At 45.1% G+C, this 57,671-nt stretch carries 53 protein-coding genes and 1 riboswitch (1 of these 54 running past the window's edge); of the genes, 44 read left to right on the forward strand and 9 right to left on the reverse strand.

Annotated features, from left to right (window positions below; genetic code table 11):
• Positions 1-288 precede the first annotated feature (288 nt).
• From LG368_RS08445 to LG368_RS08460, 4 genes are all read right to left on the reverse strand, one after another.
• A complete protein-coding gene (locus LG368_RS08445; protein WP_226754298.1) occupies positions 289-1,077 on the reverse strand; it encodes a glycosyltransferase family 2 protein in 789 nt (262 codons plus the stop codon).
• Positions 1,074-2,096, reverse strand: coding sequence for a lipopolysaccharide heptosyltransferase II (gene waaF, locus LG368_RS08450; protein ID WP_226754299.1), 1,023 nt, complete (start codon positions 2,094-2,096; stop codon positions 1,074-1,076). The genes LG368_RS08445 and waaF overlap by 4 nt, the downstream gene beginning before the upstream one ends.
• Positions 2,089-3,036: an ADP-glyceromanno-heptose 6-epimerase gene (gene rfaD, locus LG368_RS08455; protein ID WP_226754300.1), complete on the reverse strand. Its 948-nt coding sequence runs from the start codon at positions 3,034-3,036 to the stop codon at positions 2,089-2,091. The genes waaF and rfaD overlap by 8 nt, the downstream gene beginning before the upstream one ends.
• An 81-nt stretch (positions 3,037-3,117) precedes the next feature.
• Entirely contained in the window at positions 3,118-4,254 is a 1,137-nt protein-coding gene (locus tag LG368_RS08460) for an AGE family epimerase/isomerase (protein ID WP_226754301.1), read from the reverse strand.
• A 96-nt stretch (positions 4,255-4,350) separates the two neighbouring features.
• Between LG368_RS08460 and hldE the strand changes: the two genes are divergently transcribed.
• The 7 genes from hldE to LG368_RS08495 all read left to right on the forward strand — a co-directional run bounded on the left by hldE (position 4,351) and on the right by LG368_RS08495 (position 13,308).
• Positions 4,351-5,778, forward strand: coding sequence for a bifunctional D-glycero-beta-D-manno-heptose-7-phosphate kinase/D-glycero-beta-D-manno-heptose 1-phosphate adenylyltransferase HldE (gene hldE, locus LG368_RS08465; protein WP_226754302.1), 1,428 nt, complete (start codon positions 4,351-4,353; stop codon positions 5,776-5,778).
• Positions 5,779-7,578, forward strand: coding sequence for a lipid A export permease/ATP-binding protein MsbA (gene msbA / locus LG368_RS08470; protein ID WP_226754303.1), 1,800 nt, complete (start codon positions 5,779-5,781; stop codon positions 7,576-7,578). It begins immediately after the preceding gene.
• A 2-nt stretch (positions 7,579-7,580) separates the two neighbouring features.
• Positions 7,581-8,807, forward strand: a complete 1,227-nt coding sequence (locus LG368_RS08475; RefSeq protein ID WP_226754304.1) for a 3-deoxy-D-manno-octulosonic acid transferase — start codon at positions 7,581-7,583, stop codon at positions 8,805-8,807.
• 39 nt (positions 8,808-8,846) lie between these two features.
• Positions 8,847-8,964: riboswitch (TPP riboswitch) on the forward strand.
• 70 nt (positions 8,965-9,034) lie between these two features.
• Positions 9,035-10,045, forward strand: coding sequence for a thiamine ABC transporter substrate binding subunit (gene thiB, locus LG368_RS08480; RefSeq protein ID WP_226754305.1), 1,011 nt, complete (start codon positions 9,035-9,037; stop codon positions 10,043-10,045).
• The gene (gene thiP / locus LG368_RS08485) at positions 10,017-11,651 is read left to right on the forward strand and encodes a thiamine/thiamine pyrophosphate ABC transporter permease (RefSeq protein WP_226754306.1); all 1,635 of its coding nucleotides are present in this window, start codon (positions 10,017-10,019) and stop codon (positions 11,649-11,651) included. The genes thiB and thiP overlap by 29 nt, the downstream gene beginning before the upstream one ends.
• Positions 11,638-12,354 carry a thiamine ABC transporter ATP-binding protein gene (locus LG368_RS08490; RefSeq protein WP_226754307.1) on the forward strand — a complete coding sequence of 239 codons (717 nt, stop codon included), beginning with the start codon at positions 11,638-11,640 and terminating at the stop codon, positions 12,352-12,354. The genes thiP and LG368_RS08490 overlap by 14 nt, the downstream gene beginning before the upstream one ends.
• Positions 12,355-12,441: 87 nt before the next feature.
• On the forward strand, positions 12,442-13,308 hold the full coding sequence (locus LG368_RS08495; RefSeq protein WP_226754308.1) for a DMT family transporter: 867 nt from the start codon (positions 12,442-12,444) through the stop codon (positions 13,306-13,308).
• A 4-nt stretch (positions 13,309-13,312) separates the two neighbouring features.
• Here LG368_RS08495 and LG368_RS08500 read toward each other — a convergent pair whose 3' ends face one another.
• Together LG368_RS08500 and LG368_RS08505 are read right to left on the reverse strand one after the other, a co-directional pair.
• Positions 13,313-14,197 (reverse strand): DMT family transporter, encoded by an 885-nt coding sequence (locus LG368_RS08500; protein WP_226754309.1) that lies wholly within the window; start codon positions 14,195-14,197, stop codon positions 13,313-13,315.
• An 8-nt stretch (positions 14,198-14,205) separates the two neighbouring features.
• Complete coding sequence (locus LG368_RS08505) at positions 14,206-15,108, reverse strand: DMT family transporter (protein ID WP_226754310.1); 903 nt, start codon at positions 15,106-15,108, stop codon at positions 14,206-14,208.
• A gap of 226 nt (positions 15,109-15,334) precedes the next feature.
• Here LG368_RS08505 and rpsF point away from each other — a divergent pair, with 226 nt between their 5' ends.
• From rpsF to LG368_RS08535, 6 genes are all read left to right on the forward strand, one after another.
• Positions 15,335-15,739, forward strand: coding sequence for a 30S ribosomal protein S6 (gene rpsF / locus LG368_RS08510; RefSeq protein WP_226754311.1), 405 nt, complete (start codon positions 15,335-15,337; stop codon positions 15,737-15,739).
• Positions 15,740-15,762: 23 nt separating this feature from the next.
• Complete coding sequence (gene rpsR / locus LG368_RS08515; protein ID WP_024023215.1) at positions 15,763-15,993, forward strand: 30S ribosomal protein S18; 231 nt, start codon at positions 15,763-15,765, stop codon at positions 15,991-15,993.
• A 21-nt stretch (positions 15,994-16,014) separates the two neighbouring features.
• Positions 16,015-16,875 (forward strand): YybS family protein, encoded by an 861-nt coding sequence (locus LG368_RS08520; RefSeq protein ID WP_226754312.1) that lies wholly within the window; start codon positions 16,015-16,017, stop codon positions 16,873-16,875.
• Positions 16,876-16,897: 22 nt separating this feature from the next.
• Positions 16,898-17,341: a 50S ribosomal protein L9 gene (gene rplI / locus LG368_RS08525; RefSeq protein WP_226754313.1), complete on the forward strand. Its 444-nt coding sequence runs from the start codon at positions 16,898-16,900 to the stop codon at positions 17,339-17,341.
• Between the two features lie 118 nt (positions 17,342-17,459).
• Positions 17,460-18,836, forward strand: coding sequence for a replicative DNA helicase (gene dnaB / locus LG368_RS08530; RefSeq protein WP_226754314.1), 1,377 nt, complete (start codon positions 17,460-17,462; stop codon positions 18,834-18,836).
• Positions 18,837-19,029: 193 nt separating this feature from the next.
• The gene (locus tag LG368_RS08535; protein ID WP_226754315.1) at positions 19,030-20,592 is read left to right on the forward strand and encodes a methyl-accepting chemotaxis protein; all 1,563 of its coding nucleotides are present in this window, start codon (positions 19,030-19,032) and stop codon (positions 20,590-20,592) included.
• A gap of 80 nt (positions 20,593-20,672) precedes the next feature.
• Here LG368_RS08535 and LG368_RS08540 read toward each other — a convergent pair whose 3' ends face one another.
• Positions 20,673-23,480, reverse strand: coding sequence for an AAA family ATPase (locus LG368_RS08540; protein WP_226754316.1), 2,808 nt, complete (start codon positions 23,478-23,480; stop codon positions 20,673-20,675).
• A gap of 227 nt (positions 23,481-23,707) precedes the next feature.
• Here LG368_RS08540 and LG368_RS08545 point away from each other — a divergent pair, with 227 nt between their 5' ends.
• Complete coding sequence (locus LG368_RS08545; RefSeq protein ID WP_226754317.1) at positions 23,708-24,868, forward strand: hypothetical protein; 1,161 nt, start codon at positions 23,708-23,710, stop codon at positions 24,866-24,868.
• Positions 24,869-24,939: 71 nt separating this feature from the next.
• Positions 24,940-26,205 (forward strand): hypothetical protein, encoded by a 1,266-nt coding sequence (locus tag LG368_RS08550; RefSeq protein WP_226754318.1) that lies wholly within the window; start codon positions 24,940-24,942, stop codon positions 26,203-26,205.
• Between the two features lie 82 nt (positions 26,206-26,287).
• Here the strand turns inward: LG368_RS08550 and bioA are convergent, their stop codons facing one another.
• The gene (bioA, locus tag LG368_RS08555; RefSeq protein WP_226754319.1) at positions 26,288-27,574 is read right to left on the reverse strand and encodes an adenosylmethionine--8-amino-7-oxononanoate transaminase; all 1,287 of its coding nucleotides are present in this window, start codon (positions 27,572-27,574) and stop codon (positions 26,288-26,290) included.
• Between the two features lie 77 nt (positions 27,575-27,651).
• On the reverse strand, positions 27,652-28,236 hold the full coding sequence (locus LG368_RS08560; RefSeq protein ID WP_226754320.1) for a ComF family protein: 585 nt from the start codon (positions 28,234-28,236) through the stop codon (positions 27,652-27,654).
• A 203-nt stretch (positions 28,237-28,439) separates the two neighbouring features.
• Between LG368_RS08560 and bioB the strand changes: the two genes are divergently transcribed.
• From bioB to LG368_RS08705, 29 genes are all read left to right on the forward strand, one after another.
• Positions 28,440-29,519: a biotin synthase BioB gene (gene bioB, locus LG368_RS08565; RefSeq protein WP_420827963.1), complete on the forward strand. Its 1,080-nt coding sequence runs from the start codon at positions 28,440-28,442 to the stop codon at positions 29,517-29,519.
• Positions 29,503-30,684 (forward strand): 8-amino-7-oxononanoate synthase, encoded by a 1,182-nt coding sequence (bioF, locus tag LG368_RS08570; protein WP_226754321.1) that lies wholly within the window; start codon positions 29,503-29,505, stop codon positions 30,682-30,684. The genes bioB and bioF overlap by 17 nt, the downstream gene beginning before the upstream one ends.
• A 12-nt stretch (positions 30,685-30,696) precedes the next feature.
• Positions 30,697-31,500, forward strand: coding sequence for an alpha/beta fold hydrolase (locus LG368_RS08575; protein WP_226754322.1), 804 nt, complete (start codon positions 30,697-30,699; stop codon positions 31,498-31,500).
• Complete coding sequence (gene bioC / locus LG368_RS08580) at positions 31,484-32,305, forward strand: malonyl-ACP O-methyltransferase BioC (RefSeq protein ID WP_226754323.1); 822 nt, start codon at positions 31,484-31,486, stop codon at positions 32,303-32,305. Before LG368_RS08575 ends, bioC begins: the two co-directional genes overlap by 17 nt.
• On the forward strand, positions 32,306-32,983 hold the full coding sequence (gene bioD, locus LG368_RS08585; RefSeq protein WP_226754324.1) for a dethiobiotin synthase: 678 nt from the start codon (positions 32,306-32,308) through the stop codon (positions 32,981-32,983).
• Positions 32,984-33,051: 68 nt separating this feature from the next.
• Entirely contained in the window at positions 33,052-33,561 is a 510-nt protein-coding gene (locus tag LG368_RS08590) for a helix-turn-helix domain-containing protein (protein WP_226754325.1), read from the forward strand.
• Positions 33,561-34,715, forward strand: coding sequence for a sensor histidine kinase (locus tag LG368_RS08595; RefSeq protein WP_226754326.1), 1,155 nt, complete (start codon positions 33,561-33,563; stop codon positions 34,713-34,715). Before LG368_RS08590 ends, LG368_RS08595 begins: the two co-directional genes overlap by 1 nt.
• A gap of 1 nt (position 34,716) precedes the next feature.
• The gene (locus LG368_RS08600; protein WP_226754327.1) at positions 34,717-36,063 is read left to right on the forward strand and encodes a sigma-54-dependent transcriptional regulator; all 1,347 of its coding nucleotides are present in this window, start codon (positions 34,717-34,719) and stop codon (positions 36,061-36,063) included.
• Positions 36,064-36,129: 66 nt separating this feature from the next.
• Entirely contained in the window at positions 36,130-36,492 is a 363-nt protein-coding gene (gene fliE / locus LG368_RS08605; RefSeq protein WP_226754328.1) for a flagellar hook-basal body complex protein FliE, read from the forward strand.
• Between the two features lie 26 nt (positions 36,493-36,518).
• Entirely contained in the window at positions 36,519-38,195 is a 1,677-nt protein-coding gene (gene fliF / locus LG368_RS08610) for a flagellar basal-body MS-ring/collar protein FliF (protein WP_226754329.1), read from the forward strand.
• Positions 38,192-39,205 (forward strand): flagellar motor switch protein FliG, encoded by a 1,014-nt coding sequence (fliG, locus tag LG368_RS08615; RefSeq protein ID WP_226754330.1) that lies wholly within the window; start codon positions 38,192-38,194, stop codon positions 39,203-39,205. The genes fliF and fliG overlap by 4 nt, the downstream gene beginning before the upstream one ends.
• 7 nt (positions 39,206-39,212) lie before the next feature.
• Entirely contained in the window at positions 39,213-40,022 is an 810-nt protein-coding gene (locus LG368_RS08620; protein WP_226754331.1) for a FliH/SctL family protein, read from the forward strand.
• A gap of 3 nt (positions 40,023-40,025) precedes the next feature.
• Positions 40,026-41,357: a flagellar protein export ATPase FliI gene (gene fliI, locus LG368_RS08625; RefSeq protein WP_226754332.1), complete on the forward strand. Its 1,332-nt coding sequence runs from the start codon at positions 40,026-40,028 to the stop codon at positions 41,355-41,357.
• 59 nt (positions 41,358-41,416) lie between these two features.
• Positions 41,417-41,851 carry a flagellar export protein FliJ gene (fliJ, locus tag LG368_RS08630; protein ID WP_226754333.1) on the forward strand — a complete coding sequence of 145 codons (435 nt, stop codon included), beginning with the start codon at positions 41,417-41,419 and terminating at the stop codon, positions 41,849-41,851.
• Positions 41,852-41,948: 97 nt separating this feature from the next.
• Positions 41,949-43,826, forward strand: a complete 1,878-nt coding sequence (locus LG368_RS08635) for a hypothetical protein (protein WP_226754334.1) — start codon at positions 41,949-41,951, stop codon at positions 43,824-43,826.
• A 15-nt stretch (positions 43,827-43,841) separates the two neighbouring features.
• Entirely contained in the window at positions 43,842-45,548 is a 1,707-nt protein-coding gene (locus LG368_RS08640; RefSeq protein WP_226754335.1) for a SpoIIE family protein phosphatase, read from the forward strand.
• Positions 45,549-45,597: 49 nt separating this feature from the next.
• Positions 45,598-47,508: a flagellar hook-length control protein FliK gene (locus LG368_RS08645; RefSeq protein WP_226754336.1), complete on the forward strand. Its 1,911-nt coding sequence runs from the start codon at positions 45,598-45,600 to the stop codon at positions 47,506-47,508.
• Between the two features lie 117 nt (positions 47,509-47,625).
• Positions 47,626-48,129 (forward strand): flagellar basal body-associated FliL family protein, encoded by a 504-nt coding sequence (locus LG368_RS08650; protein WP_226754337.1) that lies wholly within the window; start codon positions 47,626-47,628, stop codon positions 48,127-48,129.
• A 4-nt stretch (positions 48,130-48,133) separates the two neighbouring features.
• The gene (gene fliM / locus LG368_RS08655; RefSeq protein WP_226754338.1) at positions 48,134-49,108 is read left to right on the forward strand and encodes a flagellar motor switch protein FliM; all 975 of its coding nucleotides are present in this window, start codon (positions 48,134-48,136) and stop codon (positions 49,106-49,108) included.
• Position 49,109: 1 nt separating this feature from the next.
• Positions 49,110-49,571 (forward strand): flagellar motor switch protein FliN, encoded by a 462-nt coding sequence (gene fliN, locus LG368_RS08660; RefSeq protein ID WP_226754339.1) that lies wholly within the window; start codon positions 49,110-49,112, stop codon positions 49,569-49,571.
• Positions 49,572-49,577: 6 nt separating this feature from the next.
• On the forward strand, positions 49,578-50,000 hold the full coding sequence (fliO, locus tag LG368_RS08665) for a flagellar biosynthetic protein FliO (protein WP_226754340.1): 423 nt from the start codon (positions 49,578-49,580) through the stop codon (positions 49,998-50,000).
• Between the two features lie 26 nt (positions 50,001-50,026).
• Positions 50,027-50,734 (forward strand): flagellar type III secretion system pore protein FliP, encoded by a 708-nt coding sequence (gene fliP, locus LG368_RS08670; RefSeq protein WP_264194021.1) that lies wholly within the window; start codon positions 50,027-50,029, stop codon positions 50,732-50,734.
• A 2-nt stretch (positions 50,735-50,736) separates the two neighbouring features.
• Positions 50,737-51,006, forward strand: coding sequence for a flagellar biosynthesis protein FliQ (gene fliQ, locus LG368_RS08675; protein ID WP_226754342.1), 270 nt, complete (start codon positions 50,737-50,739; stop codon positions 51,004-51,006).
• On the forward strand, positions 51,006-51,788 hold the full coding sequence (gene fliR / locus LG368_RS08680; protein ID WP_226754343.1) for a flagellar biosynthetic protein FliR: 783 nt from the start codon (positions 51,006-51,008) through the stop codon (positions 51,786-51,788). The genes fliQ and fliR overlap by 1 nt, the downstream gene beginning before the upstream one ends.
• On the forward strand, positions 51,781-52,920 hold the full coding sequence (gene flhB, locus LG368_RS08685) for a flagellar biosynthesis protein FlhB (RefSeq protein ID WP_226754344.1): 1,140 nt from the start codon (positions 51,781-51,783) through the stop codon (positions 52,918-52,920). Before fliR ends, flhB begins: the two co-directional genes overlap by 8 nt.
• A gap of 61 nt (positions 52,921-52,981) precedes the next feature.
• Entirely contained in the window at positions 52,982-55,099 is a 2,118-nt protein-coding gene (flhA, locus tag LG368_RS08690; RefSeq protein ID WP_338086311.1) for a flagellar biosynthesis protein FlhA, read from the forward strand.
• A gap of 101 nt (positions 55,100-55,200) precedes the next feature.
• A complete protein-coding gene (gene flhF, locus LG368_RS08695) occupies positions 55,201-56,529 on the forward strand; it encodes a flagellar biosynthesis GTPase FlhF (RefSeq protein ID WP_226754345.1) in 1,329 nt (442 codons plus the stop codon).
• Between the two features lie 96 nt (positions 56,530-56,625).
• Positions 56,626-57,363, forward strand: coding sequence for an RNA polymerase sigma factor FliA (locus tag LG368_RS08700; RefSeq protein ID WP_226754412.1), 738 nt, complete (start codon positions 56,626-56,628; stop codon positions 57,361-57,363).
• A 54-nt stretch (positions 57,364-57,417) separates the two neighbouring features.
• Positions 57,418-57,671, forward strand: partial view of a chemotaxis response regulator CheY gene (locus LG368_RS08705; protein WP_476703451.1) — the 5' portion only. 127 nt of this gene lie beyond the right edge of the window; only the first 254 of its 381 coding nucleotides appear in the window; its start codon is at positions 57,418-57,420; its stop codon lies beyond the right edge, outside the window.

Raw genomic sequence — 57,671 nt, forward strand, 5'->3', positions numbered from 1 at the left:
GGCTTTATTGTGCCCAATATTTTGGGTCTTTTTTACAGCGCATATGGCTAAAAATAACGTTTTTAATGGAAAAGCCTAAAAATACCATGGCGTTTCTTGTCTGAAACGCCATTATTCAGGGACGACTCTGTAGTGTCAGCAACATCTAACGTAGTGTCTTCTTTTGAGAGTGAAAGTATAATTGGTGGAAATCCTGCTAAAATAATCGGGTCAATGAGTAATAAAAAATTCAATCACTAAAAATTGAATGAAGTTATGTTTTAAAAATGACTTTTTAGCGCCCTAACATTATTCAGGGCGTTTAGGTTGGGAACGAATCCATAAATCGGCGTATTTTACAAAGGTTGAATGCGCGGATAGTACCGCTAATAAAAAGCCTTGTTTACCATCAAGAAAGCCACGTTTTAGTAAGTACATTTTTACGAAACAGCCAAAGGCATGGAGTGATGCATTGCTTAGCGAGGTTTTTTTTCCTCTTTGTTCTTTCTGGTCAGCAGACAGTTTTGCATAAGATGCAGATTTCACTAAGTAGTGGTGTAGGTCATCGTAAGTGTAATGTGTTAGGTCACCCTGTAAATTTTCAACGATAATTTGCTTATCCAAGAGCACTTTTTCATGCACCAGGTCGTCAGAATAGCGCCCTTCATTGACTTTATATAAGCGCGTCACTCGGTCAGGGTACCAACCAGAGTGTTCAATAAAGCGCCCGAATACCCAACTCTTTCGATTAATGCTGTAAGCCGTCTGTTTTTTGTTTTCATTAATAGCGGTCAAAATGCTGTTTTTTAACTCTTCAGTTACGACCTCATCTGCGTCTATCCATAGTACATAATCTGTAGAGACGTAATTTTGTGCTGCTTGTCTTTGTAAGCCAAAGCCTTTCCAGTCACTTTTAACATAGAAATGGCTAGTGTATTTTTCTGCTATAGCCTGAGTGTCATCGGTGCTGCCTGAATCCAAAATAATAATGTCATCTACCCAGCCGGTTAGGCTATCGAGACACACTTTTAGGTTTTTGGCCTCGTTTTTAACAATTAGTGCAGCGGATAGCGTCACTTTGGTGTTCGAGCTTGTCATGGTGTGGTTTCCAGCGTTGACAGGTTTAGAGTGCTAATAACTTCATCAGGTGTCTGTTGGTTTTGGCAGTTTAAATGCCCCAAAGGACACTCTCTTTTAAAGCAAGGCGAACATTCAAGGTGTAAGTTATGGATGGTTTTTTTGTCGGTCAGTGGCGGAGTAAACAACTCACTGGTAGAGCCATAAATACCATGCACGTAAGTGCCAACGGCGGCGGCGATGTGCATTAGCCCAGAGTCATTGCTTACCGCTTTGTCGGCGGCGGCCAGTAAATCAATCGCATCAACCAATTGCGTTTTTCCGCATAGGTTGACCGCGTATTCACCTAAACCCTCTACGATACGGTCGCCATCTTTCTGATCTTTAGGACCACCTAACACCCAAATCTGATAACCCGCTTCAATGGCACTTTTCGCCAGTTCGTGAAAGTAAGGAATTGGCCATTGTTTAGAAGGGCCAAACTCAGCACCCGCCATCAAAGCGATAGCAGGGCGATCCGATAATTTATGTGCTTTATAGAGTTCTTTTTGATTCTCAGAGTCAACTCGTAGAGTCGGTGAAGGTATATCCAGAGGTGGGTACGCTTTATCCACAGGCAATCCTAACGACGTAAATCGCTTGACTGTCTGATTAAGAATGCTTTTATCCAAAGTACGACGCTCGTTAAGCAATACATAGCGTTGTTCGCCAGTGAAACCCACACGGTGTGGTACTTTAGCAAAAAACGGTACCAACGCCGATTTCCAAGAACGTGGCATCACGATAGCGTGATCGTAATGTTCTGAACGAAGCGAGTGACCCAGTTTGCGACGAATACTGATTCCCCACTCACCATGCCCTGTGGGCAAGGTGATAGCATGGCGTACTTCCGCCATTCTGGCTAAAATAGGTACCGACCATTTAGGGCCAATGACATCAATGACAGCGTCTTTATCTTGCTGTTTTACTGTCATAAAAAGGCTTTGAGCCATGACCATGTCACCGACCCAGGAAGGGCCAACAATGAGATATTTAGCCATTTGCATCCAGCCAAGTCAGGTAGTCTTTCACCCCTTGCGCTAGACCTCTAAATGATCCCTCGTAACCCGCTTCACGAAGCTTAGTGATGTCGGCTTCAGTAAAGCTTTGATAAGCGCCCTTTAAGTGTTCAGGGAAAGGAATGTATTCGATTTCGCCTTTGTTGTACTGTTCAATAATCGTTTCTGCAATGGTTTTAAAGGGTTCGGCTTTGCCCGTACCCAAATTGAAAATACCGGATTTTTCAGGATTGTCTAGGAACCAAAGCTTGGTATTGACCAAGTCTTCTACATAAATAAAATCACGGCTTTGTCCGCCGGCTTCGTAACCATCATAGGCACCAAATAGTTTTGGGTTTTCTCCCGCCAGTACTTGATTACGAAGGTGAAAAGCAACGCTTGCCATGCTGCCTTTGTGTTGTTCACGAGGACCATAGACATTGAAATAACGAAATCCAACAATTTGACTTTTTGCCTTTGGTAAAGCAGCACGTACATACTGATCAAATTGAAATTTAGAATAGGCATACATGTTCAGTGGCTTCTCGTTTTCGCGAGACTCTTGGAAGATAGGCCCAGAACCGTATACAGAAGCAGAAGATGCATAAGAAAAGGGCGTTTCATGTTTTAAGCAAAAATTTAACACGGCTTTAGAGTATTGGTAATTAACGTCCATCACAAATTTACCATTCCACTCCGTTGTCGCAGAACAGGCGCCCTCATGAAAAATAGCAACAGGGTTGATACCCAGTGTGTCATTTTTAATGGCGTCTAAAAAATCGTACATATCCATGTAATCGGCGATATCCAAGTCCGACAAATTTAGACATTTTTTACCATCGGTCAAATCGTCAACGAGAAGAATGTTTTTAATCCCTCTTTTATTCAACGCTTTGATAATGTTGCTGCCGATGAATCCGGCGCCGCCTGTTACTATATACATATGTTGTGATCCTATTGTGAAAGGCTACAATGAGTGGCTATGGATGTATTCGTAGCCACCTAGGTATTTTATCTACTTTGCTTAAAAGTCGTTATTCAATTTTGCCCATGCTATCACTTCTGCTAAGCCGAGAAAAATATGATAACTGCTGGTTCCCGGTAACGGAAAGTCTTTTGCTGTGTTGTCAGCGTTTAAATACTCATTCCAACGGCCGTCGGGCAAAAAATAATAGGTTTGGAGAAAGGCGAGTGCCTTCTCAAGCCGATCGATTTTTTCTTCCTTACCAATGGGCATAACAGTAATGGCTTTTAGATATTCAGTGATTGGCCAAATACGTTTTTCTAGGTCAATCGGTTGAAAAGTGTTGCCATCGATTTGATTGTAAACCCCGCCATTGCTTGCTAGACCATAGCGTGATGCTGTGCGCCATAGTTGCTGCGCTAAATCGATGTAGTCCGCATTTTGTAAGATGCTATTGGCTTGATAAAGTAGCCACACCCACTCAAAGTGATGGCCTGGTTCAACTTGATGGCCTGTTGTCGGATCTGGCAGCCAGTCGGGAGTGAAAAACTCTCGTAAGGTTTTGCTGTCTTTGTGGTAAAAGTGCTCAAGGGTTAAGTCTAGCAAGGACTGGATGACATTTTTATAAGCATCGTCTTGAGTGGCATGGTAAGCCGCAATATAGCCTTCTAATAAATGCATGTGTGGGTTTTGTCGACGAATTTGCGCCATATCAACCGGATACGCTTCATAAAAGCCACCAGATTCTGCTTGCATGTTATCCAGCAAAAAATGATGGGTCTTCTGCATATAGCTTATCGCTCTCTCATCCCCTGTGGTCTTGTAATAGTGACTAAAAGACAAAAGCACAAAGGCCAAGGCATAAGCATCAGAGTGGGTGTCTTTAATAGACAAATCATCATTCAAGGAGAAAATCCAGCGCCCATCAACAAAGTAATGGTCAACAATAAAGTCGAATAAAGGCGTGAGCTTCGCTTCCCATTCACTGGCTGGATGCATTTGACTGGCATGACTGAAGGTATAAAGCTGTCGGCATTGGGTGAGCAATCTTATGCGACCAACTTCGTTACGTGTCCAATTGTGTTGCATGCTCTCATAGCTAAACCCTTGTTTTGTATCGATACCCTTATCAGACCAGTGAATAAGTAGCTCATCAAATAGAAAAGATTGGCAGGCGACAAGAGAGGAATTTAGCATGGAGTAAAAGCCTTATTTAGTCTGTTTTAGGTATGTCCAACTTATTGAGTGAGTATGATAAGATGCCCATCTCCAAAAATCGATTATTAAGTGCTTATGACCTCTTCATATTTGAATTTTAAAGATAAACACATTCTTGTTGTTGGGGATGTGATGTTGGATCGCTATTGGCATGGTGGTACGTCACGTATTTCACCTGAAGCTCCTGTTCAAGTGGTAAAGGTATCGAATATCGAAGATCGCCCGGGTGGTGCAGCAAACGTAGCACTTGGACTGGCTAAGTTAGGCATTTCAGTGACGCTAGTTGGTATTGTAGGTAATGACGAGAACGGCGATGTTTTGACGCGATGTCTTGAGAGAGAAGGCGTAACTTGCCGATTTGTTCGCTCAAAAACGCTGCCGACCATTACCAAGCTTCGTGTTATGAGCCGCCATCAGCAGCTTATCCGCCTAGATTTTGAAGAGCGTGAGGACAGTCTTTCTCAGAATGAGGCACTGGCCCGTGTCGTAGAAAGCTGCTTACCTGAATCTGATGCGGTGATTTTCTCAGATTACGCCAAAGGCTGTTTGGCCGATGTGCAAACCTTGATTCGCTTATCGAACGTAGCGAATGTCCCCAGCTTTGTTGATCCAAAAGGCAAAGATTTTTCCATTTATCAAGGTGCTACCTTGGTAAAACCCAACCTTTTAGAGTTTGAAACCATCGTTGGAAAGTGTCATTCCACCAAAGAGTTAGAAATAAAAGCCAAAGCATTGCGTGAGCAATTTGGTTGGAAAGCGCTCTTGGTGACCCGTGGTGAAGATGGCTTGATATTATTCAGCGATGATAAACCACCGTTTTCCTTAGCAACAGCCGCCAAAGAAGTTTTTGATGTCACGGGTGCAGGTGATACCGTTGTTGCCGTGCTGACCGCGGTGTTTGTTACCAGTAAACGCTTTACCGATGCGGTAGAATACGCCAATCAGGCAGCGGGTTATGTGGTGGGGAAATTAGGTACGGCCTCAATCAGCGCTGATCAGCTGGAAGGCATTATGTTTAAACGCTCTCACGGCACGAATTTTGGCGTTTTATCGCCTGAAGATTTGCTTGAACAAATCAAATTATCGCAAATCAACGGTGAGAAGATCGTCTTCACTAATGGTTGTTTTGACATTCTGCACCCTGGTCACATCGCTTACATGAAGCAAGCAAAAGCCTTAGGCGACCGCCTAATCGTAGCGGTGAATACCGATGCGTCAGTGAAGCGTTTGAAGGGTGATAAGCGACCAATTAACAACCTTGTTCATCGTATGTCGGTTCTCGAAGGCTTGGGAGCGATCGATTGGGTAACCTGGTTCGATGAAGACACGCCAAAAGAAATCATTGAATACTTAACGCCTGATGTTTTAGTCAAAGGAGGAGATTATACGATCGACACTATTGTTGGCGCAGAACATATTCTGGCTCATGGTGGTGAAGTGAAGGTGTTGACCTTTGTAGACGGGTATTCCACCACCGCGATTATCGAAAAAGCGAACCTATAAATGCACGATCAAAATAAAAAAAATACGACAAAAAATGACAATACCGTAACCACAGTGCCCCTTTCTGGCATGAAGACCTATTTTCGCCTATTAGGCTATGTACGATCTTCTTGGGGCTATTTGATGCTCAGTGTGTTGGGGTATGTGATTTACGCGGCCATGGAGCCTGCTTTGGCGGCTTTGTTGAAGCACATCGTCGATGTGGTGTCTGTTGGTACTATTTCTGAAAGTCGTATGCTGATTCCATTGGCTATTTTAGCGGTGTTTATTGCCCGTGGGATAGGGACCTTTCTGGGCAACTATTTTATGGCAAAAGTGGCCAACAATGTGGTGTTTGACCTGCGTACAACGATGTTTAACAAGTTAGTGTTTTTATCCGCAGATTATTACCACTCCATTCCAACGGGCCGCTTATTGGCTAAGCTAACATACGACACTGAGCAGGTCATTGGCTCCATTACTCAGGCGATACGCGTGCTGTTGCGAGAAGGGCTGACAGTGGTTGGCTTGCTCAGCTATATGATCTACATGAATTGGCGCTTGTCCCTGTTGTTTTTGCTTGTCGTGCCGTTAATTGGTGTCATTGTGGCTTACGCCTCGAAACGCTTTCGCAAACTCAGTACCCGTATTCAAAATGCGATGGGGGGGGTAACCGATGTTGCTTCTGAAGCGATTAAAGGCCATGAGGTTGTGAAAATATTTGGTGGCAGTGAATACGAAATTGAGCGTTTTCGTAAGGCGGCCAGTGAAAACAGACGATCACAGCTGAAAATGGAAATGACGCGCTCGTTAAATGTGCCGATCGTACAGTTTATTTTAGCGATTATGATGGCGACCTTAATTTGGTTTGCCTTAAGCCCTTCCATCAGTTCACACATGTCGCCGGGGGATTTTATTGCTTTTCTGACAGCCGCTGGGATGTTGGGTAAGCCTATCCGTCAACTCACGGAAGTAAACAGTATTCTGCAAAAAGGGATTGCAGCATCGTACAGTATTTTCGATTTTATTGACCTCAAAGAAGAGGTTGATGAAGGACAAATCTCAGCATCTTCTGTTAAAGGAGACATTGAATGGAAAAACATGTCTTTTAAATACCATGGCTCGGATAAACAGGCATTGAACAATATTAACCTGACGCTACCAGCGGGTAAAACCTTAGCCTTAGTGGGGCGCTCTGGGGGTGGTAAGTCGACAATTGCTAACTTATTACCACGTTTTTATGATATTGAAAGTGGTCAATTAAATATTGATGGTGTGTCTGTTAGTGATTATAAACTCGCTGATTTACGTCTTAATATTGCTTTAGTAAATCAGAAGGTGGTGTTATTTAACGGCTCCATTCGAGATAACATTGCTTATGGTGCCTTGAAAAAAGCTACTGAGGAAGAAGTGATAGAGGCTGCGAAAGCGGCTAATGCTTGGGGCTTTATTCAGGAATTAGAGCAGGGGTTAGATACCTTAGTTGGGGAAGACGGCGTGCTGTTATCAGGTGGTCAGCGCCAACGCATTGCGATAGCAAGGGCGATCTTGAAAAATGCCCCTATTTTGGTTTTGGATGAAGCAACGTCAGCCCTTGATACAGAGTCCGAGCGAGCAATTCAATCTGCATTAGATGGCTTGATGGCCAACCGTACGACCATTGCGATTGCGCATCGATTATCGACAATTGAAAATGCCGATATTATTGCAGTAGTGGATCATGGTGAGATTGTTGAACAAGGTTCACACCATGAATTACTAGCGATGAATGGCGCTTATGCACAACTGCATAATCAGCAGTTTAGTGAGGTCAGCGCTTAACTATGTGGCTTTATCGTGCGCTCTTTATGATCTTTACCCCTTTTGTTCTTACTAAGGTGCGGCGCTTTCAAAAAAATAATTCCGCTTACCGGGCAAAGGAAGCCATGGGGTACTGGCCAAAAGTCAGTGCTGACTTATGGGTTCATTGTGCATCGGTCGGTGAGGTGTTGGCGGTGCGTCCGTTAGTCGAGCAGTGGCGAAGACAGCATCCATCAAAACGTTTGTTAATCACGACCATGACGCCAACAGGGGCGGAGCAAGTTACCAAAAGTTTTCCATTTGCTGAGCACCGTTATTTGCCGATGGATTGGCGATGTGCCGTAAAGAGAGTCATAACACAATTAGACTGTCGCCATCTCGTTATTGTCGAGACAGAGCTTTGGCCGAATTTGCTGCATCTGGCAAAAGCTCATGGCTTTCAAGTCGATGTGGTGAATGCTCGTTTAAGCGAACGCTCTTTCCAGCGATATCAAAAATTTTCTCTGATCTCCCGTCCATTGTTCGCTCTTCCTGATTCTTTTTTGGCTCATGCCCAAGCAGATGCTGAGCGTTTTACCGCGCTTGGTGCAAGAAAGGTTTCTGTCGTAGGCAATATTAAGTTTGATCTGACTGTGCCTGACACGGTAGTAGAAGATAACTGGCGTCGCCGTTTAGGCGAACGTTTTGTCTGGGTAGGGGCAAGCACTCACCCAGGGGAAGACGAGATTCTTCTTAATGCCCATCAAGCATTAATAAAGGTGCTTCCTAATGCTTTGCTTATTCTGGTGCCTAGGCATCCTGAGCGTTTTGATGACGTTTATCGTCTAGCGAAGCAAGGTGTGAATACGGCGATGCGTCGTAGTCAGTCTTCTCTCGATGATTGGTCTCACACCAATGTAGTGGTAGGCGATTCAATGGGAGAGCTGATGCATTATTATCAAGCATCAGATATTGCCTTTGTTGGAGGAAGTTTAATTGAGCGCGGAGGGCATAACCCCATAGAGCCTGCTTTGTTGGCAAAAGCCATTCTTGTGGGCGAGCATACCTTTAACTTTTTCGATATCACCCAACAGCTTATTGATGCTGGGGGGGCCATCCGTTGTCATAATGAGTCTGAACTGGTGCAACGTTTGATTGAATTGGCTGCTGACCAACCGCAGCGACAGGCAATTGGGCAGAATGCTTTGCAGTTTGCTGAAAAAAATCAAGGGGCCGTTGCAAGAGTCCTTTCTGAAATAGACTTCCATTAGGCGACTGCTTACAATACTGACTTAATGTTTTGTCATATTTGATATCTCATGGGGTGTTTTGCGTATCGTTACAGCAAAACTGAGAAGTGGACTGACCACTAACCCACAGAACCTGATCCAGATTATGCTGGCGTAGGAATTGAGATAGTAATCAACCGGTATAACGTTCGTTTGCCCTTGTTTTACCATTTCCCATGCGCCGCTCATTTATTTTTAGGAGCGACACCTTGAATACTGATTTTCGTACTTTTTGCTCATCGTCTTTGTTGGGTTTAGGTTTGGCTTTGTCCTCTGCGGCGATGGCGACTGAAACGCTTAATGTCTATACCTATGACTCGTTCGCATCAGATTGGGGCCCAGGGCCAAAAATCAAAGCCAACTTTGAAAAAGAGTGTGGTTGCGAGTTGAACTTTGTTGCTCTTGATTCATCGGTGGGTATCTTGTCTCGAGTGCAATTAGAAGGCAAATCGTCCCAAGCGGATGTGTTATTAGGTTTAGACCTTAATTTGACGGAAGCCGCTCGAAAAACAGGATTACTGGCCGATCACGGTGTGGATACGTCTGGTGTGACCGTACCTGGGGGTTGGACGGATAAGGCCTTCGTGCCATTTGACCAAGGGCATTTTGCTTTTATCTACAACACAGAGACATTAAGTCATCCTCCTAGCAGCTTAAAAGACGTGGTGGATAACCAAGACTTACGCGTGATTTATCAAGACCCGCGTACCAGTACGCCAGGGTTAGGTTTGTTGTTATGGATGAAGTCGGTGTATGGCGAGGAAGCCGATGGCGCTTGGGAACGTCTTGCAAAGCACACAGTGACTGTGACAAAAGGTTGGTCTGATGCCTACGGTTTGTTTTTGAAAGGGGAAGCGGATCTCGTACTGAGTTACACCACATCACCAGCTTATCATATGGTTGTAGAGGGCGAAAATCAGTATCAAGCGGCACCAGCAAGAGAGGGACGTTATCCACAAGTGGAAGTCGCTGCTTTAATGAAAGATGCACCGAATCCAGAATTGGCACAGCGTTTTATGCAGTTTATTTTGCAACCTGGCTTCCAATCGACTATTGCGACTGGAAACTGGATGTTGCCTGTGATGGATTTAGATACGCCACTGCCAGCCGCTTTTGATCGTGCTCTGGAGCCTACTCAGAATTTAGTGCTTCCTGCTAGCGAGGTGACACAAAATCGTAAAGCGTGGATCAATGAATGGTTGGAAGCCACGACTCGATAGCCGTTTATTTTTACCTGTGTTGTATGCGCTTAAAAGACTAACCCCCGCACTCTTTGGTGTGGGGGTATTTTTGTTATTAGGAGCGGCCAGTTTGGCGGCTCTTTTGCGTTATAGCGAATTCTCCACTTGGTGGGAATACATGCAGCAGCCTTATCTATGGCGAGTGGTGCGCTTTTCTTTGTGGCAAGCGCTCTTGAGTAGTGGTATCAGCTTGCTGGTGGCCTTACCCGTCGCTTCGTGTTTGATGCATCGGCGCTTTCGAGGTCGAAGCCTATTGTTGCAGTTGTTTTCCGTGTCCATGGTAGTGCCAACTCTTGTTGCGATTTTAGGGCTGGTTGTGGTCTATGGTCGAAATGGCTGGCTGAATCAATGGTTTGGACTAACGACTCCTCTGTATGGTCTGGTCGGCATTTTGCTTGCCCATGTATTTTTTAATATGCCGTTAGCGGTGCGTCTTTTACTGCAAAGCTATGATCTGATTCCTGCCGGGCAATGGCGGCAAGCTTCTCAGTTGGGCTTTTCTCGTTGGGCTGCGTTTCGCTGGATTGAGTGGCACTATGTGAAAAAGGCGTTGCCGGGCGCCTTTGTACTGATTTTTATGCTGTGCTTTTCCAGCTTTGCCGTGGTGTTAAGTCTAGGAGGTGGGCCTAAATCCAGCACGTTAGAAGTCGCTATTTATCAGGCATTGCGTTTTGAGTTTGACCTTAATAAAACCAGTTTTCTTGCTTTATTGCAGGTGATCATTTGCACTTCTTTTGCTTTGCTAGTGTACCGAGTCGCTCCAAAAAATCCTCAAGACGTTAGCTTACTGGCCAGTACTCATTACGTTATCAAAGACTCCCTTTGGGCGAAAGGCGCCGATAGTTTTGCTTTGTTGTTCGCTTTTGTGTTGGTTGTGCCACCGTTTCTAGCGATTTTTGATCCGATTTTTTCTCTATTGTTTGTTCAAACTCTACAATCTTCAGCGCTGTGGCAGGCTACCTGGGTGTCTTTACAGATTGCGGTTCCTGCGGCATTAATGAGTCTTCTATTAGGGCTGAGCTTTGCGGCGTTGGCTCGATTTTGTATGGACCGACCTTACCTTTCTAGGTTGCCAACAAAGATCGAACAACTTGGCAATGTGATTTTAATGGTGCCCGGTTTGGTGCTTGCCACCGGGTTATTTCTATTTTTACGTGATCTTGGCTGGGGGTTTCAGTCGAGTTACTGGGTAGTGGTGTGGGTGAATGCCATCATGGCGTTGCCGTTTGTTTTACGTGCCTTGATGCCAGTAATGTATCAACAGGAAAAACGCTTTCGTCTGTTGTATTTGAGTTTAGGGGTGCACTCATGGTCGCGTTGGTGTCTTGAATGGTCTTTGATTCGAGTGAGTGTTGCGCAAGCACTTGGTTATGCACTGCTGTTGTCATTAGGCGACATGGGCGTGATTGCTTTATTTGGTAGTCAGGGGCTGGTGTCTTTGCCGTTGTATTTGTTTCAGCTAGTGGGAGCTTATCGGCTGGAAGAAGGCGCTTGTGTTGCGGTTGTGTTGATTCTTTTGTGCTTACTGCTGTTTTATGGCTCATCACGTTTTATTGGTGGAGTAACAAACCGTGCTAAACATTGATTTACAATACGATTGGGCCGCTTTTCATGCGAACTATCAAGTAAGTATTGAGCCGGGGGTAACGACGTTGCTGGGAGGCAGTGGAGAGGGTAAAAGTACCTTGCTTCATTTGATCGGTGGCTTTATCACAGGGCAAGGTATTTTGACTTACAAAGGGGAGTCGCTTTTGTCGTTGCCCGCTTATGAGCGTCCTATTTCTACTTTATTTCAAAGTGATAATCTGTTTCCACAATTAACTGTCTGGCAAAACGTCGCCATTGGTTTATCTTCTTCTCTTAAACTTAATCACGAACAAACAGCAAGGGTGCAGTGGGCCATTGAAAAGACGCAACTTGTTGATAAAGTGATGCGTTTTCCACATGCTTTGTCGGGAGGGCAAGCGCAGCGTGTTGCTATTGCGCGAGCCTTGGTACGCAATAAACCGATTCTATTGTTGGATGAGCCGTTCAGTGCACTGGACCCTGGGTTACGAGAAGAGATGCTGTATTTGGTAAAAGACATGACCGGTGAGTTAGGCTTAACCACCTTGTTGGTCTCTCACTTGCCACAAGAAGCCATGTTAAGCGGAGGGAAGGTGCTACTAATTGAGAAAGGACAGGTGACGGCCCACGAGTCTGTTGCTGTTCTGTCTCAGACAGAAGTGCATCCACTGTTTGCCGGTTATTTTGGCCGCGCCCATCGCACCACCATGTTGCCGGAATAAAAAGAGAAGTAAGCCGTTTTTTTGAATAATACGGCTGTCGGCAATGTCGTTGACTGTGTCATCTAGTATTTTGATAAAGAGAGCCCTGTGTTGAATTCACAAGATCCCATAAAAAAAGGCATTCTGTTGACGGTGTTGTCTGCGTTTGTCATGTCGATAACCGCGTTAGCTGCCAAACAGGCGCAAATGACGATCGCTGTGTCGACACTGGTGTTCTGGCAAAGTGTATTTTGTACTCTGATTGTGTTTCCCCAAATGAGAGGGCATTGGAAGAAACGACCATTTTCTGTGTGGAAAATTCACTTAATACGAGGTTTCGGTGGGTTTGCAGGCTTCTTATTTTACTACTGGTCATTGAATCATATTCCCCTTGTCGAGGCGTCTTTATTGCGAACCTGTGCGCCCTTATGTGTGCCTTTCGTTGTGCTGTTACTTCATCGTGTGCACATTCCCAAGTCACGTTGGCTGCCTCTGGTGATTGGCTTTATTGGGGTGGCATTCGTGATTCAACCCACTCCTAATCATCTTAACCCTTGGCATCTCGTCGGCTTTTTATCCGCGATTGGCTTGGCTCTGTCTATGGTGACAACGCGAATATTGTCTTATCAGGTGTCTGGTCAAGAGACGCTTTTTGTGTATTTTCTGTTGTCCGCGTTGCTGTCTTTGCCTTTGATGTGGTTTCAAGGTGACAGTTTGGTCGTTCCTTTGGAAATTTGGCCGTGGATAGGAATCGTTGTATTGGCCTTGTATGTGGGAATGTATCTGTATAATCAAGCGTATCGATTAGCCCCTGCCAGTCTGATTTCACCAGTCAGCTATGTCGGTGTGGTGTTCAGCGGTTTTTGGGGATGGGTGATCTGGGGGCATATTCCTAATGCCTACGCCATTCTTGGTATGCTGTTCATCTTTTTAAGTGTATTGATCAGCTCCAAAATGGCGGAAGGCAAAGGGTAAAAGTTTAAAGGCGGTATTTATTCAATACCGTGGCGATAAAGATACCGGAAAAGGTCAGCGCGATACCGCTGTAGTGAAAGCTCTGTAATTGTTCCCCAAGGAAAACGACCGATAACAGAATACTGAATACGGGCAGTAAGTGAATAAAATGCCCCGCTGTGGCCGCGCCAAGTTTTTGAATGCCAATGTTCCAGCATAAAAATGCCCCGATTGACGAAAATACTCCCATATAGGCAATCGTCCCCCAATTGCCGATAGTAAAGTCTGTAAACTCGCTACGACCAAAAAAATAAAACGGAAAGGCTTGAATAAAGGTGCCTATGATGGCGGTTGAAGTGAAAAAGCCAATTAGTGACATACCTTGAGGTCGCTTAGTTAACATAACCGAATATATCGCCCAACTTATTGCCGCTGTGATGATCCATAGATCGCCACGGGAAAAACTTAAGTGAAATAAGGTGTCCAAACTGCCGCGACTAACAATAGTGACGGCACCTAATGTAGACACCAGTATGCCGGTGTTTTGTAACCAAGTAGTTCGACTGCCCAGCAAAAGTCGAGCAGTCAGAAGAATCATGACTGGCACAATCGCATTCAGTAACACGGCATTAGTGACGGTGGTAGAGGTTAAGCCGATGTAGAGAAACAGGTTATAGTTACAGATGCCTAACCAGCCAAACAACACTAAAAGAGGCCAGTTCTTCTGAATGATGTATCTTTCTTGCCACAGTTTTTTATAAGCGAAAGGCAATAAAATAAGGCACGCTAGGCTCCAGCGAAGAAAAGAAATGGAGTAGGGGTCGATACCGCTGGAGACAGTAATGCGTCCTAAGATGTAATTGCCTGACCAGAAGAAAATGGGTAGGAGTAAGTAAAAAAAAGCAGGCATGAAAAATCCTATTCAAGTGTTTTTTTGGCTTTCTTGGACCAGTTTTGTACGAAAAGACCGACTAAGATAAACGCCAAGCCTATTAATGTCGAAGATAAAATGGGTTCACCCGCAAATTGAGAGAGCCAGATAATAGACAGCAAAGGAGATAAGAAAATCAGGTTAGCAACCTGACTGGTGTTCGTTGTGAGTTTCATTGCTTGATTCCACAGCACAAAACTTAACCCCATTTCAAATAAGCCGATATAAATGGCTCCCCAAACACCGTTTTGATCCCATGTGTCTAATTCACCTGTTACGGCTGCGTAGAGAAAAACAAGCGGCAAAGCAAAGGTGAAATTAAGTGTTAAGCCAATCAGACTGGGTCGAGTGTCCTTAGTATTCAACAACCAATACATGGCCCAAATAATGGTGCTGAGTAAAGCGAACCCAACCCCTGTTATATTGGAAAACTCCAGCGTACTAATTTGTCCACGAGTTGAAATGTATAGCACACCAAAATAGCACGCCCCAGCCGCTAAATAATCGGCGGGCCTAAGACGTTGCTTCAAAATTGGCACGGCCATGAAGCTAAGCATAATGGCCCAAGTGTAATTAATGGCTTGGGCTTCTTGTGCTGGTAAAGTGTTATAGGCCTGAAAGAGAATCAGGTAGTACAAAAGAGGATTGATGGCGCCAAAAAACAACGACGATTTCAAAGAGTGTTTACCTATTTTAACCAGTAATTTTGCTTCACCTCGAAGGGTGATCAGCCCGACTAAGAAAACCCAAGAAACCAAGTTGGCGACCAGCAACAACTGCACGGGCGAAAAGTGCCTTAGCGAAATAGAAAACGCCGTAGCGACAGTAGACCATAAGAGAACGGCGCCAAGCCCATATAGCATGGCTTTGGATTGCGATGAAGCAGGCATATTACGGATACCTAAATGTAATGTTTTGTGATTCTATGGGCTTAACTTTCACCTGTAAAACACTTTGTGAAAAGCGGTTTAAACGCTTTTTGAGATAACGATGGATTTCGTTTACTTATTGTTCATTAGTGCTATATAATGCGCGTCCCTGTAAATCAATACTCCTTGTCTCACAGCTTTTTAACAGGGGAAGCGTGGAGACTAAGAACCCATAAGGAGAGCTTAAATGCGTCATTATGAAATCGTCTTTCTGGTTCACCCAGATCAAAGCGAACAAGTACCAGCAATGGTTGAGCGTTACACTAACCTAATCACTGAAGATGGTGGTCAAGTACACCGTCTAGAAGATTGGGGCCGTCGTCAACTTGCTTACCCAATTAACAAAATTCACAAAGCACACTATGTTCTAATGAACATTGAGTGTTCTGACAGTGTTTTGTCTGAACTAAACGACACTTTCCGCTACAACGATGCCATCATCCGTAACTTGGTGATTCGTCGTAAAGATGCGGTAACTGACGTATCCCCTATTAAAGCTTCTGAAGGTCGCGAAGATCGTCGTGCTGCTCCTCAGCGCGAAGAGCGTAGCAACGACAATGCTGAAAAAGCATCTGAAGAATCTGAAGATTAATTTACACTTATTAGGAGACACTCATGGCTCGTTTTTTCCGTCGTCGTAAGTTCTGCCGTTTTACTGCAGAAGGCGTTAAAGAGATCGATTACAAAGATCTAGACACACTGAAAGGTTATGTTACTGAAACTGGTAAAATCGTACCTAGCCGTATTACTGGCACTAAGGCACGTTACCAGCGTCAGCTAGCGACCGCTATTAAACGCGCTCGCTACATTGCTTTACTTCCTTACACTGACAGCCATTTTAATTAATAGGCTGAAAGAAGTACGTTTATGAGTGGTTTGGCTAAATGGGTGATGAAGAAACGTCTAAATGCCGTCATTGGTGTGATGGCGTTTGGTCTGATCCCTATGATGTTTTGGCTGGCTGCTGCAATCTTAGGATTGGTTGTACTTCGTAAAGGTGTAAAAGAAGGAATACCTGTATTCGCTTGGGGTTGCTTACCAGCACTTGTGCTCTGGCAGTTTCAAGGGGATGCAACAGCGCTGATGGTGCTGATTGATGTGATGTTGTTAAGCTATTTGCTGAGATCAACCACGTCTTGGAGTTGGGTGTTACTGGCAGGCAGTTTTCTGGCTGTTATTAATACACTGATTCAGCCTCTTTTGATGGCAGATGTTTTGGAGATGGCGGTTACGCTGGTCCAAAAAGTCATGACAACAGAGGGGGTTGAAGCGCCTGCTAGAGAGCTTATCTTTAGCCAGGCCGTTATTGCAGTGTCCATATTCCAAGTGGTGATTGCGGTTATTTCCTTGTTTTTAGCAAGGAAATGGCAAGCAGGGCTTTATAACCCAGGCGGACTTCGTACTGAGTTTCATCAATTAAGACTGCCAATTGTATTCAGTTTGGTGTTAGGCGGAATGGTTCTGATAGGTGAAAGCCTTGGTGGTGCTTTTCTTGCTTTGTCCCAGGCTGCAATACCCGCGTTGGTGTTGCCAGGGCTTGCGTTGGTACACGGTGTTCTAGCAAAGAAAAAAATTGGGGTTGTTGGACTGATTGCATTTTATCTTGTGGGATTTTTTATATTGAATGTGTATTTTGCAAATATCTTGGTGGCACTGTGTGTCGTCGACAGTTTTGTAGATATTCGTTCTAGAATCCAAGATAAATCGTCCAACTCACATGATAGCTAATGATTAATTAGAGGTGATCGAGATGGAAGTTATTCTACTCGACAAAGTAAACAAGCTAGGCGGTATTGGTGACGTTGCAGTTGTCAAACCAGGTTATGCTCGTAACTTTTTGATTCCGAACAAAAAAGCTGTAATGGCTACTAAAGCTAACTTGGCTAGCTTTGAAGAGCGTCGCGTTGAACTTGAAGCACAAGCGGCAGAGCGTAAAGGCGCTGCTGAAGCACGTGCTTTGACGCTAGAAGGCAAAACTTTCACTATCGCAGCAAATGCTGGTGATGAAGGTAAGCTTTTTGGTTCAATCGGTACGCGTGACATTGCTGATGCGATCTCTGCAGAAGTTGCTGTTGAGAAAGCTGAAATCCGTCTTCCAGAAGGCGCGATTCGTCACACAGGTTCTTTCGAAGTAGACGTTCAACTTCACTCAGAAGTGATCGTTACTGTTACTTTGAATGTAACTGCTGAGTAATTTGCTCCGCAAATTGTCAGTTTGAAAAAAGGCATCTTGCACGACAAGATGCCTTTTTTTGTGGCTGAAATTACGCTACGCTCCACACAATTTATCTGTTTTTCTATGGGTGTTTCTCGTGCAACAAAATGATTCTGACGTCGCTTCTATTAAATTACCACCTTATTCGATTGAGGCTGAGCGCTCTGTTGTTGGCGGGTTGATGCTTGATCCAGAGGCGTGGGAAAAAGTCTCTGAGTTAGTACTGGCGGACGACTTTTATCGGCCTGAGCATCGTTCTATTTTTGCCGTGATTGCCCGTTTAGCCGATGAATCTGAGCCGATCGATGTGGTGACCATTGGTGAGCGTTTAGACAAGCGAGGTGATCTTGAGTTAATCGGTGGTATGGCCTATTTGATTGAGGTCGCCGAAGCCACGCCAAGCACGTCTAATATTGCGGCTTATGCGGACATTGTGCGCGAGCGCTCTATTTTACGTCGCCTCATTTCAACGACCAGTGACATTTCAGCGCGCGCTTTTTATCCTGAAGGAATGACCGCAGCGGAAGTGTTAGACGAGGCCGAGCGTAAAATTTTTCAGATCGCTGAAGGCGGTGAGAAAAAAGGCGGCCCCCGTATTGTTTCTGATATTCTCAGCTCAACGGTCGATAAAATCGATGAGTTATATCATCAAGAAGGCGCCATTACCGGCTTAAGTACCGGTTTTACCGATTTAGACGCCATGACCGCAGGCTTACAAAAATCAGACCTTGTCATCGTTGCCGGTCGTCCTTCCATGGGTAAAACCACTTTTGCGATGAACCTTGTGGAAAATGCCACCATGATAAGCGATAAGCCTGTCATTGTGTTCAGTCTAGAAATGCCATCAGAACAACTTATGATGCGTATGTTATCGTCACTCGGTCGTATTGACCAAACCCGTATGCGTTCTGGTCAGTTGGTTCAAGAAGACTGGGATAAATTGATGTCAGCGGTCAAGATGTTAAAAGATCGTAAGTTATTTATTGACGATACGGGTGGGATCAGTCCAACAGAAATGCGCTCAAGAGTGCGTCGTATTGCCCGTGAGCATGGTGGTGCTGCGATGATCATGGTGGATTACCTTCAGCTTATGCAGATTCCAGGCTTTACGGAAGGTCGGACGAATGAAATTTCTGAAATCTCTCGATCGCTTAAAGCCATTGCAAAAGAGATGGAGTGTCCTGTTGTGGCGTTGTCTCAGTTGAATCGAAGCTTAGAGAATCGACCTAATAAACGTCCTGTAAACTCAGATTTACGTGAATCGGGCGCAATTGAGCAGGATGCAGACGTGATCTCTTTTGTGTATCGTGATGAGGTGTACCATGAAGATACGCCACATAAAGGCATTGCAGAAATTATTATAGGAAAGCAACGTAACGGACCAATAGGTACATGCCGGCTGGCGTTCGTCGGTAAGTACACACGATTTGAAGATTTAGCGCCCGATGCCTATCGTGATTTTGACGACGAATAGAGGGAGAGCGGTTTAATAAGCGTTTTTATGGATGCTTTATTGAGGTATGTCTAATTGTTTTCGCATGGATGCCTGTAACCTACTGACTCTATTTTAGTTCATTGTTCTATGTCGGAAAAAGGTCTGTCGGTAAGCTGTCATTGTTTGTACTAATACGATGGCGAAATTAATAGAATTGATTTGAGAAGCACTTATGCGAAAAATGCCAGTCACAAATAGAGAGAATGACTTTTCCAACGCGCATTCTTTGGTTTCGAGTACCGATGTAAAAGGGCGAATTACTTTTGTTAATGACGCCTTTTGTGATGTCGCTGGACTCAGCCGAGAAGAGCTAATGGGCTCTCCTCATAATATTATTCGCCACCCTGATGTTCCTCCTGCTGTTTTTGCTGATATGTGGGCCAACTTAAAAGCTGGGAAAAGCTGGATGGGAATCGTTAAAAACCGTTGTTCAAATGGCGATCATTATTGGGTGAGTGCCCATGTCAGCCCTTTGCTAGACGGCAGTCGAGTGATCGGTTATGAATCTGTTCGACGTAAAGCCACGCGGGATGAAATCAATCATGCTCAGTCGGTTTATGACCGTATTAATGCGGGTAAAGGGCTGCTGCCTATAAAAACCAAGGTGATGTCTTACCTCTGTAACGCCGAATTGCCTTTATTACTGTGCTTTGTTGGTTTGGCACTGTTGAGTTTATTATCTGGTGTGTTGATACTGCAAGCGGCCGGGGTCGTGGTGGCTTTTTTAGGGGCTTTGTTAAGCTATTATCAGCATCGGTCGCAACGGGCCATTGTCTCTCTATTATCCAGTGAAGCGCATAATCCCATCGGGCAGTATTTATATTGCAAAGCCGTGGGTGCCAAAGCGGCGATTAAATTCGCTAAGATTCACCAAGAAGCCTCTGGAAAGACTTTTCGTTATCGCCTGAAAGTGGGGGCGCAGCAGCTTAGTCTACGAGCGTCTGAAGCCAAAGGCAGTGTGTCGACTAACCTAGAGAACTTCAATAAACAGCGACACACTTTTCAAGAAGTGGTTGCGGCCAGTTCGCAGCTCTTATCGAGTGTGACCAATGTAGCGGATCATGTTCATGTTACCGTGAAGGCAACACAATCAGTAGGCGATTTGTCCTTTGAGAGCCGAACGTTAGCCAAGCAGACAGGTGATACCATGCGTCAGGTTTACGAAGATATTGCCGAGGCAAAAAAGGTAGTAGCAATCTTGGCTGAGCGCAGTGACAGTATCAATGAGGTGGTCAGTTCCATTAGTGGTATTGCCGAGCAAACAAATCTATTGGCGTTGAATGCGGCCATTGAATCGGCGCGTGCCGGTGAAGCAGGGCGTGGTTTTGCGGTTGTGGCTGATGAAGTGAGAGCCTTGGCGATACGGACGCAAAATGCCACACAAAGCATTCATAGCATGACAGAAGAGTTGAAAAAGAACACGTTAGACGTCACCAACACGATCGATAAAGGGGCAATTGTTGCTCAACAGGGAGTGGACAGTGTTGAGGCAGTGGCTCAAAAAATGGTGGACATTGAGTCAGCGATTCGACAAGTGGTTGAGATGACGACTCAGATTAATGTGTCGTCAGAAGAGCAAGCCAGTGTGGCGCGTGATCTTAATAATAAGATGCGTGAAGTGGATGAATTAGGATTGAGCAGCATAGAGCGAGCAGAGAACATTGTCGTCAACATTGCTCATATTGAAGAAGAAGCTTACGAGCAAGGCAACCTTGCTGAACGTATGAAGCAGTAAACGCCTCTCGTTACCTTGCTTAGGTAAGCCGATGATGGCTTTCTAATAAAAAGCCATCATCGGGAGTGTTTAAGCCTAACTTAGGTTAGAAGCAAGCTTAGCTTTGCGTCATTAATGGTTTCATCTTCAATTAACGCATTGGCCACTAGGGTGATTTTTTGCCAGTGCTCTTCTACTAGCTTATCTGTTTTTTCTGTGGCGGTGATTATCCACTGATGGAGTGCGTCTTCTATTTTTTTGCTGAATAGCGGTGTGTTTGTTTTTTGCTCTAAATAACGAATGTTTAAGTTATAAAGGCTAGAGTGCATACCAAATTCCGTGATGGCTACCCACGCATAATGGCTCGCTTGCGTAAGGTCACTGCTCGCGCCGGTATCGATACCGTTGTCACCACTTTCCTTCACTTGTGCAGCGCGCCCAGCAAGTGCAACGCAGGTGAGGGATTCCCAGTACTCTTTGTTTTGTTTCAACTTTTGTCCAGCGGCATAAGAAACCATACCGAGTGTTTGCTCTCTGGAAATAATACTGACACAGTCAATTTTCCTATTCGGCATGAGTATTTTTGAAATCACCGCGTGTCCAGCCTCATGGATAGCCACTTCTCGCAAATATTGTTGGTCGCTGCTGTTTGAGGTTTTTGCCCCATATTTTAAAATGTTGATCTCTTCTATTAATATGCAAAGCGTTATTTTTTCTACCTTGTTACGCATTGCTGTCAGCACGGCTTCTCGGTGTATTTTGCTTAGATCTGCTCCTGTAAGGCCTGTTGTTGGAGTAAGCAACTCACTTACGTCAAGATCATCGTCGTATAAAGGGTGCTCTATCTGCTTAGTTAATAGCCACTCTCTTGCCATTCTATCTGGTGAGGGGACTTCTAAGTGGAGGTCTAATCTTCCAGATCGAATGAGGGCCGGGTCGAGTTTGTCTCTAAGATTTGTTGCGCCGATAATAAACACCTCATCGCCAGAGGTTGAGAAGCCATCTATTTCAGTCAGTAATCGGTTTATCAAGGCATCTGCTCTTGGGCCCATCGAGCCTCTAGAAGGAAGAGCATCAATTTCGTCAATAAATAGGATGCTGGGGGCGTATTTTCTTGCCCGTTTAAAAACACTTGTGATGAAAGCTTCCGATAACAGATCTGTCCCGACACAAGCGATAAAGGGTAAGTTTGCTTCGTTCGCAAAAGCTTTTGCCAACATGGTTTTACCGGTGCCGGGTGGCCCATACAGTAACATACCAGAGGGAATGGCAACGCCATGGGCTTCAATTTCTGATGTTTGCTTTAATAGATTCGCGGCTTCACTTAATCTCGATTTTATATAGGAGTGCCCAGCGATGTCGGAAAAGGTAATAGACGGAAAATCGACCGTTAAACCACCAGTGACCTCCATATCTTCAGAGAAGGCGATATGCGTTAGGATTGGGTTGCTAATGGTAAGTGTGAGTTGGCCCTTACTTTCCTGACAATTTACATCAAAGTGGAGTGTTTGATGCTTGAGTGAAAGCTGTTTTGGGTGTTTTATCTCTGTATTAGTCGTTAAAAAGTCATGTGCATTGCTGTCTAGTTGAACGGTTATTCCTTCAGCAGGGCAAGTGGGATTGTTTCGTAGAAAATCCGTCACAGGGTCAATAATGAGATGAGAGATACTGGCTTTTATGTCTCTAATGTCAAAGGTAGGGGCGAAGTGTAATAGCAGTAATTGGTTTACTTCTGGCAAAATGGTTGAAAAGCTGAGGTCGTACTGTTGAGAGAAGAGGGTGATGTCTTTTTGTACTTGAGCCGAGGCAATGTTGCTTAATTGATCAAAAGGCAGCTTTTTGAAAAACACGATGCTGCCTTGGGATAACCGTGACAGCAGCTCGCCCGGAATGGCTTTGATTTTTCGATCGCGCTCAATTTTTGTTTCTTTTGAGAGGTGACTAATGAGTGTTTTTTTAACTTGATGAGGGTGTGCGTCAAGTTGACTTAAAAACGATTCATTGTTGTAAAAGCTTGTTCCTAAATTAGAGGTTAAGATAACGATGACATTGCGAAAGTCGATGGTTTTTTGAGTATGTTCGTCGGTTAAATAGCCTGTAGAGAAGAGTTGTAATAGGCTTAGTAATACTTGGCTATGGGCTTTTTCAAACTCATCAAGGACAATAATAGATTTTGGATGATCGCTGACAAATTGAGTGAGTCGACCTGGTTCTGAATCATCGTAACTCTTTTTTGCGCCAACCAGGCCAAATGCTTCGTTAGAGTTTGTGTACTGGGTCATGTCGAATAATTTAAACTTATAATCCTGCCCCAAATGATAAGAAAACCGTTCCGCTAAAAATGTTTTTCCTGTTGCTGGTGAGCCTAGGAAGAGAAATATGCCTTTTGGTTTGTTGCCTGCTTCTTGCCAATCACTTTGAACGAGTCCATCCACCAAGGCTTCTATTGCCGTTTCTTGTCCAAACACGTCATTACTGAGGTTACTTTTTAAACGTTCAAATTTACTAAGTTGCTCTCTGCGTCTGGACGTCGAGCGAGCGCTTGCTTCTTCACTATTTTCTAGAGGAGAGAATACTTTAAAAGCATGACTGAAAGCGTTTAGGTCATTTGTCGAGTTTCTCGCAGTCAGCGTTTCCACAATGTTGAAAACATCAGGAGAGAAAGGGTGAACGGGAGCATTTTTTACACAGTCTAACACTTCTTGAGTGATACTATTTTTGTATTTTAAGACTAAAAAGAAATAGCTATTCTGACTTTTTTTTACATGACAAATCTTTTCTATTTCGTTGGAGTTTTTCTTATCTATCTTTTCAAGGCATTCAATGGCTGCCTGAAGGTGCTCAAGCTCAATGTGTTTAGTCTTTTCTTTTATTGCAATAAATTTTGCGGTAAGCAATAACGTTTTCAAAGGGAATGCCGCCTTATGATCTTAATTTTTTGATGGACTGAGACATTAGAATCTCGTTGCACTATTTTTAAATAATAACGCAATTTTAACGGGATCACTTCTTTGAAAAGAAAAACTTTGTTTTTTATTGGATTTTGACTTATCTGCTTTTTATTCGGTTATACTCAAAATCAGTTTTATGAGTGCTGATTACTTTATATTAATCTTATATATTATAGGAGATAAGAATGACGTTAATGCAGGAAATATCAAAGTCCATTTTTCAGTTTGTTACGCAAAATAATAACTGGGATACAGTATCTGTTTCACCTATTTCCATCGTCAGAGTAGGTGCAGATGCGGTTTTTCCTTACGTGTTAGATGTTGTTGAAGGTGACGAATACGCCAGTTTACGCCTACAACTCAAAGCAGAAGGTGTATTAAGTCGCGTTACTCAAGGTATCGTTGCTAAACGAGGTGGAGAAAGATATTTTGAGACAGAAGGGTTATTCAGCACTCAAATAGATGAAGAGTCATTCAGTATCTCTTGTAATGTCAACCGTGATATTTTGGAACAATTTACCGAAAACTTTGACGCAATTGTGGAGCGTTGTGAACAGATGATTAGTGCTTTGGTAAAGCAGTCAATTGAGCTAATGCAAGAAGAAATTGAAGAAGATGAAACGGGAAGTGCTGAGGAAGCACCGGCACCCGATGTGAGTTCCCAGGCGCTCCCTGAGGGACAGAGCAATGCATCAATGAAACCTCACTCTGTAAAAGAGGCCATTATTCAGTATCTTGATCGAAAGGAATGGAATTATGAAGACGATGAAGAGAAAGGCAGAATACTGCTAAGAGTGAAATTGAGTCAGTATTCAGACCACGATGACAGCAATGTTTTTGTAGTTGATATGAACTATGGCAATGATGATTTAGTTCGGTTTCAATCTCCTATGATGTATAAGTTTGATTTATCAGTCACACCTTATTCATTAATTGCCTCCGTTATTGCTTGGTGTCAATTTCAGTATAAATTTCTTTCTATGTCGTTAGACCCTGCTGATGGAGAATTGAAAATATCCATTGATATTCCATTAGGCAAAGGCTCAATTGACAGTTCTCAAGTAGAAAGAATTGTAGGTTTCATGGTGCAGTTTACTGAAGAGACGTTTGACGAGTGGTTTGACGATTTACTTCACTCTCCACAGGATGCGCAGAAGAAATTAGACGACACAATCAACAAACATCGACAGCAGTTTGAATCTAAAAGATGGGTTCATCAATTTGAAAGTGACCTTGCTGGATTGAGCGAAAGTAAGCGAAATGAATTGGAGCGTGTGCTTGCTGAATTAAAAGCGTCGGATGAAGCTTCTGGCAATGAAGGGGCTAAGCCACGGGAGGGGATCTAATGCCGAGACACTCCCAGTCGAAATTAAAGCGACTTTTTAAACATTTTATGGATTGGTTTGACGGTGCGCATGTGAGCCAATTGACATTGGCAACCGTGATGTTTGGTGTCTTCAGCCTTGCTTTCTTTTGGTTCACGTTAAAGTGGAATTGGTTGCCAGATGATTTGTTACCTTCTAATTTAACGCAAGAAAGTACTGGCTTGTTTGATGCTTTAGGAGGGTGGGCGTTAGGCTTTGCAGGGGCGTTAGTGGCCATTCGAATTGCCGGGTTAGCCACGAATATCCAGCAAAATGACTCGATTCGAGAAGAGATTATCTACCTTAACCGTTCTGTTGAAAAAATCTCTGATATTAACTCTAAAGTGACGCGTTCTATCTATGATGCAAAGCGCGCATGCACGGCACTTTTGCTAGAGTATGATGATATTAGCAAAGCCAAACCGGCACGTTTAATCAATTATTACGGAGAAAGGCCTGCACCGAAGTCATCGGAGCTATCGCCAGAAGTACTAAGTAATTTAATTAGTAAGCTTGATGATCTCATTTCGACTATTGAAGAAAGTTCTCGCGACTTTGTTTTCCGTTCTTTGTTTAAATTTGCGCGTTCACCTAAAAGTGATAATCACATTGTGTCGCCGGAAGACGCCCCACTGGATGATTTTTTCTTAGAAGAAAGTACACGCAACATTATGCTCGGCATTGTGGCAGAAGATTTAAAAGTGTATGACTTTATAGAACAGTTGAACCGCTCTTCTAAAAACTTAGGGCTTGGGATAAGTCACCTAAGAAGTAAAAATATTTTGGTTGAATACTCAAAAGATTTAGAGCAATTATTGAAGCTGGTTCGCACTGATAAGCTTGAATACTCTGGGGCTGCGTGGTTGTTGCTAGGTATGTTTTTACTACATGATAAAGTGGAAAAAGCAGGTGGTAAACGCGTATACAATACAGGGTTTTTGTTAATCAGCTTAGTGTTAGGAAGCCTGCCAAATAGAGAGCTTCTTAAGGAATATCTGCAGTCCCAACTAGAAGAAGGGAGTATGGAATACACTCGAAGTGGTAAACAACGCTTGAAAGAAGAGGTGATCAAACTTTCTGAGCAGTTGTATTACTTGGAAGGGGTAGAAGCCTTTGATCACGCGGATGAGAGCAAGTCCAACCCCTCCGATTTAGCGGATGTGATCAATTTGTTTCAAACCTGTGCAAACAATATTGACATATTGAGGGTGCGTTCGAGGGTGACTGGGTTGAACGAGAAATACAACGAAAGCAGTTTAAATGCCAAGTCCATTGATAAAGCCAATAATGCGCCTACTTCAGAGCCTAAAAAGGGGTAATTGAGCAGTACCCCAACATGCGTGTATCAATGTTGGCATGTAAGCCCTTTGTTGAGAAATAAAGGGCTTTTTTGTGTGCGTGCTATACCGTCTCTTCGCTGACCACTTGGTAAATGGCATCCGCCAATGTCTGAATCTGCTCTTGGCTAATAATAAAGGGCGGCATTAAATAAATCAGTTTTCCAAATGGGCGTACCCAAACCCCGAGTTTGACGAATTTTGGTTGAACATCTTGTAATGTAACCGGTTTTTTAAGCTCTACAACGCCAATTCCTCCGAGACAACGCACTTCTTTTACTTGTTCCAGTGACTCGCAAGGCGCTAAGGCATTCTTCATCCAAGACTCTAACTGCGTAATTTTTTGTGGAATATCGTAGCTGTCTAATAGCGCCAAACTTGCATTGGCCGCTGCACAGGCGAGAGGGTTACCCATAAACGTTGGCCCGTGCATAAAAACACCCCCTTCGTCACTGATGCCAAGTGCGACCTTATCGTTGGTTAATGTGGCGGCCAGTGTCATATAGCCCCCTGTTAGCGCTTTGCCAACACACAGAATATCTGGGCAGATGGTGGTGTGGTCTGTGGCGAAGTATTTTCCAGTGCGACCGAAGCCTGTGGCAATTTCATCAAAGATAAGCAGAATATTAAACTCGTCACATAAGACACGTATTTGATTTAGATACTCTGGGTTATAAAAGCGCATGCCACCGGCATTTTGCACTAGGGGCTCGATGATAAACCCTGCAATTTGTTGATGGTTTCCTTCAAATGTTGTCCTAATGCTGTGTAGATACGCCTGATCAACAGGGGTGTGGATTCCCGTTGGCGGCGGCGCAACAAAAAACTGTTGAGTCAGCGCTTCGTTAAACAAATTGTGCATACCGTTATCGGGGTCACAGACCGACATGGCGGCAAAGGTGTCGCCGTGATAGCCGCTTTTGGGGGTGACAAAAAACTGTTTATTGGGCTGGCCTTGCGTGTTCCAGTATTGAATGGCCATTTTTAAGGCCACCTCGACGGAAACAGAACCTGAGTCTGAAAAAAAGACACGTCGCAAGGGTGTGGGGGTGATCGCAACCAGTTTTTCCGCCAGTTCAATGGCGGGTTTATGGGTAAGGCCACCAAACATAACATGAGCAAACTGTGTCAGTTGCGTCTGGATCGCTTGGTTCATATCTGGATGATTATAGCCATGAATAACGCTCCACCAAGACGACATACCATCTACTAAAACCTGTCCTCCATCGAGCGTGATTTCACACCCAGTAGCCCCCTCTACTAAAAAGTGAGGGCTGGGGTGGCTCATCGATGTGTAGGGATGCCAGAGTAACTGTTTGTCTAACATTAGGTAATCTTCGGGTGTTTTCATTGTGTCTGCCCTTATATTTTTGCAGGCATAGTAAACAATGCTTACCTCGATGACCAGAATGGTTAGAGGGTCAAGGTTTAATCCTGTTTGTCCGCCGTGCGTGCAATCACCCAAACATCCACTTGTTCTGCGCCTGCTTGTTGTAATAATCGAGTGGCGTTTTCTATCGTACTGCCTGTGGTCATTACATCATCAAAAAGTGCGACATGTTTTGCAACGCGCCCTTGTACACTGTAGACAGATTGTGGCGCATCAAGCCTATGTGTTCGAGAAAGAGAATGCTGAGCCTGTGAATGTTGGATTTTACTTAGGGGGTTGGGCACCGCTAATGTTGGGCTGTGATCACCCAATGTCTGGCGGAGTTGTTTAATCAGCTGTGCTGACATGGTGCGAGTCTGGCAAAACCCACGTTCCTTAATGCGTTTCGGATGACTTGGTATATAAATAAGCTGTTCTGGCCAAGCACGATTTTCATAGTGCTGGTGAAGGTGTTGGCTTAACAAATAGGTCAATGGGCGAATGTAATGATTGCCTTGATGGAACTTGATGTGGTGAATAAGTGTTTTGGTAATGCCCTCAAAGCGAAAAGGTGCGATGCATGCCTTGTAGGGAGGGGGAAACAGTGTGCAGTGAAGGCAAATAGTGTCTTTTTGGTTAGTCATTGGGCGCTTGCATCGCTGACAGTGGTGTTTATTACTGACAAAGCCGGCTTCACAGTGTTTGCAAAGCGTACTTTGGCAAGACGCATTGCAAAGATAACATCGGGTCAAAAAAAGACCGCAGTAAACCTTGTTTATTTTTGTGGTTGACAGTTTTTTCCAGTCCATTAGTATTGCTCCATCAAAATTATTGGATCGAGGGTGTCATGTCTCTAAGTGCGTCAAATACTATGTCTTCTACCAGCACGGCCAAGCCGCGTTTCGATTGGACTCAAGCGGAAGTCAAAGCACTCTTTGATCTGCCTTTTATGGATTTGATGTTCCGTGCTCAAACCATACACAGAGAGAATTTTGCCCCGAACCAAGTACAGGTCAGTACTCTGTTGTCCATTAAAACGGGTGCTTGTCCTGAAGATTGCAAATATTGCCCGCAAAGTGGTCACTATAATACCGAACTTGAAAAAGAAAAATTAATGGAAGTGGAGAAAGTCTTGGCAGAAGCCGCTTTAGCCAAAGAAAAAGGCGCGAGTCGTTTTTGTATGGGGGCCGCTTGGAAGCATCCGTCTGAGAAAGACTTTCCTTATGTGCTTGAAATGATCAAAGGCGTTAAGTCTTTGGGGTTAGAGTCTTGTGTCACCCTAGGCACATTAAACGATGAACAGGCAAAACGTTTGTCCGATGTGGGGTTGGACTATTACAACCACAACTTAGACACTTCTGCAGAATTTTACGACAGCATCATTACTACCCGTACTTACCAAGACCGTTTGGACACCTTGTCACGGGTACGCGGCTCAGGAATTAAGCTGTGTTGTGGCGGCATTATGGGCATGGGGGAAGAACAAAAAGACCGTGTCGGTTTATTGCGTCAGTTATCTCACATGCAGCCTCACCCAGAAAGTGTGCCGATTAATATGCTGGTGAAAGTGGAAGGCACACCGATGGAAAATGTGGAGGATTTAGACACCTTTGAATTTATTCGTACCATCGCGGTTGCGCGTATTCTGATGCCTAAGTCTCATGTTCGCTTGTCAGCTGGGCGACAAGAGATGAACGAGCAAACCCAAGCTTTATGTTTTATGGCGGGCGCGAATTCCATTTTTTATGGGGAGAAATTATTAACCACAGGCAACCCTGAAGCCGATAAAGACATGGCGCTGTTCGCTAATCTGGGAATACAGCCCGAACAGAGAGAAGCGCATTCTGATGAAGCGGTGGCTGAAGCCATTGCGGCACAAGCCGTAAAACAAGAAGAATCCAAATTGTTTTATGAAGCCAGTGTTTAAGACACCGGAGTGGATGTTGGCCGCGTTGGAAGCGCGTCGCCAGCAAGATCTGATGCGTCACACGGTGACTTTACAAAGTCCACAAGTGCCTCACATTCACATTAAAGGCCAGCCTTTTACCGCCTTTTGTTCAAACGATTATTTGGGGCTTGCGAATCACCCCTTGATCGTTAAAGCCATGCAGGAAAGTGCGGCTCAACATGGGGTAGGGGGAGGATCATCGCATTTGGTGTGTGGTCATCTATCGCCTCATCAAGCCTTGGAAGAGGCGTTAGCCGACTGGTTAGGTTATGAGCGGGTGCTACTGTTTAGCACGGGTTATATGGCGAACCTTGGTGTGATTTCAGCGCTGGCAGGAAAGCAACGCCCTGTCGTGCAAGATAAACTGAATCACGCTTCTTTAATCGACGGCGCCATGTTGGCACAAGCGCCTTTGCGACGCTACTTACACGCCGATGTAGCCAGTGCAGAAAAGCGCCTGATGAAATCGGATTCGTCTGGTTTGTTGGCAACGGACGGGGTGTTCAGTATGGACGGCGACATTGCTCCTCTTGCAGCATTGTCTGCCTTGGCGGCTCGGTATGATTGGACCCTTATGGTTGATGACGCCCATGGTTTAGGATGCCTCGGTGCGCTTGGCCGTGGTTCCACTGCGTTAGCTGGATTAGAAGCACAACAAGTCCCCGTGTTAGTCGGAACGTTTGGCAAAGCATTTGGTACGGCTGGAGCATTTGTCGCAACGTCCCACGATTATGCGGATTATCTGACGCAATTTGCTCGTCCTTATGTGTACACGACTTCTATGTCTCCTGCCATCGCAGGAGCAACGTTGGCGTCGTTAGCCTTAATTCAGTCCAACGAAGGGCAAGAAAGACGTGAGCGGCTTATTCAGCACATTGCTTACTTTCGCCAGCGGGTATCCGGCTTACCTGTGACTCTTATGGCTTCTGAGACAGCGATTCAACCGATTGTGTTGGGTGATACACACTCTGCTTTGCGAGTCAGTGCTGCATTAAAAGCATTAGGTATTTTGTGTACAGCGATACGCCCTCCAACCGTACCTGCCGATAGTGCACGTTTACGAATTACCCTAAGCGCGGCCCACTCATTGTCTGATTTAGTGTTATTATGCGATGCACTTGAACGCGTATTAACACAGAGATAAGAGAGGGAAAGCATGCCAGAACGTATTGAAACCGAAGCTTTTGGAGACATAACGCAACCTGCGATTTTTATGGTGTCAGGATGGGCAATGCCGAAAGAAGTGATGCATGCTTTTGCTTTGCGTTTGAGTCAACGCTTTTACGTCGTAGTGGCCAGTTTGCCAGGTATCTCGTTAGATAAAGAGTGGGTCTCTCGCACTCGAATAGGCCCTAATTATGATATTGACGCTCTATCAGAGCAGTTGATTGAAGCCGCCCCTAAACAGGCTTGGTGGGTCGGCTGGTCGTTGGGTGGCATGATTTCTGTGTACGTTGCAGCACGTCGTTCAAGCCAAGTGAAAGGGGTGATTACGCTTGCGACGTCCCCTAGTTTTGTGGAGCGGGTTGGTTATCCCCATGGTATGCCATTAGATAGCTTTGAGGCTTTTTCGTCTCTTATTGAACGCACGCCGGAGGCAGGTCTGAAGCGATTTACCTTGTTGCAAGCGAGCGGCGCTGAGCAAGAACGTGAGATTGCTAAGCAACTGCAAGCTTTTTTGCCCACGGAGACACTGGACTCGGTCGGTCTGATGGGAGGATTACGGCTGCTTAAATCATTGGATATTCGTCGAGAATGGGCCATATTGGATTGTCCTAATGCTCATATTCACGGCCGTAAAGATACGCTTATGTCTTCTTCTGGTAAGGCGCAATACATTGAGTCAAATGCGTTATCACACGACATCGAGTTACCACACTGTGCCCATGCTATTTTTCTTGAAGACCAAGAAACCTGCGCACGTCATATAGAAAGCTTTATTGATGTTAATCACACCTGATCATACTTTATCCCGTTATAAACAAACATTAGCGCAGCGGTTTGACCGTGCATCACTGTCTTATGATGCTTACGCTGACTTCCAACGTATTGTGTTACGTCGTCTTTTACAGACATTGCCATCCACAGAAGCGGAGGTTGTATTAGATCTTGGCGCGGGAACAGGTCAAGCGCTTGATGCGTTAGTGACACGTTACCAGCCACCGCTTTGTGTTGCCCTCGATTTGTCTTCACAGATGTTATCCGTGGCCAGAGCGCAGCATGGCTGGCTTGGTCAGGTTCAGTATGTGTGTGCGGATGCTGAGCAATTACCGATGGCCGATGATGCTTGTCATTTGGTTTTTTCCAGTCTTGCGGTGCAATGGTGCCTCAATCCTAGAGCCTTGTTCGAAGAACTGTATCGTATTACTCAGCCTGGAGGGTATGTGGTTTTTTCAACCTTGTTGCAAGGGTCAATGGAGGAGGTCAGTACGGCTTGGCGAGCATTAGATGGGCAAGAGCACGTCCATCGTTATGACTCAATGGAAGCGGTTAGAGGTTATGTAGAAGCCGCACATTGGTCGGTTCTATCTGCTGAATCTGTTTGCACGACCATGTGGTTTGAGTCGGCTAAAGGGGCCATTGATTCCCTGAAAAAAATAGGGGCCAGCTTAATCGCCAGTCAAAATCGCGATGGTATGTCTCCGAGTAAGTGGAAAGCGTTTTTATCAGAATATGAGAAGCAGCGCTGTACACAAGGTGTACCTTTAAGTTACCAAGTGTCTTATATTGTGGCGCGTAAGCCGATGAATAATCAGGAGAAATAGGTGAAAAAACGTTTTTTTGTCACAGGAACGAATACGGATGCGGGTAAAACGTATGTGACGGTCGGCCTTTTAAAAGCCGCTCAACGTGCAGGTGCCAGAGCGTTGGGGCTCAAACCTGTGGCGGCGGGTGCAGAATGGCGAGAGGGAGTGTTGCGTAATGACGATGGGCTTCGTATTCATGCGGCTAATAGCGTCAAATTACCTTATGAGCAGGTCAACCCTGTTGTTCTAGAAGAAGCCATAGCACCTCATATTGCCGCCAGTCACGAAGGTCGATTGGTAACGGCATCGCGCTTACAAGGCTATATTCAAGGAGCGTTATTGACGCCTCACGATTTTGCCCTGGTGGAAGGCGCGGGAGGGTGGCGAGTACCGCTTAACGACAGAGAGCTGTTGTCTGATGTCGCTAAGTCTCTGCATTTTCCTGTTATTCTGGTGGTCGATATGAGGCTGGGTTGTCTCAATCATGCTATTTTGACAGCAGAAGCCATTGTTGCGGATGGTTTGACCATTGCGGGTTGGATTGCCAACAGTGGACAGGATAGAATGCCTTGTTTTGAAGAAAATGTAGCCACTTTGTCGTCACTGTTTTTAGCGCCTTTGCTCGGTGTTTTACCTTGGTCCCAAGATGAGAAAGAGGCTGAGTCCGTGTTTGATGCGCTCTATTCAACGCTATAATAAACGGCGTCGCCTCTACCAGAGGGCATCGTTTATCATGTTCAATGACGTTGAAGTCGGGTGCTTTTTTGGCAAAATACGCAAACTTTTTAGATTGGAGTGATGATTTGAAGGCGTGGTTATGTGGTTTAGACGATGAAGAGCTTTCCAGCGTATCCAGTATTTTTACCTTTATTGGGGTCGAACACAGTACCTCTCTCACCGCGTTTTCCTTGCCTGATTTTGTTGTTTTGGGCCAAGCCGTTGATTCGTTTGAGTTGGATGAAGTGTTGCCGGTCATTTCTTTGAGTCATTCTGTGACATGCGTTGGTGAGCATAATGTGTGGTTGTGCCCTTTACCCTGGCGCTCTTCGACCTTGTCTGCCGTATTGAAAGAAATTAAGCAGCTTCACACTTTTCCTCAAGCATCGGGTGTGAATTTAAACCTTCATGTGCGCCACCTTGAGGCACTACTGATCCGGCAAGCATTAGCGACAACGCAAGGCGTTGTTTCTAAAGCCGCGCAGAACTTGCAAATACAACGTACGACATTGATTGAAAAAATGCGTCGCTATAATATTGATAAGTCGGAGTTTTAGTGACAAAAGACGAAGAAATTGCTGAGTTAAAGGCCGCCTTTGCGGCCTTTTCTGAGTCGTCAGAAGTATTGGCTCAATCTTACGTAGGGCTTCAGCAAGAAGTCGCTCGTCTCTACGAAAAATTAGAGCAGTCAGAACGTGACAAGCGGGAAGAGCAGGACAAAAATCGTGTGTTGGTTTTGCAATTCCAGCAATTATTTGAGTCGATGCCAGTTGGCGTGCTGTTGCTAAGCGAAGAAGGGACGGTCATCATGGCGAATCCTGTCGCGGATCGTCTGTTCAATCTGCCCTTGGTAGGTCAGCCATGGGGTGATATCGTTCCTTTAAGTTTCCGTCCACAAAAAGACGATGGTCACGATGTCAGCATGGTGAGTGGCCGTCGTGTACGGGTGGAGACGGCATCATTGGGTAATGTTCCCGGTCAGTTAGTGATTTTAGTGGATCTGACAGAAGCTTATTTGTTGCAGAAAAAGCTCTCACACCATGAGCGACTGTCGAATATGGGCAAAATGGTGGCTGCACTGGCGCATCAAATTAGAACGCCTTTGTCCTCGGCAACCCTGTATGCCGGACATTTACAAAAGCCAGATTTGGCCCCCGTAATGCGTCAAACGTTTGCAAACAAATTGGCTGACAGATTGGCCAATATTGAAAAGCAAATCCGCGATATGCTTATTTTCTCGCGCAGCGAGATTAAGCTGGATGAAACCGTCAGCATAAACGCTTTCATCAAAGAGCTTACTCATCAGAGTCAAGAAATTTGCCAGCAACGGGGAATACCGTTTCATGCCTCGGGGGCTGAGTTTTTAGCAACCGATTGCATTAAGTGCAACAAAGAAACATTATTGGGCGCTTTGTTAAATCTGGTGAACAATGCTGTGGATGCGCAGTCTACTGAGGGGCGAGTAGAGCTCAGTTGGCGTCATAATCATGGTTACATCACATTGACCTTCAAAGACCATGGCATTGGTATGTCAAAAGCGCATTTAGAACATGTTCAGGAAGGTTTTGTTACAACAAAGCAACATGGTACTGGGTTGGGGTTGATGGTCGTCAAAGCCATCGCAAGAGCTCACCACGGTCAATTTGAAATAGACAGTATAGAGGGGGCTGGTACTACCGCCAGCTTTACACTGCCTCTTGTAAGGGTATGAAATGTCAGACGTGAAATTATTGATTGTCGAGGACGACAAAGGGTTGGCGGAAGCGCTAGAAGACACGCTTATGTTGGCCAGTTATCAGTGCAAAGTTGTTTACAGTGCAGAAGATGCTGTGATCGCTTTGAAGCACGGTGTGTTTGATATGGTGGTGTCTGATGTTAACTTGCCAGGCATGGACGGTTATGGCTTGCTCCATCATGTTGTAGAAACCTACCCTGAATTGCCTATTATGTTGATGACGGCTTATGGTGATATAGCGCATGCCGTTGAAGCGATGCGAGATGGTGCCGTTGACTACCTGCTTAAACCGTTTCAAGAAGAAGAGTTACTGAACGCGATTGCCAAGCATACGGTGAAAACAGAAGCGTCCAGTCACTTACAACCCATTGCAAAAGACCCTTCCAGTATTGCCCTTTTCGAGTTGGCAAAACGTGTTGCTGTAACGGATTCCACCGTATTGGTTTGCGGTGAAAGCGGTACCGGCAAAGAAGTGTTAGCGCATTTTATCCACCAAAGCTCAAACCGATCTGGTGCGCCTTTTGTGGCCATAAATTGTGCCGCCATTCCCGAGAATATGCTGGAAGCGATTTTGTTTGGTTACGAAAAAGGCGCTTACACAGGCGCTGTGTCCTCGCAAGCGGGTAAGTTTGAGCAGGCCAATGGGGGGACTTTATTACTAGACGAAATCACAGAAATGGATGTCGGGCTGCAAGCTAAGTTGCTGCGCGTGTTACAAGAACAAGAAGTTGAGCGTTTAGGGGGGAAAAAGTCTATTCCTTTGGATGTGCGAATCATTGCCACAACCAACCGAGATTTGGCGGATTACGTACGAGAGGGCGGTTTCCGTGAAGATTTGTATTATCGCCTCAACGTCTTTCCTTTGCGCTGGTTGCCCATTCGTGAGAGAAAAGGTGACATTCTTCCATTGGCCCAACATTTACTGGCAAAACATGCCGCAAAAATGCGCATTACCGGTGCAATTTTAAAGCCCTCTGCTCAAAGCAAATTAGAAGCGCACCCCTGGCCTGGTAACGTTCGTGAGTTAGATAATGTGATTCAACGTGCACTTATTTTGAGCCCAAATGCACAGATTCATGAAGATCATATTGCCTTTGATATGATGAGCCTATCTCCGGCCGCTGAGCCTGTCGAGCCGGAAGAAGACAGTGCGGCGTCGATCCTTGGAAAAGGCGTTCAACAGCACGAGTTTCGTATTATTGCGCAAGCGCTGGTGGATGCAAAAGGCAAGCGAAAAGTGGTTGCTGACACGCTGGGAATCAGCCCAAGAACCTTGCGTTATAAAATTGCGAAAATGCGAGAAAGTGGCATAGATGTGGATTGATTTTTGTATCTTGTTTCAATTCACTTTATGCTAAACTGTATTAACATATATTTTTAGGTGAAAAACATGATTTCTGGTCGTCCAGACATTAATCAAGTCCTGTCTCAGATGAGGGATATGCGGTCGCAAGTTCAAGCGCCAAATTCTCCTGTGTCAGAAGTCACCAAAATACAAGGTGAAAACACAGGGATTGAAGGCGTAGAACGCGCTGATTTTGCAGAAATGCTGAAAAATGCGGTGAATAATGTCAATACGTTACAAAAAGAGTCAACAGAGCTAGCCCAATCTTATGAGCGCGGTGACGAAGGGGTGGATCTACCTCAAGTTATGATTGGTCTACAAAAATCAAGTGTGTCCTTTGAAGCCATGACACAAGTAAGAAACAAACTTGTAGACGCGTATGAGAAAGTCATGAACATGCCTATCTAGGCTGAATAAATCGCTGGCGCTTTTTAATGGATAATGTCCCTGCAGAACAATCAGAGCAAAAGCTCTATCTAGACTTAGTGACCGGCTTTAACAAGTTAACGGTCATACGTCAGCTTGCGCTTATGGTAGGGTTAGCGGCGTCGATCGCGATTGGTCTTGCGGCCGTACTTTGGAGTAATGGTCCTGATTACAAGCCTGTCTTGAGTAGTATTACGGACTATAACGCCGATCAGATCGTTGAAATACTCAGTGTTAACAACATTCCCTTTAAATTAGATGAAAATACTGGCGCTTTGCTGGTGGAATCTGATTTTTATCATCAAGCCCGTCTTAAATTAGCCGGATCTGGCATCGTGTCTGACAATATTGTTGGCATGGAAATCATGGATCAAGAACAGGCTTTAGGCACATCACAGTTTGTTGAGGCGACACGTTATCGGCGAGGACTAGAAGGTGAGTTGAGCCGAACCATTACCAGTTTGCAAAGCATTAAAAGTGCGCGGGTGCATTTGGCCATTCCAAAAGAGTCGGTTTTTGTTCGGGATACTCGAAAACCATCCGCTTCCGTGTTTCTAGAGCTCTACCCCGGACGACGACTGGACAAGAGTCAGGTCGAAGCCATTGTGAACCTGGTTGCTTCCAGTATTTCTCAGTTAAGTGATAAAGACGTGACGGTTGTGGATCAACGAGGCACCCTGTTAACAGAAAAAGATACAGATTCAGAGTTGTCCGTTGCGGGTAAACAATTTGATTATGCTCGTAAAGTGGAAGATGTGCTTCTGCAACGGGTCAATAATATTTTAGGTCCCGTGATTGGCGAAGGTCGTTTTAAAGCGGAAGTGTCTGCTGATGTTGACTTCACCGCCGTGGAGCAAACAGCAGAGCAATATAACCCTGATTTACTGGCGTTGCGAAGTGAACAGACTCTACGAGAAAATCGAGCATCAGGTGCGAATACCGGTGGCATACCGGGAGCATTGACCAATCAACCGCCGGGTGCTGTGACTGTACCAGAAGCCGTTGATGAAAATGGTGCACCAATCGGTGGGAATAGCGCAGCGTCTAATGGGCAATCACGGGAAGAAACCACCCGTAATTTTGAACTTGACCGAAGTATTAGTTACACAAAACGCCAGCAGGGTACGGTAAGACGTTTATCCGTAGCGGTCGTAGTGGATGATTTAGTGAGTTTGAACCCAGAAACGTCTGCGTTGGTTAGAACACCGTGGAACGACGATGAGTTAGGTCGTCTTACGTTATTGGTCCGAGATGCGGTGGGTTACGATCCTTCTCGTGGTGACAGCGTGAGTGTTATTAACTCACCGTTTGCCCTGCCTGAACCAGAAGAGCCTATTGTTGAGCCGCCTTTTTATCAGCAAACTTGGTTCTTGAATTTAATACAGCCAACATTGGTGGGTATATTTGTTTTAGTGCTGCTGTTGGTGGTTGTGCGTCCGATTCTGAAGACCTTAAGTGAACAGAATAAAATTGGTGTTAATGAAGATACCGAAGCGGCGATATTTTCAGATGAAACCGATGAGATTTCAGATGATCAAGTGTCTCTAGTCAGTGCGGAAGATATCTTAGTGCCGGGCTCACCTGAGAAAATTGATCGTCAATTAAACGCTATTCGTGGCTTAATTGCAGAAGAGCCAGAGCGAGTTGCTCAAGTGATTAAACAATGGGTGATGGAAAGTAAATGAGTGATGCGAGCCAAGGAACAGACCTAACGTCCGTTGAAAAAGCGGCGGTGCTTTTAATGTCGCTTGGTGAATCCGATGCGGCACAAATATTGAAACACATGGGGCCAAAAGAAGTTCAGCGGATTGGTCAAACCATGGCACAGTTGTCGAATGTACAGCGTCATCAAGTGGAAAAAGTGCTTGATGATTTTCTTGTGTTGGTTGGCGATCAAACCGGCCTTGGCCTAGGTGCAGATGGCTACATTCGTAACATGCTTCGGGAAGCATTAGGTGAAGAGAAAGCGGGTAGCTTAATTGATCGAATTCTGCTCGGCGGTAACACCACAGGATTGGACACACTCAAATGGATGGAGTCCAGAGCCGTTGCTGACGTGATTCGTTACGAACACCCGCAAATTCAGGCTATCGTTATTTCCTATCTAGACCCTGATCAAGCCGCAGGTATTTTAGCCAACTTTGACGAGCGGGTGCGCCTTGATATTGTGCTTCGTGTTGCGGCACTTGAAACCGTTCAGCCTGCAGCGTTACAGGAATTAAATAACATACTTGAGCGCCAATTCTCTGGTAATCAATCCACTCAATCTACAACCATTGGTGGTGTTCGTACCGCAGCCAATATCATGAACTTCATCGACAGTGCTGTTGAGTCCGAGCTGATGGATTCCATTCGTGATGCAGACGAAGATTTGGCTAACACTATTCAAGATTTGATGTTTGTCTTTGACAATTTGTTGGACGTAGACGATCGTGGTATCCAGGTTATTCTTCGTGAAGTCGAGTCTGAAACATTAATTTTAGCCCTTAAAGGGGCGGATCCAGACATGCAAGAGAAAGTCTTTAAGAACATGTCTTCCCGAGCGGCCGATATGTTGAAAGATGACCTTGAGGCGAAGGGACCTGTGCGCGTGAGCGAAGTAGAAGTGGCACAAAAAGAAATATTGGCTGTGGCCAGACGTCTTGCTGAGAGCGGTGAAATCGTTCTAGGTGGCGGCGGTGAGCAGATGGTCTAGTTAGCCGATGTCAGATAACAAGAGTGAAAAAAACGAGCGTAAGTTAACCGCTTATGAGCGTTGGGAATTGCCACACCTCGAAAACAATCAAACAGACACCCATTCGGGGCCTGCCTTACTTGTCGATAAAACACAGTTTGAACCTACCACGGAAGAGGTAGACCAAGACTCGCTTGTATACGAACCATTGACTGCGTCCCAGCTTGAAGAGATACGTTCCGCTGCCTATGAAGAGGGGTTTATTCAAGGTGAGGAAGAGGGCCATCAAAAAGGGCACGCTGATGGCTTTGCGAAGGGGGAGGTCGATGGTTTTGAGAAGGGGCATGCAGAAGGCCACCAAGTTGGCTTAGAAGAAGGTTTGTCTCAAGCGAGGGTGGATGCTGAAGCAAAGCTGGCGAAGTTAGAGGCCATACTTGCGCAAGTGGTTGATGAAATTGTTGCTCCTCTTGAAAGCAGTCGTGAAGCCGCTGAGTCAATTCTGTACCATTCTATGATGCGAATGGTTGAAAACGTCTGCTTAGCAAAAATGGCTGAAGACGGTCAGACGGTGCTGCGTGAGCAACTGAGTAAAGTGTTTGACGAGATAGGCGAGTTTCAAGGGCGCATTAAATTGCGCCTTCATCCTGACGATATTGATGTATTGGATGAGTTGGGCGTCAAGAGTCGACTCAGTATTCAGCTTGAAGAGGACGACGGTCTTATGTCTGGCAGCTTTGTTATTGACTCTAAATCTTTTCATGTGGATGGACGTGTTGAGCAGCGTCTTGAGGTGGTTTTTGATGAACTGCGTCAACTTTCTCTTCCTGAGCAAAACTAGCCTATGTCTTCACTCGAAGCGCGTTTAGCCAAATTAAATCATGTTTCCATGGCCTCCTTGCCGCCACAACTCGAAGGCAAAGTAACTCGTATGGTTGGATTAACGATGGAAGCCGTGGGTTGTGTCGTTGCCCTGGGAGACCGTTGCCTCGTTCAGGTACGACGGGATCGCTGGGTGGAATCAGAAGTGGTCGGTTTCACTGGGGATTTAACTTACCTTATGCCAACAGAGGCGATCGAAGGGATTTGTCCTGGTGCTCGTGTCCGCCCGTTATTGGGAGACAGTAGAATGCCTGTGGGGGATCAGCTGCTAGGTCGAGTGGTCAATGGCCTGGGGAAACCGCTGGACGGAAAAGGGCCGATTAAGACCAAAGATTCGGTTACTTTGCACGGTGAAGCCATAAACCCTTTACAGCGAAAACCCATTTGTGAACCATTGGATGTTGGGATCAAGGCGATTAACAGCTTGTTGACCGTCGGTAAGGGCCAGCGTTTAGGCTTGTTTGCGGGCAGTGGTGTTGGTAAAAGTATGTTGTTAGGGATGATGACCAAATTTACTGAGGCAGATATTACTGTTGTTGGTTTGATCGGTGAACGTGGGCGAGAGGTAAAAGAGTTTATTGACCAAATATTAGGGGCAGAAGGGCTTGCTCGCTCGGTGGTGGTGGCATCACCCGCCGACGATTCGGCGCTGATGCGTTTGCGAGCGGCCATGCTGGCCACGCGAATTGCAGAATATTATCGCGACCAAGGCAAAAACGTTCTTTTATTAATGGATTCTCTAACGCGCTATGCGCAGGCGCAGCGTGAAATTGCCTTGTCTGTTGGCGAGCCACCTGCTACAAAAGGTTATCCGCCATCCGTTTTTTCAAAATTACCACAGCTTGTAGAGCGCGCCGGAAATGGTTGTGAGGGCAGTGGTTCGGTGACGGCATTTTATACGGTATTAACCGAAGGCGATGATCAACAAGATCCGATTGCCGATGCGTCTCGTGCGATTCTTGATGGACACATTGTTTTGTCTCGTCGCTTGGCAGAAGAAGGGCACTATCCAGCCATTGATGTTGAGGCGTCAATTTCTCGTGCGATGCCGCATATTGTGAGCCAAGATCATTTGCATGGCGCAATGAGAGTGAAGCAGCTTTATTCGAAATTCCAACAGAACCAAGATCTGATTTCAGTTGGGGCGTATTCACGAGGCAGTGACCCTGACTTGGATCAGGCGATCGTGTTGATGCCTGAAATTCGAGGCTTTTTACAACAATCTTTGACAGAACAGTTCAATATTGATGAAAGCCTGCAAGCACTGGTGGCGGCAATGACAAAAGAGCAATAAAACACGGCCCATTGTTAATAGGTACATAATCTAGGTCTCAGCGAGAAGGAGGGGATTGAATGAAAAAGTCACAACGCATGCAAATTCTCATTGACCTTGCTAAGCGAAAAGAAGATGCAGCGGCTCAACAGTTAGCCCGTGACAAGGCAAAAGTAAATTATGATGAACAAAAATTAAATGAGCTAAAAGAATACGCAAAGCAATATGAGTCTGAACGAAACCTGCTTGGGTTGAGTGCTTATTTGACCACTAACTATCAGCACTTTGTGGATCGTGTACAGCAGGCGATTGTGCAACAAGAAGGCGCTGTTGGTCGTTCAGAGCAGCAAGCTGAAATGAGTATGAGACGCTGGTCTCAGGCGCGAAGCAAAACAAAGAGCATGGACTGGCTCAAAGAGAAAAATGTCAAAGCGGAATTAGCCGTTGAGGCAAAGCAAGAGCAGCGTCAAAGCGATGAGTTTGCGATGCGGCGGTTTTTGGACGCAAGTCGTTAGTCTCTTGATAGGTATGCGACGTTTAAGAAAAACATTGTATTTTTAACACTTGGCTTGTTGCCAGCTTTCTATTTTAGTCTAGAAGTGATGATGAACTATGACAACACCGCATTCACCCTTTGGAGCGCCTAGAAAAGAGTTAATCAACAGCTTACAAAAAGGGGTTGTAGCACTCTTATTGCTTCTGGTACTGGCGTTTGCTGGTGCTTATGTCTATATGAGTTCGAGTCTAGAAAAGCAAAATGCTCAACAAGATAAGCTCACTGCGTTGTTAGGTCTTGTTTACAGTGCGGAAGAGCATTGGTCTGAGTGGCTGCTTCTGCAGGATGCCTCTTTATTGAGTGAGTCTGATAATCCGCCTTTCGCTCAAGCAAGTCATCTGCATCAGATGCTCACCAGTGAATATCAATTAATGGATGAGTACCTCCAGTCTTATGAATGGCGTGATGAGGTGAGTATCAAATCTTCTTTGTCCTTATTAGCGCGTTTATCGAAACGCTCTTTGGACAGACAGCCCTTAACCGCGCCAGAGCGCCAAGAAGTCTATGCTTCTTTTCTGAATCTCAAAGTCATTAATAACCGTTTAATACAGTTAGGTGTCGATTACGATTATCAGCGGCAGACCTTTTTATCAGAGTTAATTTGGATTCCTGTCGGTATCTTTTTATTTATTGCGACCATAGTCATTGTATTGTCTGTGCGCTTTGAGCGTCAGCTACGGTCGGGTTTTGCGCTTTTACATTATGTATTAGATCATCGGCGCCATGGTCACGCAGGGCTCTTACCAGAACGCGCTTTAGTCGATGCGTTTACAGACATATCGCACATCATTGATAATGAATTAGCTTCAAAGAATTTTGACCTGTCACAGCAGAGCGATCGGTTAGAATTGATGGAAAGTGCGTTAACGAAAGTCAGTGACGCCTTTATTATTACCGATCAAGAAGGCTGTATTGTGTGGCTGAGCTCAAGTGCTGAACAGCTCTGGCGTCATAATATTGCTGTCTTTGAGTCTTTGTTTGATATCGATTCGGGTCTTGATGTGCCCACGGGTGAGCGTGTCGTGGATACCGTACTATTATCTAATGAGCCAATAAAGCTGGCATTGGATCAGGGTGTCTACTGGCTATCGGTTGAGCCATTTATCGAAGAAGACAATGGCGATCAAATGGCTGAAGAGTCAGCCACTGTATCGCATTCTTGTTTTATTACTCTACGAACAAAAGCGGATCAGGCAGAATTAGAGGTCTTGCATCACAGCTTAATGTTACTGAGTAAGGATATTTGGAACGTACCCATTCGCGTCTTGCGTGAAGACTCTCCGTATTTTAGTTTTGCACGCTCACTTGAGCGCGTTCGTTTAAACGTTGTTGCGCTTTTTGACGCGTTAGACTTTGTATCTGATGCGCTTGATCCCGCTAAAAAAATTACTAAATTACAACAAATACCTACTGTCTTAGAGATGAAAACCGAGGTCAATGAGACTATCGTTGAGAACGACTCTGATGAGATGAGTGTGTCTACGAGCGCTGTTCAGGCTGAGTTAGAAGCAATGGCAGAGCTCTCTCAGCAAGTAAGAGACTCTTTATTGCTGGGGTATGAGCTTGTTTTACAGCGCTTGGCATTGGTAGAAAAAGATTTATCCTCCGATGTCTTTTTGTTGAGTGAGGTTGATCGTTGTCTCAACGAAGTACGATCTGGCGTCTTAACGAGTTTGTCGTCAGCACAGGGTGAAAGTGAGGTCGTTCGTCACCGTTTTGCGGTCGACGTTGAGCATGATATTAGCTTGGTTCAGACTCAAATCGATGAAATGAAATCCGTTGCGACGTCGACTTTATTGTTACTGGAGTCTGATCGTAGTGTAGGAATGGCCCGATTGGATCGAGCAAGGGTATCGATCAGTGATATGTCTGAGCGCATCCATGGTTTAATCAGCACGACATTAGGCAAGCGACTGCCGCCGCCTTTTGATTAGAAAGAGTAGCTTGGTATGGAACAGGTGTTAACCATATTGGTTGCGGATGATAATCCGTCTGACCGTCTTTTACTGAGGGCGATCCTGAGTCAATTTGGCCATAAAGTGGTGTTAGCGGTCGATGGTCAGGATGCGATTGAGAAGTTTGATCCAGAGACTATTCAGTTGGTGTGTCTAGACATCAAGATGCCACAAAAAGATGGTTGGGAGGCTGCCCTTGATATTCAAAAAATGGCGGGTGAGCGATTTGTTCCTATTGTCTTTTTATCGGGTGTTACAGACCCTGTTGCCTTATCAAATTGCCTTAGGATTGGCGGTATTGATTTTATTTCTAAACCTTATAATCCGACCCTGATTACGGCAAAGCTTAATGCGATTGTTCGCCTGCTGGTTATGCAGAAAACCCTTGAAGAACAGCGCGATGAAATGGCGTTATACAATGAGAAGCTGCGTAACGATCAAACCCTCGCCAAGCTTGTCTATGAAAAAATCACCCACTCTAATTGTCTTGAAGATCCTGCCTTATCAACCATGCATTATGGTACAGATACGTTTAATGGCGATGTGATTTTGGCTGCCTACAAACCCAATGGTGGTATGCATATTTTACTGGGAGATTTCACTGGGCATGGTTTGTCTGCGGCTATTGGGGCGTTACCACTAGCCGATATCTTCTTTGATTGGACGAAAAAAGGCTTTTTAATGCGACAAATCATTCCTGAAATGAATGCTCGCTTGAAAGGGGTGTTGCCAGAAAATATGTTTTGCCGTGCGGCGTTTATTGATATTAAGGTCAATAATAAAAGTGTGGAAGTTTGGAATGGTGGATTGCCCGATTTACTTTTCTTTCCTCAAGGTGCTGACACGCCCACTCGCTTGTCTTCGAAGAACTTACCTTTGGGGGTTTTGTCTGAAGAAGCGTTTGTTTGTCATATTGACCCTATGTCGTTCACGCCAGGGGATCATTTGATGGCGTTTTCTGATGGTGTGACGGATTCCATCGATCTGGCAGGTAATGCTTTTTCGGATAAGGTGTTAGCACCGCTCTATCAAGGCTCTGTGCGAGCAGAGGCATCAGTAGATTGGCTGGTTGACCAGTTGAAACAAGAATCCATTCTGGAGAACCCTAGGGATGACATCTCTTGTCTAAGTGTTCGTCTTGATACAAATATTGGTATTGATTCGTCGCGCTCCTCCGTCTCAAAAGGTCATGATGAAGCGCCTGCCGATTTCTCATTTGAGTATGTTCTTAATGCCGAGTCCCTCCGCAATACGGACCCCTTACCTTATGTGTTACAAATACTGACCACTGTGCCAGGGCTTAGCCGTTTTTCCAGTCAAATATTTATGATTCTTTCAGAGCTGTATTCTAATGCGATTGAACACGGTGTATTAGAGTTGCAGTCGGAGATTAAACAGTCTGCAGAAGGCTTTTCTTTGTATTACGATGAGCGCGAACGCCGCTTATCTAACTTAAAGGAAGGTTATGTGAAAATCTCAGTGAAGGTTACCTCAAATCAAGATAATCGTTTTTTGGTTCTGTATGTTGAAGACAGCGGGGCGGGGTTTGATGTAAATAAAATAGACTTTGACTTATCAGACAGCAGTTTACTGTATAACCGAGGTCTTGCATTGCTCTACCAACTCTGCTCAAAATTGACCTTTTCAAAAGGTGGTCGTGCTGTAACAGCCCAGTATAATTGGCAGGTGGGGACGCAATAATCGAGTTGGCGCTTATATTGCATTGAGCCTCCTATTATTGGGGGATTTTATGCGCACAGATTCAAATACCGTTTTACCGTTATCGACAGAGTCTTCTGCTAAGTCGTCTTCACTTTTGAAGGTGGCTTCTGGTAAGGGAGCGGATTTCCATCAACGCTTTCAGGAAGCGCAATCTTCTCCCATTGTTCAGCGCTCTGCTTCAAGCAGCGATGCCCTAGTTGCAGAAGAAGCGACCAGCGCTTTGACTGCTGAACCCCCATTAGAAAAAAAACTGCTGCCTGAACAGGAGGCTACACCTTCCCCTCTTCTTTCTTCAGAAAATAGTCGCTCGATCTCTCCTTCAGAGGTGTCAACGGTAGCCCCCATATCTACTGAGAAAGTATTGGAATCAGACGTTGTGGTGTCTTTGGTTTCAAAGGAGAAAAGTGAATTAGGAGATCAGCCTGATCCCAGTATTAAGAGCGATGATCTAAAGTCAGTTCTAACGACCTTGAGTGTTGACAGTGATGATACTGTAGAGGGAGGTGAGCAGGTAAACTTTGTAGGAAAGAGCGGCAATGTTTTGCAATTAGAAGGTGAACAATCGCCTGCCAACAAAGAAGGTTTACCTTCCCCAAAGCAACCTCTTGTTGGTGTAACCGGTCTTGCTTCAGTTCGTCAGGCTAACAGTCAGTCAATCGATACAGCGGAATCGGTAAGGCTTTCATCGGCATCGGCATCGGCATCGGCATCAGCAGCCGTTATGACTTCCATGGATGAAACGCCTGTTGTTGGTGTAACAACAGAGGTGCAACAAGAAGAGACGGTGGGTATCGTCTCGCTGTCCTCTGCTGATGGCTCAAATGAGCCGACTTTGTCTGCGGTGCAGCCTCGTGAAACTTTTGTGAGTGAAGAGAAGGTTCAGGCCGACTCTCTTCCTAAGAGAGGAGAGGCGAGTGCTTCGACTTTGGCTGCTCTATCTGGGTTAATGAAAGTAGAAAAAACGCCTCAGCCAGCCATTCTGCCTGACGCTGTGGAAGAGGATGGCAAAATTGATCTTGCGCCTGCAGAAGATCCGAGTGAATTGTCTTGGGTTTTGTCCCAGATGGGAGCCGGAGCAGCCTCTGTTAAAGCCAGTATGAATAATCAAGAGGGGGTTGTTGACTCTAATAAAGTACAAGAAAAGTCGACCGTCGTACCCAGTATGATGACGGGCACGACATTGGTTGGTGGGCAAAAAGAGCCATTAGGTAATGTTGACGGCTTTGGGGTAGAGGGCGATGCCACTCTTGAGACGGGAGATGATGTTGCTCCAGAAGACAGTTTACTTACTAATGAACCGATAGAGCTTCGCAAGAAAGAACAAGACGCCTTGATTGGTCGGATGGCCGCACAGATTGAAGGTGCAGCAGGTGAAAAGGGTCGTCTAGACAGTCATGATATAGGAGGACTAAACAGTTCTCTGCAAAATGCAGCCAATCGTTCTACAGCAGGCGGTCTAGGTATCAATGCGGGCGCGACGGCTTCTCAGGCGAATAATTTAGCGATGAACGTGCCCCCAAATCATCCAAATTGGGCCAGTGAGATGTCGCAAAAGGTAGCTTGGGTCGCTCGTGATGGTGGTCATACCGCGCACATACGTTTGGATCCACCTGAACTTGGCAGTTTAACGGTAAAAATATCGGTAGACAGTGACACCAACACACAAGTCAGCTTCGTTGCCGCAACACCGCAAGCAAGAGATCTATTGGAAGGACAAATGGCGCGACTGCGTGACATGCTAGCGCAGCAAGGCATGGATTTGAGTCGAGCGGATGTGGATGTGTCACAACAAGATAGCGCCAATGCTCAGTACCAAGGCGAGGGTGGAAGCCAAGGTCGTAAAGGCGATGGTGCTATTGGCAATGAAGAAGAGGTCGATGATTTATTATTGACCAATAATACTTATGTTTCTGCCAGTGGAGTGGATTACTACGCGTAAACTAACGAGAAATTGATGGTGCTCTGTTGGATTCTTTGTAGAATAGGGTAAATTTATTGAAGCATAAGGCACCCTGGTGCCTGAACAAATATCCGTGTTTACCTAAAGGTTTGAAAGATGGCAGATGACGAATTAAATGTGGGCGAAGAGGAAAGTAAATCAGGCGGAAAGAAAAAGCTGATTTTGATTGTTGCGTTGGTCCTTGTATTGGTGGGTGGTGGCGCAGCCGCTTATTTTTTATTTTTAAGTGGCCCAAGTGATGCAGAGTCTCCAGAGTCTGATGAAGCGGCTTTGGTGAATGAGCCTTCTATTTATTTGTCCCTTGATCCCGTATTTATTGTGGATTTCTTAGTGGATGGTCGTCAACGTTACGTGCAGTTAAATATGACGGTCATGTCAAAAAATGCCCAACAAGTGGATGCGGTTAAGTTACATATGCCTCTTATTCGTAACAGTTTAGTGTTGCTTTTTTCCAGTCAATCTTTCGCTGAGTTGAAAACCGCGGAAGGCCGAGTCGCATTAAAACAGGCGTCTCTGGAGGCGATTAACAGCATCTTAGAGCAAGAAACCGGTCAGCAAGGTATAGATAACGTGCTGTTTACCAATTTTGTGATGCAGTAAGCGTATGTCGGCTCAAGATCTTTTATCCCAAGATGAAATTGATGCGCTGTTACACGGTGCCGATGAGAAGCCGGCTGAGGAAGAGAATCAAGATCCCAATGGCATTGCTTCTTATGACATCACCAGTCAAGAGCGTATTGTCCGTGGGAGAATGCCTACCTTAGAGATGATAAACGAACGTTTTGCGCGATATACCCGCATCAGTTTGTTTAATATGCTCCGTCGTACCGCCGATGTCTCATCAGGTGGTTTGCAAGTGATGAAGTTTGGTGAGTACGTTCACACCTTATACGTCCCGACCAGTCTTAACTTGGTTAAGTTTAGACCCTTGCGAAGTACGGCTTTATTTATTCTTGATGCGAAGCTGGTTTTTAAATTGGTGGATAACTTCTTTGGTGGAGACGGTCGCCATGCAAAAATTGAAGGGCGTGAGTTTACACCGACAGAGATACGCATTGTTCAGTTGATGCTTGAGCAGGTCTTCGTGGATTTAACGGAAGCTTGGGCACCAGTCTTAAAGCTCGAATTGGAATACCTTAGTTCAGAAGTAAACCCTGCCATGGCAAACATTGTCAGCCCAAGCGAAGTTGTGGTGGTGTCCACTTTTCACATTGAATTAGACGGTGGCGGTGGTGAGTTGCATATTACTTTGCCTTACTCAATGATAGAGCCGGTGCGTGAGCTACTTGATGCCGGTGTGCAAAGTGATGTCGATGAAAAAGATGATCGTTGGGGGCGTTCTCTCCAGCAGGACGTTAAGGACATCGACGTACAATTGTCCGTTAACGTGGCGAACAAAAAAGTGTCGTTAGGCGATGTGCTAAAATTTAAAGCTGGGGACATTATTCCGATTGAAATGCCGGAATTTGTGACGGTCAGAGCCAATGGCGTGCCTACTTTTAAAGGTAAGTTAGGTGTCAGTAATGAGCGTTACTCTGTGCAAATGAAAGAAAACTTTAAAACGAAGGTGAACAAGTAACATGGCGGAAGAGCAAAATCCAGATCAAGAAGGGATGGATGAAGGGTTAGCAGACGAGTGGGCTGCAGCCATGTCCGAAGCGGGGGAAACGACGGAAAGCGAAGGCATTGAAGACGAATGGGCTGCGGCCATGTCTGAGCAAAAAGTGGAGCCGGTTAAGCTTGAAACTCTGTCAGATCCTTCTGTCCCTAAAGGTGGTGTTGGATCAGATCTCGATCTGATTATGGACATTCCTGTTGTATTGTCGATGGAGCTCGGTAACACCGAGATTGCTATCCGTAATCTGATGCAATTGACACAGGGTTCTGTGGTGGAACTGGACCGTTTCGCAGGTGAGCCACTGGATGTTTTGGTGAACGGCACCTTGATTGCGCACGGTGAGGTGGTGGTGGTGAACGATAAATATGGTATCCGTTTAACCGACGTAGTAAGCCCTAGTGAGCGTATTAGACGACTTAAGTAGCTGCTGTTGAATATTTCCACTTGTGTTCGGTTTACTGTTGCTTTTTTTTGGGGGCTCTTTGCTTTATTAAACGCAACAGAGGGGTTTACTGCGACGGCAGAAGACCTATCTGTCACTTCTTCGTTATGGAAAGTAACGGCGTCTTTAGTCTTTGTTATTGCCTTTATCCCCGCTTGTTTATGGCTGGTGAAACGCTTTCAACTCACGCAAATGCGTTTAGGTCAATCCGCTATTAAAGTGGTTCAAGTGCAATCTTTGGGAGCCAAAGAGAAGATCATGTTGGTAGAGGTGGAGGGCGAACGCTTATTGATTGGCGTGACGGCCAATGGGATCACGCATATAAAAGACTTGCCCAAGCATCCCTCTACCTTTGCTAAAGAGTTGGACGATGCCACACCCGCACGTGCTGACGGCGAGGGTGAAGAGTGATCCGATATATTCTCGTTTTACTGCTAATGGTACCTGCCTCAGTATGGGCTGAAGTGGGTTTGCCGGCGGTAAAAGTCATAACAAACCCAGACGGCAGTCAGGATTACAGTGTTTCGCTGCAGATCCTCTTTATAATGACGGCGTTAACGCTGTTGCCTGCGGCTTTAATGATGATGACGGCGTTTACGCGAATCATTGTAGTATTGGCTATTTTACGGCAAGCTATTGGTTTGCAGCAGACGCCTTCAAATCAAATTATGATCGGGATGGCCTTATTCCTGACGTTATTTATTATGACACCGACGTTAAATAGTGTGAATGAAGTGGCTTTACAGCCCTATTTAAACGAAGAAATGACGTCGGTACAGGCAGTAGAAGCGGCTTCTGTGCCAATAAAAGACTTTATGTTGGCACAGACTCGTGAAGATGATGTGGCACTTTTTGTGAAGTTGGCTGGTCGAGAAGGAACGATTGAATCCATGGAGGCATTGCCGTTTACCATTCTTATGCCTGCGTTTGTGACCAGTGAATTGAAAACAGCCTTTCAAATTGGTTTTATGATTTTTATTCCCTTTTTGATTGTGGATATGGTGGTGGCAAGTGTATTGATGGCGATGGGTATGATGATGTTGTCCCCTGTGATCATTTCGTTGCCTTTTAAAATCATGTTGTTTGTTATGGTGGATGGTTGGTCGATGATTATGGCCACACTCGCAGCCAGTTTCGGGATTTAGCCATGAATCCTCAGGTAGTGCTTGATTTGTATGGACAAGGCTTTTATTTGATCGTACTGATTGTTGGGGTTGTGATGGTGCCTAGTTTGATTGTCGGTCTGATTGTTAGTGTGTTTCAGGCCGCCACTCAAATTAACGAACAAACACTGTCTTTTTTACCTAGATTAATAGTGACCATTTTAGTGATTATGCAGTTAGGGCCATGGATTTTGACCAAGCTAATGGATTTCACCACCAACTTATTTATTGATATACCTATGATAATAGGCTGATGTTAGAACTTTATCCTGATCAGCTTCTAAATCTTACCATCAGTTTTCTTTTGCCTTTTTTCCGTATTGGTGCCTTTATCATGGCACTGCCTTTGTTTGGTAGTCAGCTTGTTAGTGTCCGTGTGCGTGCTGCTTTTGCATTTGTGATCGCTATTATCGTGACTCCCATTATTAATGTGCCGAGTTATGATCCTATTTCCCCTGCCTATGTGGTGTTAATTGCTGAGCAGCTCATTATTGGTTTTGTATTGGGCTTTGTGATTACCGTGTTGTTTCAGTTGTTTTCTCTCGCTGGGCAATTAGCTGCGATGAAAGCCGGTTTGGGTTTTGCGATGTCGAATGACCCCGCGAATGGCATTTCAGTGGCGACCATGGGGCAATATTATCTATCGATGGTGGCGTTGGCTTTTTTAGGAACCAACGGCCATTTGGTGGTCATAGAGTATTTAGTTGAGAGTTTTAATTATTGGCCAATTGGCAGTGGGTTCAACAGCGAGCGTTACTGGCAGGTTGTTTTACTGGGTGGTTGGATGTTTGAAAAGGCCTTGTTGATCGTCTTGCCTTTGGCTATTGCGGTGTTGGTAATCAACTTGTCTTTTGGTGTTGTTGCTAAGGCGTCGCCACAATTGAATGTGTTTGCACTGGGGTTTCCGGTCATAATGCTGTTTTCTTTGTTTTTCTTTTGGGTGATGCTGGAAGATTTTCTTGATATATACAGATTGTTCTTCGAGGAAGTTTTAGATTGGATGAACACAACGTGGGGGATTCGTCTAGATGGCTGAAAATGAAGACGGTAGTGAAAAAACCGAAAGCGCCAGTAGTAAGAAGCTCGAAGATGCGCGAAATAAAGGCAACCTACCTAGGTCAAAAGATTTAAGTTCGGCGTTGCTTCTGGTTGTGGCGGCGGTGACCATTTACGGTACCGGCACCTTGCTGGTACGAGACCTTTCTTTATTGTTCAATTTTAACTTTCTCATCGAAAGGGCGGATCTTTTTGATTTTAGCCGTATGGTTTTCCACCTTTATGAATCTGTGGTTGCCATGATGGATTCTATGATTCTCATGATGTCGATATTGGCCGTGGCTGGTATTGTCGGCAGTATTGCCTTGGGTGGATTAAACTTTTCATGGGAGCCACTCACGCCAAAGCTCAGTAAAATGAATCCGATTGCAGGGTTGAAACGGATGTTTTCTGTTCAATCTTTGGTGGAATTGCTGAAATCCATTGCGAAAGTCAGCTTGGTCGGTCTTATTGCCGTCTTGGTATTGAATTATTTTTTACCTGAAACATTAGGGCTCACATTTCAAAGTATCCAGCTCGCCATTGCTCATGGCATAGACATTATCATTTGGTCATTTGTGTTTGTTACTTTGGCGTTGGTGCTGATTGCAGCAATTGATGTACCTTTTCAGGTTTGGTCACACAAAGAAAAGCTGAAAATGACCAAGCAAGAAGTAAAAGACGAGTTCAAGCAGCAAGAAGGTGACCCTTTGGTGAGAGGGCGTATTCGACAGATGCAACGTCAGGCTGCAATGAATAGAATGATGTCTGATGTACCAGACGCGGATGTGATCATCACCAACCCAACACACTTCTCAGTCGCGTTAAAATACGATCAAACAGGTGGCGGCAGTGCGCCGATTTTGTTGGCGAAAGGGGGGGATGTGATTGCATTGAAAATTCGTGAAGTGGGCAATCACTATGATGTGCCTGTGATACAATCGCCTGCTTTAGCGCGGGCTGTTTACCATCATACCGAAATCGGTGATGAGATTCCTGAAGGTCTGTTTAAGGTAGTAGCACAGTTGCTGGCTTATGTGTATCAGTTAAGAAATGCTCGGACCGGCGCACCTCGACCAGAAGGTATGCCAAATCTTGATGTGCCCGATGAGTTCCAATGGGATGGTAGTTAATTCATGGTAATAAGTGGTTTTTGTCCGTTGTTTCCGTTGTTTACGTTGTTAAGGGTGTCGTGTGAACTTTGATCGCGGTCGCCTTGTAGGGCAAGCACGAGGTATTTTTAGTGGGAATCTAGGTATTCCTATCCTGTTGTTGTCGCTGCTCGCGATGATGATCTTGCCCATACCTGCTTTTCTACTGGATGTTCTGTTCACGTTTAATATTGCCCTGGCCATTGTGGTGTTGCTGGTGGCTATTTATTCCATGCGACCATTGGACTTTGCTGTTTTTCCAACGGTTTTGTTGGTGTCAACACTGATGCGGCTGGCGCTGAATGTGGCGTCAACGCGAGTGGTGTTGCTGAATGGTCATGAGGGTGGTGACGCGGCAGGAAAGGTTATTCAAGCGTTTGGTGAAGTGGTTATCGGCGGCAACTATGTTGTGGGTTTTGTGGTATTCGCCATTCTAATGATCATCAACTTCGCGGTTGTAACAAAAGGTGCTGGTCGTATCTCTGAAGTGAGTGCTCGATTTACTTTGGACGCCATGCCTGGTAAACAAATGGCGATCGATGCGGATTTAAACGCCGGAATGATCGACGCAGACCAAGCGAAGATACGTCGTACCGAAATTGCCTCCGAAGCGGAATTTTATGGTTCCATGGATGGTGCGTCCAAGTTTGTAAAAGGTGATGCGATTGCGGGTCTGCTTATTTTAGGGATCAACATCATTGGTGGCCTAGCAATAGGCATGGCACAGCATGATTTAACCTTCACCGAAGCGATTGAGCGTTATTCCTTGTTAACCATTGGTGATGGCCTCGTTGCGCAATTGCCGTCTTTGATGCTTTCCACCGCTGCTGCGATTATGGTGACACGCGTTAATGAAACAGGAGACATGGGCTCGCAAGTTGTGCGTCAGATGTTTGGTTCTTCCAAAGCGCTGTACGTTGCCGCTGCCGTGATGACCATCATGGGGATTGTGCCTGGCATGCCCCACTTTTCCTTTTTATCATTAGCGCTTGTAATCGGTGGCCTAGCGTACTTTTTAGAGTATCAGAAAAAACAAAAGCCGAAACAAACCGCAGCAGAGAAAACCAAAGCCGCCGCAGAAGGCAATGTACCCGCAGAAGCCAAAGATTTAAGTTGGGATGATGTGGCCCCCGTCGATATGCTTGGCCTAGAAGTGGGTTATCGTCTGATTCCTTTGGTGGATAAAACGCAAGGTGGAGAGCTGCTGGCGCGAATTAAAGGAGTACGTCGTAAGTTGTCCCAAGATTTGGGTTTTTTAGTGCCGAGTGTCCATATCCGTGACAATCTTGACTTAATGCCAAATGCCTATCGGGTTACGCTTATGGGAGTCAGTTTAGCGGAGGCCGAGGTCCACCCTGATAAAGACCTTGCTATCGATCCTGGTCAAGTATTTGGCACCATCGATGGTATTGCCGGCAAAGACCCTTCATTTGGTCTTGACGCCGTTTGGATTGACCCTAAAAAACGCGATCAAGCGCAGACATTTGGCTACACGGTCGTTGATGTCAGTACTGTCGTTGCTACGCACATTAACCAAATTATGCACAAACATGCATATGAACTCATTGGTCACGATGAAGTTCAACAGTTATTAAGTTTGTTAAAACAATATAACCCTAAATTGGCGGAAGAGCTGGTGCCAAACACAGTGCCATTAAGTGTGCTGTTGAAAGTGCTGCAAAACCTATTGATTGAAGGTGTACCATTACGTGATATGCGTACTATTGCCGAGGCGATTATGGGCGTTCAACCAAAATCACAAGACCCAATGATATTGACCGCGGCAGTGCGAACATCGCTTTCTCGCCTGATTATCCAAACATTAGCAGATGGGGTAGAAGAGATACCTGTTTTAACATTAGAGCCACAGCTTGAAAAAATGCTGATGCAGACAGTGCAACAAAGTCAGCAATCGGGTATAAAAAATGAAGAAGCTTTGATTTTAGAGCCGCAAATGGCTGAACAATTACAGACGTCTTTGCGTCAAGCGGCAGAGCAGCAGGAAGCGATGGGGAATACTCCCATTTTAATTGTTTCGGCGCCTATTCGTCCTATGTTGGCGCGTTTTATGCGTTATGGCATGGTGAGTATGTCTGTTTTGTCCTATCAGGAAGTGCCTGACCATAAAAAAATCACCGTTGTCGGTGTTATAGGTCAATAAACCTTACCGTTAGGGTCGATAGAATGCGGCTATATTTATGCAAACCTTTCGGGTAAGCTATGGATTTGTAAGAAAAATACACGGGAAGGGTAAGTTTATTCATGCAAATTAGGCGGTTTCGAGCACCTGACATGCGCCAAGCGATCCGTAAAGTTCGTGACGCTGTGGGCCCAGATGCGGTCATTTTGTCGAACCAACGACTGCCTACTGGTGAGATAGAAATCGTTGCCGCTTTGGATTATGACGGTTCTTTACCCTCTAGCATGACGGCAAAGCCCGCACCGGCTAAGCCTAAAGAAACTTATAACGACCCCAGTGCAGATTATTTAGAACGCATTGAGAGAGCTAAGCAACAAGTCGCGCCGGAACAGTCCTCAGTATCTGAGCCGGAAAGGACTGAAAGGCCGTTGTTTAAAGAAGACCCACCAAGAGCAAAAAGACCCTTGGATGAGCCTTTCGAGATGCCTCCTTTGTCGGAAGACAAAAGTGACCCAGCTTTAGAAGAAGCGCTGTCAGTACGAAAAGATGACAGTGCTAAGCAACTTCATGATATGGAACTTGAGCTTAAAAGTGTCAAGGCTATGCTGGAAGAGCGTAAAAAGGCAGAGTCAAAAAATACCGTAAAAGAAAGTACGGTAGAGATAAAGATACGCGATAAGCTAAAATCATTAGGACTGTCTAGCTTTGTGGTTTCAAGATTAATTGACGACATTGACTTAAAAGGTCGTGAAGATGATTGGAATCGACTATTGGCACACTTAGCCGATTATATCCCCGTGCGGTCAAGCTCATCTGAATTGAAAGGTTGTTTAGCCTTTATGGGGCCAACTGGGGTTGGGAAAACCACGACGATCGGTAAAATTGCGGCCCAATACGTATTAAAACACGGCGCGAGTGGCGTGGTGTTGATTACAACGGATACCTATCGAATCGCGGCTCATGAGCAGTTAAGAGCCTTTGGGCGTATTTTAAATGTGCCAGTTGAAGTTGTGAATGAGTACTCAGATTTAAACGAAGTGCTGGCGAAATACGCTCACTATTCGTTAGTTTTAGTTGATACAGCGGGTATGAATCCAAGAGATTCAAACCTTGAAAGACAGCTATTAATGATGAAAAGAGCCCGAGCAAGCCTCAAAAAGTTATTGGTTTTACCTTGTACGAGTCAAAGGCAAGTGTTGAAAACCGTCGTTGATGTTTACTCTCAAGTTCAACTTGATGGCTGTGTGTTGAGTAAACTCGATGAATCGGCCTCTTTAGGTGAAGCGATTAGCGTGGTTATCGAAGAGGGTTTGCCTGTAGTATATATTGCTGATGGGCAGCGCATACCTGATGATATTGAACCAGCGCGAGCACACAATCTGATTAGTAGAGCTGTGTATACCGCTGATCATTATAGTCAACTTTATGGGTCTTTAAAGTATGGCAATTAGCAAAAAAATGTGATTACTGAAAGCGTTGTACTGAACTATGTAGTACAGTTAGACAGCGCCACTAATTCGAATGGCAAGGGTTGCTTAGACTATTTTATGCTGACCAAAACTGGATATAACACATACTCAAAAAAAGCAACGCTGTCAGTGGATGCTATTGTCGAGCAATATGGCTTCTTGGTAAAAAAGATTGCTTACCACCTATTGGCTCGTTTACCAGACAGTGTTGAAGTAGACGATTTGATTCAAGCAGGCATGATGGGGTTGATAGAGGCGTATAAACGCTTTGAGTCCTCCAAGGGGGCCAGCTTTGAGACCTATGCCGGTATACGTATTCGTGGTTCCATTATGGACGAAGTGCGTAAAACGGATTGGGCGCCACGCTCGGTTCGACGTAACGGTAGAGCGGTCGCCAACTCGATTAAAGAGTTAGAGGCAACGTTAGGTCGTGAAGTGACGGATATGGAAGTAGCCGATCATATGGGGATAAGCATGACTGAATATCATGAAATGCTTCATTCGTCCATGTCGACTCAGTTGTTTAGTTATGAAGAGATGTTGGACTCAGATGCTAACAACTTAGATAGCGTTCAATCTGAAATGGAAAGTACACCTTATTCACAAGTGGAAGAAAGTGGATTCCAGGATCAGCTGGCCGCAGAAATTGAGAATTTACCTGAGAGAGAAAAGTTGGTTTTGTCTCTTTATTATAATGAAGAGCTTAACTTAAAAGAAATTGGTGCTGTATTAGGCGTCAGTGAATCAAGAGTCAGTCAAATCCATAGCCAAGCGGCTATGCGGTTGCGTGCTCGACTAACTGATTGGCGAGATTAATTATGAGTTGTGGAATTTTACCTTTAGGGTGTGGAGGTTGCGTTGGATAAAAACATGAAGATCCTAATTGTTGATGACTTCTCGACAATGAGACGAATCATTAAAAATTTGCTGCGGGATTTAGGGTTTACCAATACAGTCGAAGCAGACGATGGAACAACAGCGTTGCCCATTCTTAAAGGGGGAACAATTGACTTCTTGGTAACAGATTGGAATATGCCGGGTATGACGGGTATTGAATTGCTTCGTGCTGTTCGTGCTGATGAAAAACTGAAGAGCGTTCCTGTTCTCATGGTGACGGCAGAGGC

The organism is Marinomonas algarum (assembly GCF_020532605.1).
Classification (GTDB): domain Bacteria; phylum Pseudomonadota; class Gammaproteobacteria; order Pseudomonadales; family Marinomonadaceae; genus Marinomonas; species Marinomonas algarum.

What these genes read in the sequence shown, in the direction of transcription:
- LG368_RS08635 (WP_226754334.1), top strand. Translation starts at nt 41,949, where the DNA reads ATGACAACACCGCATTCACCCTTTGGAGCGCCTAGAAAAGAGTTAATC.
- LG368_RS08620 (WP_226754331.1), top strand. Translation starts at nt 39,213, where the DNA reads ATGTCAGATAACAAGAGTGAAAAAAACGAGCGTAAGTTAACCGCTTAT.
- fliJ (WP_226754333.1), top strand. Translation starts at nt 41,417, where the DNA reads ATGAAAAAGTCACAACGCATGCAAATTCTCATTGACCTTGCTAAGCGA.
- LG368_RS08600 (WP_226754327.1), top strand. Translation starts at nt 34,717, where the DNA reads ATGTCAGACGTGAAATTATTGATTGTCGAGGACGACAAAGGGTTGGCG.
- LG368_RS08520 (WP_226754312.1), top strand. Translation starts at nt 16,015, where the DNA reads ATGAGTGGTTTGGCTAAATGGGTGATGAAGAAACGTCTAAATGCCGTC.
- LG368_RS08640 (WP_226754335.1), top strand. Translation starts at nt 43,842, where the DNA reads ATGGAACAGGTGTTAACCATATTGGTTGCGGATGATAATCCGTCTGAC.
- thiP (WP_226754306.1), top strand. Translation starts at nt 10,017, where the DNA reads ATGAATGGTTGGAAGCCACGACTCGATAGCCGTTTATTTTTACCTGTG.
- bioC (WP_226754323.1), top strand. Translation starts at nt 31,484, where the DNA reads ATGTTAATCACACCTGATCATACTTTATCCCGTTATAAACAAACATTA.
- fliI (WP_226754332.1), top strand. Translation starts at nt 40,026, where the DNA reads ATGTCTTCACTCGAAGCGCGTTTAGCCAAATTAAATCATGTTTCCATG.
- fliG (WP_226754330.1), top strand. Translation starts at nt 38,192, where the DNA reads ATGAGTGATGCGAGCCAAGGAACAGACCTAACGTCCGTTGAAAAAGCG.
- fliP (WP_264194021.1), top strand. Translation starts at nt 50,027, where the DNA reads ATGGTACCTGCCTCAGTATGGGCTGAAGTGGGTTTGCCGGCGGTAAAA.
- LG368_RS08500 (WP_226754309.1), bottom strand. Translation starts at nt 14,197, where the DNA reads ATGCCTGCTTTTTTTTACTTACTCCTACCCATTTTCTTCTGGTCAGGC.
- fliR (WP_226754343.1), top strand. Translation starts at nt 51,006, where the DNA reads ATGTTAGAACTTTATCCTGATCAGCTTCTAAATCTTACCATCAGTTTT.
- flhF (WP_226754345.1), top strand. Translation starts at nt 55,201, where the DNA reads ATGCAAATTAGGCGGTTTCGAGCACCTGACATGCGCCAAGCGATCCGT.
- LG368_RS08460 (WP_226754301.1), bottom strand. Translation starts at nt 4,254, where the DNA reads ATGCTAAATTCCTCTCTTGTCGCCTGCCAATCTTTTCTATTTGATGAG.
- LG368_RS08645 (WP_226754336.1), top strand. Translation starts at nt 45,598, where the DNA reads ATGCGCACAGATTCAAATACCGTTTTACCGTTATCGACAGAGTCTTCT.
- bioA (WP_226754319.1), bottom strand. Translation starts at nt 27,574, where the DNA reads ATGAAAACACCCGAAGATTACCTAATGTTAGACAAACAGTTACTCTGG.
- LG368_RS08700 (WP_226754412.1), top strand. Translation starts at nt 56,626, where the DNA reads ATGCTGACCAAAACTGGATATAACACATACTCAAAAAAAGCAACGCTG.
- fliE (WP_226754328.1), top strand. Translation starts at nt 36,130, where the DNA reads ATGATTTCTGGTCGTCCAGACATTAATCAAGTCCTGTCTCAGATGAGG.
- bioB (WP_420827963.1), top strand. Translation starts at nt 28,440, where the DNA reads ATGTCTCTAAGTGCGTCAAATACTATGTCTTCTACCAGCACGGCCAAG.
- rplI (WP_226754313.1), top strand. Translation starts at nt 16,898, where the DNA reads ATGGAAGTTATTCTACTCGACAAAGTAAACAAGCTAGGCGGTATTGGT.
- LG368_RS08445 (WP_226754298.1), bottom strand. Translation starts at nt 1,077, where the DNA reads ATGACAAGCTCGAACACCAAAGTGACGCTATCCGCTGCACTAATTGTT.
- msbA (WP_226754303.1), top strand. Translation starts at nt 5,779, where the DNA reads ATGCACGATCAAAATAAAAAAAATACGACAAAAAATGACAATACCGTA.
- bioF (WP_226754321.1), top strand. Translation starts at nt 29,503, where the DNA reads ATGAAGCCAGTGTTTAAGACACCGGAGTGGATGTTGGCCGCGTTGGAA.
- LG368_RS08575 (WP_226754322.1), top strand. Translation starts at nt 30,697, where the DNA reads ATGCCAGAACGTATTGAAACCGAAGCTTTTGGAGACATAACGCAACCT.
- LG368_RS08505 (WP_226754310.1), bottom strand. Translation starts at nt 15,108, where the DNA reads ATGCCTGCTTCATCGCAATCCAAAGCCATGCTATATGGGCTTGGCGCC.
- LG368_RS08545 (WP_226754317.1), top strand. Translation starts at nt 23,708, where the DNA reads ATGACGTTAATGCAGGAAATATCAAAGTCCATTTTTCAGTTTGTTACG.
- LG368_RS08560 (WP_226754320.1), bottom strand. Translation starts at nt 28,236, where the DNA reads ATGACTAACCAAAAAGACACTATTTGCCTTCACTGCACACTGTTTCCC.
- LG368_RS08650 (WP_226754337.1), top strand. Translation starts at nt 47,626, where the DNA reads ATGGCAGATGACGAATTAAATGTGGGCGAAGAGGAAAGTAAATCAGGC.
- fliN (WP_226754339.1), top strand. Translation starts at nt 49,110, where the DNA reads ATGGCGGAAGAGCAAAATCCAGATCAAGAAGGGATGGATGAAGGGTTA.
- rfaD (WP_226754300.1), bottom strand. Translation starts at nt 3,036, where the DNA reads ATGTATATAGTAACAGGCGGCGCCGGATTCATCGGCAGCAACATTATC.
- rpsF (WP_226754311.1), top strand. Translation starts at nt 15,335, where the DNA reads ATGCGTCATTATGAAATCGTCTTTCTGGTTCACCCAGATCAAAGCGAA.
- LG368_RS08475 (WP_226754304.1), top strand. Translation starts at nt 7,581, where the DNA reads ATGTGGCTTTATCGTGCGCTCTTTATGATCTTTACCCCTTTTGTTCTT.
- fliQ (WP_226754342.1), top strand. Translation starts at nt 50,737, where the DNA reads ATGAATCCTCAGGTAGTGCTTGATTTGTATGGACAAGGCTTTTATTTG.
- rpsR (WP_024023215.1), top strand. Translation starts at nt 15,763, where the DNA reads ATGGCTCGTTTTTTCCGTCGTCGTAAGTTCTGCCGTTTTACTGCAGAA.
- hldE (WP_226754302.1), top strand. Translation starts at nt 4,351, where the DNA reads ATGACCTCTTCATATTTGAATTTTAAAGATAAACACATTCTTGTTGTT.
- waaF (WP_226754299.1), bottom strand. Translation starts at nt 2,096, where the DNA reads ATGGCTAAATATCTCATTGTTGGCCCTTCCTGGGTCGGTGACATGGTC.
- fliF (WP_226754329.1), top strand. Translation starts at nt 36,519, where the DNA reads ATGGATAATGTCCCTGCAGAACAATCAGAGCAAAAGCTCTATCTAGAC.
- flhB (WP_226754344.1), top strand. Translation starts at nt 51,781, where the DNA reads ATGGCTGAAAATGAAGACGGTAGTGAAAAAACCGAAAGCGCCAGTAGT.
- fliM (WP_226754338.1), top strand. Translation starts at nt 48,134, where the DNA reads ATGTCGGCTCAAGATCTTTTATCCCAAGATGAAATTGATGCGCTGTTA.
- LG368_RS08535 (WP_226754315.1), top strand. Translation starts at nt 19,030, where the DNA reads ATGCGAAAAATGCCAGTCACAAATAGAGAGAATGACTTTTCCAACGCG.